The 55674-nt window shown below is 65.6% G+C and carries 57 protein-coding genes and 2 pseudogenes (1 of these 59 only partly in view); 33 read left to right on the top strand and 26 right to left on the bottom strand.

Going from position 1 to position 55674, the window contains the following annotated elements; all coding sequences use genetic code 11:
* From QM712_RS24715 to QM712_RS24695, 5 genes are all read right to left on the bottom strand, one after another.
* Nucleotides 1–1117 carry the 5' portion of a TRAP transporter large permease gene (locus QM712_RS24715; RefSeq protein WP_415025760.1) on the bottom strand. It extends 485 nt beyond the left edge of the window, so 1117 of the gene's 1602 nt are visible here — the first part of the coding sequence; the start codon lies at nt 1115–1117; its stop codon lies off the left edge, out of view.
* Nucleotides 1114–1653 carry a TRAP transporter small permease subunit gene (locus tag QM712_RS24710; RefSeq protein WP_415025759.1) on the bottom strand — a complete coding sequence of 180 codons (540 nt, stop codon included), beginning with the start codon at nt 1651–1653 and terminating at the stop codon, nt 1114–1116. The genes QM712_RS24715 and QM712_RS24710 overlap by 4 nt, the downstream gene beginning before the upstream one ends.
* A 399-nt stretch (nt 1654–2052) precedes the next feature.
* Nucleotides 2053–3087, bottom strand: coding sequence for a GTP 3',8-cyclase MoaA (gene moaA, locus QM712_RS24705; RefSeq protein ID WP_415025758.1), 1035 nt, complete (start codon nt 3085–3087; stop codon nt 2053–2055).
* 108 nt (nt 3088–3195) lie between these two features.
* On the bottom strand, nt 3196–3684 hold the full coding sequence (locus QM712_RS24700) for a hypothetical protein (RefSeq protein ID WP_415025757.1): 489 nt from the start codon (nt 3682–3684) through the stop codon (nt 3196–3198).
* A gap of 150 nt (nt 3685–3834) precedes the next feature.
* Nucleotides 3835–4515, bottom strand: a complete 681-nt coding sequence (locus tag QM712_RS24695) for an HAD family hydrolase (RefSeq protein ID WP_415025756.1) — start codon at nt 4513–4515, stop codon at nt 3835–3837.
* 150 nt (nt 4516–4665) lie between these two features.
* On the opposite strand from QM712_RS24695, the gene rpiA reads away from it, so the two are divergent.
* The 3 genes from rpiA to gor all read left to right on the top strand — a co-directional run bounded on the left by rpiA (nt 4666) and on the right by gor (nt 7414).
* Nucleotides 4666–5379 (top strand): ribose-5-phosphate isomerase RpiA, encoded by a 714-nt coding sequence (gene rpiA, locus QM712_RS24690; protein ID WP_415025755.1) that lies wholly within the window; start codon nt 4666–4668, stop codon nt 5377–5379.
* A gap of 3 nt (nt 5380–5382) precedes the next feature.
* Nucleotides 5383–5901, top strand: coding sequence for a DUF2059 domain-containing protein (locus tag QM712_RS24685; RefSeq protein WP_415025754.1), 519 nt, complete (start codon nt 5383–5385; stop codon nt 5899–5901).
* Nucleotides 5902–6025: 124 nt separating this feature from the next.
* Nucleotides 6026–7414, top strand: a complete 1389-nt coding sequence (gor, locus tag QM712_RS24680; protein WP_415025753.1) for a glutathione-disulfide reductase — start codon at nt 6026–6028, stop codon at nt 7412–7414.
* Between the two features lie 22 nt (nt 7415–7436).
* Here gor and QM712_RS24675 read toward each other — a convergent pair whose 3' ends face one another.
* Both QM712_RS24675 and QM712_RS24670 read right to left on the bottom strand, forming a co-directional pair.
* Entirely contained in the window at nt 7437–8066 is a 630-nt protein-coding gene (locus tag QM712_RS24675; RefSeq protein ID WP_415025752.1) for an FMN-binding negative transcriptional regulator, read from the bottom strand.
* 83 nt (nt 8067–8149) lie between these two features.
* On the bottom strand, nt 8150–9625 hold the full coding sequence (locus tag QM712_RS24670; RefSeq protein ID WP_415025751.1) for a PLP-dependent aminotransferase family protein: 1476 nt from the start codon (nt 9623–9625) through the stop codon (nt 8150–8152).
* A 151-nt stretch (nt 9626–9776) separates the two neighbouring features.
* Here QM712_RS24670 and QM712_RS24665 point away from each other — a divergent pair, with 151 nt between their 5' ends.
* The 5 genes and pseudogenes from QM712_RS24665 to QM712_RS24645 all read left to right on the top strand — a co-directional run bounded on the left by QM712_RS24665 (nt 9777) and on the right by QM712_RS24645 (nt 12710).
* Entirely contained in the window at nt 9777–10157 is a 381-nt protein-coding gene (locus QM712_RS24665; protein WP_415025750.1) for a nuclear transport factor 2 family protein, read from the top strand.
* Nucleotides 10158–10631: 474 nt separating this feature from the next.
* Nucleotides 10632–11093 carry a TerB family tellurite resistance protein gene (locus QM712_RS24660; protein ID WP_415025749.1) on the top strand — a complete coding sequence of 154 codons (462 nt, stop codon included), beginning with the start codon at nt 10632–10634 and terminating at the stop codon, nt 11091–11093.
* Nucleotides 11094–11095: 2 nt separating this feature from the next.
* A pseudogene (locus tag QM712_RS24655) lies at nt 11096–11459 on the top strand (hypothetical protein).
* Entirely contained in the window at nt 11456–12094 is a 639-nt protein-coding gene (locus QM712_RS24650; RefSeq protein WP_415025748.1) for a TerC family protein, read from the top strand. The pseudogene QM712_RS24655 and the gene QM712_RS24650 overlap by 4 nt, the downstream one beginning before the upstream one ends.
* A gap of 34 nt (nt 12095–12128) precedes the next feature.
* A complete protein-coding gene (locus tag QM712_RS24645; protein WP_415025747.1) occupies nt 12129–12710 on the top strand; it encodes a TIGR00645 family protein in 582 nt (193 codons plus the stop codon).
* A 7-nt stretch (nt 12711–12717) separates the two neighbouring features.
* Here QM712_RS24645 and QM712_RS24640 read toward each other — a convergent pair whose 3' ends face one another.
* Nucleotides 12718–13656 (bottom strand): LysR family transcriptional regulator, encoded by a 939-nt coding sequence (locus QM712_RS24640; protein WP_415025746.1) that lies wholly within the window; start codon nt 13654–13656, stop codon nt 12718–12720.
* Between the two features lie 159 nt (nt 13657–13815).
* Between QM712_RS24640 and QM712_RS24635 the strand changes: the two genes are divergently transcribed.
* Together QM712_RS24635 and QM712_RS24630 are read left to right on the top strand one after the other, a co-directional pair.
* Nucleotides 13816–14262: a hypothetical protein gene (locus tag QM712_RS24635; protein ID WP_415025745.1), complete on the top strand. Its 447-nt coding sequence runs from the start codon at nt 13816–13818 to the stop codon at nt 14260–14262.
* Entirely contained in the window at nt 14229–14387 is a 159-nt protein-coding gene (locus tag QM712_RS24630) for a hypothetical protein (RefSeq protein WP_415025744.1), read from the top strand. The genes QM712_RS24635 and QM712_RS24630 overlap by 34 nt, the downstream gene beginning before the upstream one ends.
* A gap of 13 nt (nt 14388–14400) precedes the next feature.
* On the opposite strand, the gene QM712_RS24625 is transcribed toward QM712_RS24630, so the two are convergent.
* Nucleotides 14401–14961: a DUF2478 domain-containing protein gene (locus QM712_RS24625; protein WP_415025743.1), complete on the bottom strand. Its 561-nt coding sequence runs from the start codon at nt 14959–14961 to the stop codon at nt 14401–14403.
* Between the two features lie 69 nt (nt 14962–15030).
* Nucleotides 15031–16440: an aldehyde dehydrogenase family protein gene (locus tag QM712_RS24620; RefSeq protein ID WP_415025742.1), complete on the bottom strand. Its 1410-nt coding sequence runs from the start codon at nt 16438–16440 to the stop codon at nt 15031–15033.
* 180 nt (nt 16441–16620) lie between these two features.
* Between QM712_RS24620 and QM712_RS24615 the strand changes: the two genes are divergently transcribed.
* Nucleotides 16621–16998 (top strand): hypothetical protein, encoded by a 378-nt coding sequence (locus QM712_RS24615; protein ID WP_415025741.1) that lies wholly within the window; start codon nt 16621–16623, stop codon nt 16996–16998.
* Between the two features lie 112 nt (nt 16999–17110).
* Here QM712_RS24615 and QM712_RS24610 read toward each other — a convergent pair whose 3' ends face one another.
* The 5 genes from QM712_RS24610 to QM712_RS24590 all read right to left on the bottom strand — a co-directional run bounded on the left by QM712_RS24610 (nt 17111) and on the right by QM712_RS24590 (nt 21787).
* Entirely contained in the window at nt 17111–17485 is a 375-nt protein-coding gene (locus QM712_RS24610; protein WP_415025740.1) for a winged helix-turn-helix domain-containing protein, read from the bottom strand.
* Nucleotides 17486–17600: 115 nt separating this feature from the next.
* On the bottom strand, nt 17601–18386 hold the full coding sequence (locus tag QM712_RS24605; RefSeq protein ID WP_415025739.1) for a class I SAM-dependent methyltransferase: 786 nt from the start codon (nt 18384–18386) through the stop codon (nt 17601–17603).
* Nucleotides 18387–18394: 8 nt separating this feature from the next.
* On the bottom strand, nt 18395–19822 hold the full coding sequence (locus QM712_RS24600; RefSeq protein WP_415025738.1) for an NAD-dependent succinate-semialdehyde dehydrogenase: 1428 nt from the start codon (nt 19820–19822) through the stop codon (nt 18395–18397).
* 8 nt (nt 19823–19830) lie between these two features.
* A complete protein-coding gene (locus tag QM712_RS24595; protein WP_415025737.1) occupies nt 19831–20577 on the bottom strand; it encodes a glutamine amidotransferase in 747 nt (248 codons plus the stop codon).
* Between the two features lie 130 nt (nt 20578–20707).
* Nucleotides 20708–21787: a substrate-binding domain-containing protein gene (locus QM712_RS24590; RefSeq protein WP_415025736.1), complete on the bottom strand. Its 1080-nt coding sequence runs from the start codon at nt 21785–21787 to the stop codon at nt 20708–20710.
* Nucleotides 21788–21902: 115 nt separating this feature from the next.
* Here QM712_RS24590 and QM712_RS24585 point away from each other — a divergent pair, with 115 nt between their 5' ends.
* Both QM712_RS24585 and QM712_RS24580 read left to right on the top strand, forming a co-directional pair.
* On the top strand, nt 21903–23387 hold the full coding sequence (locus QM712_RS24585; RefSeq protein ID WP_415025735.1) for an aldehyde dehydrogenase family protein: 1485 nt from the start codon (nt 21903–21905) through the stop codon (nt 23385–23387).
* A gap of 191 nt (nt 23388–23578) precedes the next feature.
* Nucleotides 23579–23842 (top strand): hypothetical protein, encoded by a 264-nt coding sequence (locus QM712_RS24580; protein ID WP_415025734.1) that lies wholly within the window; start codon nt 23579–23581, stop codon nt 23840–23842.
* A gap of 10 nt (nt 23843–23852) precedes the next feature.
* On the opposite strand, the gene QM712_RS24575 is transcribed toward QM712_RS24580, so the two are convergent.
* The 3 genes from QM712_RS24575 to QM712_RS24565 all read right to left on the bottom strand — a co-directional run bounded on the left by QM712_RS24575 (nt 23853) and on the right by QM712_RS24565 (nt 27111).
* Nucleotides 23853–24233, bottom strand: coding sequence for a DUF779 domain-containing protein (locus tag QM712_RS24575; protein ID WP_415025733.1), 381 nt, complete (start codon nt 24231–24233; stop codon nt 23853–23855).
* Between the two features lie 68 nt (nt 24234–24301).
* On the bottom strand, nt 24302–25822 hold the full coding sequence (adh, locus tag QM712_RS24570; RefSeq protein ID WP_415025732.1) for an aldehyde dehydrogenase: 1521 nt from the start codon (nt 25820–25822) through the stop codon (nt 24302–24304).
* A 284-nt stretch (nt 25823–26106) separates the two neighbouring features.
* Entirely contained in the window at nt 26107–27111 is a 1005-nt protein-coding gene (locus QM712_RS24565) for a hypothetical protein (protein WP_415025731.1), read from the bottom strand.
* A 176-nt stretch (nt 27112–27287) separates the two neighbouring features.
* Here QM712_RS24565 and QM712_RS24560 point away from each other — a divergent pair, with 176 nt between their 5' ends.
* From QM712_RS24560 to QM712_RS24535, 6 genes are all read left to right on the top strand, one after another.
* Complete coding sequence (locus QM712_RS24560; protein ID WP_415025730.1) at nt 27288–27527, top strand: hypothetical protein; 240 nt, start codon at nt 27288–27290, stop codon at nt 27525–27527.
* 49 nt (nt 27528–27576) lie between these two features.
* Nucleotides 27577–28596, top strand: coding sequence for an alcohol dehydrogenase (locus QM712_RS24555; RefSeq protein WP_415025729.1), 1020 nt, complete (start codon nt 27577–27579; stop codon nt 28594–28596).
* A gap of 37 nt (nt 28597–28633) precedes the next feature.
* On the top strand, nt 28634–29323 hold the full coding sequence (locus QM712_RS24550) for a M24 family metallopeptidase (protein WP_415025728.1): 690 nt from the start codon (nt 28634–28636) through the stop codon (nt 29321–29323).
* Complete coding sequence (locus QM712_RS24545; protein ID WP_415025727.1) at nt 29298–30173, top strand: substrate-binding domain-containing protein; 876 nt, start codon at nt 29298–29300, stop codon at nt 30171–30173. The genes QM712_RS24550 and QM712_RS24545 overlap by 26 nt, the downstream gene beginning before the upstream one ends.
* Nucleotides 30174–30237: 64 nt before the next feature.
* Nucleotides 30238–31218 (top strand): aldo/keto reductase, encoded by a 981-nt coding sequence (locus tag QM712_RS24540; RefSeq protein ID WP_415025726.1) that lies wholly within the window; start codon nt 30238–30240, stop codon nt 31216–31218.
* A gap of 13 nt (nt 31219–31231) precedes the next feature.
* Nucleotides 31232–32989, top strand: a complete 1758-nt coding sequence (locus tag QM712_RS24535; protein WP_415025725.1) for a cytochrome c biogenesis protein DipZ — start codon at nt 31232–31234, stop codon at nt 32987–32989.
* A gap of 31 nt (nt 32990–33020) precedes the next feature.
* On the opposite strand, the gene QM712_RS24530 is transcribed toward QM712_RS24535, so the two are convergent.
* Nucleotides 33021–33890 carry an AraC family transcriptional regulator gene (locus QM712_RS24530; RefSeq protein WP_415025724.1) on the bottom strand — a complete coding sequence of 290 codons (870 nt, stop codon included), beginning with the start codon at nt 33888–33890 and terminating at the stop codon, nt 33021–33023.
* A 141-nt stretch (nt 33891–34031) separates the two neighbouring features.
* Between QM712_RS24530 and QM712_RS24525 the strand changes: the two genes are divergently transcribed.
* From QM712_RS24525 to QM712_RS24515, 3 genes are all read left to right on the top strand, one after another.
* The gene (locus QM712_RS24525) at nt 34032–34958 is read left to right on the top strand and encodes a 2-hydroxyacid dehydrogenase (protein WP_415025723.1); all 927 of its coding nucleotides are present in this window, start codon (nt 34032–34034) and stop codon (nt 34956–34958) included.
* Nucleotides 34959–35094: 136 nt separating this feature from the next.
* On the top strand, nt 35095–35757 hold the full coding sequence (locus QM712_RS24520) for an FMN-binding negative transcriptional regulator (protein ID WP_415025722.1): 663 nt from the start codon (nt 35095–35097) through the stop codon (nt 35755–35757).
* Between the two features lie 82 nt (nt 35758–35839).
* On the top strand, nt 35840–36832 hold the full coding sequence (locus QM712_RS24515; RefSeq protein WP_415025721.1) for an alpha/beta hydrolase fold domain-containing protein: 993 nt from the start codon (nt 35840–35842) through the stop codon (nt 36830–36832).
* Nucleotides 36833–36862: 30 nt separating this feature from the next.
* Here the strand turns inward: QM712_RS24515 and QM712_RS24510 are convergent.
* The 3 genes and pseudogenes from QM712_RS24510 to QM712_RS24500 form a co-directional block, all read right to left on the bottom strand.
* Nucleotides 36863–37650 (bottom strand): annotated as a pseudogene (locus tag QM712_RS24510) (hypothetical protein).
* A 79-nt stretch (nt 37651–37729) separates the two neighbouring features.
* Nucleotides 37730–38068, bottom strand: a complete 339-nt coding sequence (locus QM712_RS24505) for a hypothetical protein (RefSeq protein WP_415025767.1) — start codon at nt 38066–38068, stop codon at nt 37730–37732.
* A 124-nt stretch (nt 38069–38192) separates the two neighbouring features.
* Nucleotides 38193–38942: a hypothetical protein gene (locus tag QM712_RS24500; protein WP_415025766.1), complete on the bottom strand. Its 750-nt coding sequence runs from the start codon at nt 38940–38942 to the stop codon at nt 38193–38195.
* A 237-nt stretch (nt 38943–39179) separates the two neighbouring features.
* Here QM712_RS24500 and QM712_RS24495 point away from each other — a divergent pair, with 237 nt between their 5' ends.
* Together QM712_RS24495 and QM712_RS24490 are read left to right on the top strand one after the other, a co-directional pair.
* Entirely contained in the window at nt 39180–39842 is a 663-nt protein-coding gene (locus QM712_RS24495) for a response regulator (RefSeq protein WP_415025765.1), read from the top strand.
* Entirely contained in the window at nt 39839–41146 is a 1308-nt protein-coding gene (locus tag QM712_RS24490) for an ATP-binding protein (RefSeq protein WP_415025720.1), read from the top strand. The genes QM712_RS24495 and QM712_RS24490 overlap by 4 nt, the downstream gene beginning before the upstream one ends.
* A 3-nt stretch (nt 41147–41149) precedes the next feature.
* Here QM712_RS24490 and QM712_RS24485 read toward each other — a convergent pair whose 3' ends face one another.
* Nucleotides 41150–42184, bottom strand: a complete 1035-nt coding sequence (locus QM712_RS24485; RefSeq protein ID WP_415025719.1) for an alpha/beta fold hydrolase — start codon at nt 42182–42184, stop codon at nt 41150–41152.
* Between the two features lie 43 nt (nt 42185–42227).
* On the opposite strand from QM712_RS24485, the gene QM712_RS24480 reads away from it, so the two are divergent.
* The 3 genes from QM712_RS24480 to QM712_RS24470 are packed head-to-tail and all read left to right on the top strand — an operon-like array spanning nt 42228 to nt 45756.
* Nucleotides 42228–43616: a class II 3-deoxy-7-phosphoheptulonate synthase gene (locus tag QM712_RS24480; protein ID WP_415025718.1), complete on the top strand. Its 1389-nt coding sequence runs from the start codon at nt 42228–42230 to the stop codon at nt 43614–43616.
* 4 nt (nt 43617–43620) lie between these two features.
* Nucleotides 43621–43974 (top strand): diacylglycerol kinase, encoded by a 354-nt coding sequence (locus tag QM712_RS24475; RefSeq protein ID WP_415025717.1) that lies wholly within the window; start codon nt 43621–43623, stop codon nt 43972–43974.
* Between the two features lie 24 nt (nt 43975–43998).
* Complete coding sequence (locus QM712_RS24470; RefSeq protein WP_415025716.1) at nt 43999–45756, top strand: NAD+ synthase; 1758 nt, start codon at nt 43999–44001, stop codon at nt 45754–45756.
* A 9-nt stretch (nt 45757–45765) separates the two neighbouring features.
* Here the strand turns inward: QM712_RS24470 and QM712_RS24465 are convergent, their stop codons facing one another.
* Both QM712_RS24465 and QM712_RS24460 read right to left on the bottom strand, forming a co-directional pair.
* Entirely contained in the window at nt 45766–46944 is a 1179-nt protein-coding gene (locus QM712_RS24465; RefSeq protein ID WP_415025715.1) for a DUF2865 domain-containing protein, read from the bottom strand.
* 131 nt (nt 46945–47075) lie between these two features.
* Nucleotides 47076–47381 (bottom strand): hypothetical protein, encoded by a 306-nt coding sequence (locus QM712_RS24460; RefSeq protein WP_415025714.1) that lies wholly within the window; start codon nt 47379–47381, stop codon nt 47076–47078.
* A gap of 287 nt (nt 47382–47668) precedes the next feature.
* Here QM712_RS24460 and cysS point away from each other — a divergent pair, with 287 nt between their 5' ends.
* The 3 genes from cysS to cimA are packed head-to-tail and all read left to right on the top strand — an operon-like array spanning nt 47669 to nt 51152.
* Nucleotides 47669–49066, top strand: a complete 1398-nt coding sequence (gene cysS, locus QM712_RS24455) for a cysteine--tRNA ligase (protein ID WP_415025713.1) — start codon at nt 47669–47671, stop codon at nt 49064–49066.
* A complete protein-coding gene (locus tag QM712_RS24450; RefSeq protein WP_415025712.1) occupies nt 49066–49557 on the top strand; it encodes a GNAT family N-acetyltransferase in 492 nt (163 codons plus the stop codon). The genes cysS and QM712_RS24450 overlap by 1 nt, the downstream gene beginning before the upstream one ends.
* Nucleotides 49554–51152 (top strand): citramalate synthase, encoded by a 1599-nt coding sequence (gene cimA / locus QM712_RS24445; protein ID WP_415025711.1) that lies wholly within the window; start codon nt 49554–49556, stop codon nt 51150–51152. Before QM712_RS24450 ends, cimA begins: the two co-directional genes overlap by 4 nt.
* An 87-nt stretch (nt 51153–51239) precedes the next feature.
* Here the strand turns inward: cimA and QM712_RS24440 are convergent, their stop codons facing one another.
* Nucleotides 51240–51845, bottom strand: a complete 606-nt coding sequence (locus tag QM712_RS24440; RefSeq protein WP_415025710.1) for a TIGR00730 family Rossman fold protein — start codon at nt 51843–51845, stop codon at nt 51240–51242.
* A 201-nt stretch (nt 51846–52046) separates the two neighbouring features.
* On the opposite strand from QM712_RS24440, the gene QM712_RS24435 reads away from it, so the two are divergent.
* The 3 genes from QM712_RS24435 to QM712_RS24425 form a co-directional block, all read left to right on the top strand.
* Nucleotides 52047–54002: an ABCB family ABC transporter ATP-binding protein/permease gene (locus QM712_RS24435; protein WP_415025709.1), complete on the top strand. Its 1956-nt coding sequence runs from the start codon at nt 52047–52049 to the stop codon at nt 54000–54002.
* 85 nt (nt 54003–54087) lie between these two features.
* Complete coding sequence (locus QM712_RS24430; RefSeq protein WP_415025708.1) at nt 54088–54786, top strand: phosphatidylserine decarboxylase; 699 nt, start codon at nt 54088–54090, stop codon at nt 54784–54786.
* A gap of 85 nt (nt 54787–54871) precedes the next feature.
* The coding region (locus QM712_RS24425) for a CDP-alcohol phosphatidyltransferase family protein (protein WP_415025707.1) at nt 54872–55674 on the top strand (803 nt) is incomplete at its 3' end.

Here is a 55674-nt window from a genome sequence, read left to right as displayed (position 1 = left end):
AGACGCCGCCGGAGACGCCCAGGAACACGACGGAGAAGCAGGTCGAGCCGATCAGGATGAAGGTGACCATGCAGGTGAGCCGCATGGTGGATTCGTAGCCCTGCTTGATGAGGTCGCGCAGGTCGGGGATGCGCGCCGCCGAGAAGCAGATCCAGGCGACCGCCAGATAGGTCACGGCGAACGCGATCTTGAAGACCAGGTTCTCCGTGAACAGCATCGCGACGATGGTGCCGATGCCGGCGGCGATGATGCCGATGACCAGCACCTTGCGGTCGGTCGAGGTGAAGTCCTTGTGGTGGATCGCGGCGAGCACGATGGCGCCGACCGCGCCCATGGCGCCGGCTTCCGTCGGGGTTGCAAGGCCCATCATCATGGTGCCGAGCACGACGAAGATCAGCACGGCGGAGGGGATGATGCCCATCAGGCACTTCTTCCACAGCGCCCATCCCGTGAGCGTGCGCGCTTCCAGCGGCACCGGCGGCACGTGGTCGGGTTTGACCAGGCCGAGGATGAAGGTGTAGCCGGCGAACAGCATGATCTGGAACACCGAGGGGCCCCAGGCGCCGAGATACATGTCGCCGACCGACTTGCCGAGCTGGTCGGCGAGCACGATCAGCACCAGCGAGGGCGGCACCAGCTGCGTGATGGTGCCGGATGCCGCGAGCACGCCGGTGATGTAGCGCATGTTGTAGCCGTAGCGGATCATCACCGGCATCGAGATCAGCGCCATGGCGATGACCTGCGCCGCCACCGTGCCGGTGATGGCGCCGAGGATGAAGCCGACGATGATCACGGAATAGCCGAGACCGCCGCGGACCGGGCCGAACAGCTGGCCCATCGAATCCAGCATGTCCTCGGCGAGCCCGCATCTCTCCAATATGGCGCCCATGAAGGTGAAGAACGGGATCGCCAGCAGCAGTTCGTTGGAGAGCACGCTGCCGAACACGCGGCCGGGAATCGCCTGGAGGAAGTTGAGGTCGAAGAAACCGAGATGGATGGCGAGGAAGCCGAAGGAAAGGCCGACGGCCGCCAGCGTGAACGCGACGGGGAAGCCGATCAGCATCGCCAGAACCAGGCCGCCGAACATCAACGGCGGCATCATCTCCAGCGTAATCATTGGGTCGGCCTCTCGTACTTGGCGTCGATCGTCACATAGCCCTGGAGAGCCGCGATACGCTTGATGACTTCGGAAAAACCCTGCAGCGCCAGCAACACGAAGCCGGCCGGGATCACGAACTTGATGGGCCAGCGGATCAGGCCGCCGGCATTGCCCGACATCTCGCCGACGTCATAGGCCTGCATGAAGAACGGCCAGGACAGGTAGGCGAGCAGGAGGCAGGAGGGGATCAGGAAGAACAGCGTGCCGACGAGGTCGAGCCAGAGCTGGCCGCGCTCGGACAGCGTCAGATAGAAGATCTCGACGCGCACATGCTCGTTGCGCTTGAACGTGTAGGACGATCCGAACATCACGAGGATCGCGAACATGTACCATTGCAGTTCCAGCCAGCCGTTCGAGGAATAGCTGAAGGCGTAGCGGATCATGGCGTTGACCGCGCTGACCAGGCAGGCGAGGAGCACGAGAAGATTACAGAAGTAACCGATCTTCTCGTTGAGGAGGTCGATGGCGTTGCTCACCGACAGCAATGGACGCATCTTACTTTCTCTCCGTCGCGGCCTGGAGCATCATCGGGAACAGCGCGAAGCGGCTTTCCGAAGAGATCATGCTCGAACAACACCCCAATGCGCGGACGACGATTCATCCGCGTCTCATCGCGCTCTAGACTTCACGGGAGGCATCGGCACGCATCGCTCGGCCCGCGTGCAACAGGCACGCGGCCACATGGCTCGTTGTCCGGAGCGGTTGCGGCGTCAGTCCTCCCCACGTGCCTTGCCGTCTTGACCGCGACCGCCAAAGGGGCGGGCCGGCTTATCGTTGCCGGGCAAGCAAAGGCGGTCGCACCAAACCAGCGGGCTTGCGTGCCGTCAATCGGAAAATGGACAAATTGACGCTCGGTCAAAAGCTTAGGTTGACGGCGAGCAGGGGCCGATTCCTCAGCCGCCGGTGACGCTCATGTGCCGGGAGACGCTGGGGCGGTCGTGGCGGCGGTCGATGATGAAGTCGTGGCCCTTGGGCTTCAGCCCGATGGCGCGGTCGATCGCGGCCGCCAGCAGTTCATCCTCGCGCGATGCGCGCAGCGGCTTGCGCAAATCGGAGGCATCCTCGTGGCCGAGGCAGGTGTGCAGCGTTCCCGTGCAGGTGATGCGCACCCGGTTGCAGGATTCGCAGAAATTGTGGGTCATCGGCGTGATGAAGCCGAGTTTGCCGCCGGTCTCGGCAACGCTGACATAGCGCGCCGGCCCTCCGGTCGTCTCGGCGAGATCCGTCAGGGTGAACTGCTGGGCGAGCCGCGCGCGCACCAGCGAAAGGGGCAGGTACTGGTCGATGCGGCCCGTGCCGATCTCGCCCATCGGCATCACCTCGATCAGCGTCAGCCCCATGCCCTTGCCATGGGCCCACCGCATCAAATCGGGCAGCTCGTCGTCGTTGAAATTCTTCAGCGCCACCGCGTTGATCTTCACGCCGAGGCCCGCGGCGCGCGCGGCCTCGATGCCTTCCAGCACCTTGTCGATCTCGCCCCAGCGGGTGATCTCGCGAAACTTCCGCGGGTCGAGCGTGTCGAGCGAGACGTTGATCCGGCGCACGCCGCAATCGGCGAGTTCCTGCGCGTGTTTCGCGAGCTGGGTGCCGTTGGTGGTCAGCGTCAGTTCGCGCAGGTCGCCGCTGGCGAGATGGCGCGAGAGCGAGCGCACCAGCGACATCACGTTGCGGCGGACCAGCGGTTCTCCGCCGGTGAGTCGCAGCTTCCGCACGCCCTTGGCGATGAAGGCCGAGCAGAGCCGGTCGAGTTCCTCCAGCGTCAGCAGGTCCGCCTTCGGCAGGAACGTCATGTCCTCGGACATGCAGTAGAAGCAGCGCAGGTCGCAGCGGTCGGTGACGGAGACGCGCAGATAGCTGATGGTCCGCCCGAACGGATCGGTCATCGGGCTCGACAGCGCGTCGAGGGGGCTCGCGGAAGGTCCGTTCATTCGAGAGGCCTTGTCACTTACGGCGACGGGCGCACCTTTGCTCCAGCAGTGCTCTGGAAGCAATCTAAGCACCGGACGCGCCGAGGACAATCAGGCCCTTGACGGAGATCAGCGCTGCGGCGGCGCTGCCGCATTGGGATCGGGGAACGGCGAGCCTGCCGCCGGCGCCGCGGCAGGGGCGGCTGCAGCCGGAGCCGGTTTCGGCTTCCTGGGCCGGTGCGGCTTCCGGACTGGTTTGGGCGGGACCGCCGGCTGCAGCTCCGCGAAGACCGGATTCGGATCGGTGGTGACGGACGCCGGCGTGGTGAAATCGCCGGGATTCTTGATGACGTTCACCGGCACAGTCGCCGGCTGGTATTTATTGAGGGCGTAACTGACCGTGAACGGGGTGTCGGGCGCGGGAACCGAGACCGAGCAGGGGGTCTGGCAGCCCGGGCCCAGCGAGGTCTTTGCGTCGGCGCCGGGTGGATTGGATTCGAGCCTGACCTGGACGTTCGGCGGCGCCGAATTGAACATGTTCCACGAGGAGCAGCCGCCGAGCCCCATTCCCGCGAGAAGACTCGCTCCCGCTAACGCAATCGCGCTGACACGACGCATGACCATCCACTTCTGCTGCGACGAACCGCCACATCCCCGCGCGGACCATATGGGCGCCGTTTTGCCCACGCAACCGGCCGGACGCGCATAGTCAACAGATAGTTAATGCAGAGGTGGGCTGGATTTGTATTGTAGTTTCAGCGTCTTATTTCACCCGGCGGAAGGCATCAGGCTGCTCGCGGCGGCGGGCAGGTCGCGCATGTGATGAATCAGCCGGTCCGGCTTGAGCTCGGCGATCGGCACATCCGTATAGCCGAAGCTGACCCCGATCACGGGCACCCCGGCCCGGCGGGCCACACCGACGTCGGTTCCGGCGTCGCCGACCATGATGCTGGCCCGGACGTCGCCGCCGGCGCGCGCCACCGTCTCGCGGAAAATGGTCGGATCGGGCTTCTGGACGCCGAAAGTGTCGGCGCCGCAGATCGCCGCGAAGCGGCGGCTCAGGTCGAGCTGGTCCAATAGCCGCAGCGACAGCCATTCCAGCTTGTTGGTGCAGACCGCCAGCCGGTGGCCCTGCGCGGCGAGATCGTCGAGCGCGGCCTCGAGCCCCTCGAAGGGCTGGGATTCCACGGCGATATGGTCGGCGTAATAGGCGATGAAATCCGCCGTCATCCGGTCCATGTCCGCGGTGGTGACGGTGCGGCCCTCGGCCTCGAGCCCCCGTTCGATCAGCTTGCGGGCGCCGGCGCCGATCATGTTGCGGGCCGACTGCATCGGCACGGGCGGCAGCCCTTCGCGGTCGAGCACGTAATTGAGCGCGGTGATCAGGTCGGGCGCCGTATCCACAAGCGTGCCGTCGAGATCGAAAACGATCGTGTGGGGAGAGGTCATGGTCCAAGCGCTATCGGCCCGGCCGTTTCAGCGCAAGGGCCGAGGCCATAAGATCACCTTATGGGCCTGTTCCCGCGGTCAAAACGAGGCTAGATAGGCCGCCGCAAGCGATCTGTTCGACCGGCACACTTCAGGAGAGGCGGGCGCAGTTTGGATATGGACCAGTTGAAGCGGCAGGCCGCGGCGCGCGCACTCGAGGAGGTGCGCGACGGCATGCAACTCGGGCTCGGCACCGGGTCGACCGCGAAGCATTTCGTCGAGCTGCTGGGCGAGCGTGTGCGTGCGGGGCTGAAGGTGATCGGCGTGCCGACCTCGGAGACGACGCGCGCCGATGCCGAGCGCTGCGGCGTGCCCCTGACCACGCTCGACGACATCGACCATCTCGACCTGACCATCGACGGCGCGGACGAGATCGACCCCGCTCTCAATTTGATCAAGGGCGGCGGCGGCGCGCTGCTGCGCGAGAAGATCGTGGCGGCCGCGTCGGATCGCATGATCGTGATCGCCGACGACACCAAATGGGTGCCGACGCTCGGCCGATTTCCGCTGCCGGTCGAGGTCATCCCGTTCGGCCTGGGAGCGACCCGGCGGGCGATCGAGAAGGCATTTGCGGAATGCGGCGTTTCCGGGCAAATGGCGGTCCGCAAGGCCAAAGATGGCCACGTTTTCGTCACCGATGGCGGCCACTGGATCGTCGATGCCCATCTCGGACGGATTGAGGATCCCGCCAGCCTCGCCAAGGCGCTGAGCGTGATCCCGGGCGTGGTCGAGCATGGGTTGTTCATCGGCTTGGCCAGCTCGGCTGTTTTGGCGGGTGGCGAGGGAATCCGCGTGATTGAACGGCGAAAGCCGAAAGGAGACTAGGGAATGAAGAGCGTTTTGAGACTTCTGCCGGCCGCGACCCTCGCTGTGGGACTGGCCTTCTCAGCCGTCCCGGCCATCGCGCAACAGGCGGCTCCGCCGAAGGCCACGCCGGCTGCGATCGCGGCCGCCAAGGAGATCTTGCAGATCAAGAACGCCGGTGCGATGTACGCAGGTGCCGTGCCCGGCCTGGTCGAGAAGACCAAGATCGCCCTGACCCAGCAGAACCTCAACTACCAGAAGGATCTCAACGAGGTCGCGCCGATCGTCGCGCAGCAGCTCGCCGGCCGTCAGAACGAGATCGGTGACGGCATGGCGCAGATCTATGCCAGCGAGTTCACCGAGCAGGAGCTCAAGGATCTCGTCGTCTTCTACAAGTCGCCGCTGGGCAAGAAGCTGATCGAGGCCGAGCCGCGCGCCATCGGCCTCAGCATGGCCTTCATGAACTCCTGGGCCCAGAACTTCTCCGAGACGGTGATGGGGGCCTTCCGCGCCGAGATGCGCAAGCGTGGCAAGGAAATCTGACAGTACCTATCTGATCAGGAATCCCTAAAGCGCGTCACCGCGCTTTAGGTTGTCGTTTGAGCATGTCTTTTCGGAAAGCCGCTCCACACTTTTCCGGATCATGCCGTAGAGGTCGGAGTGGACAATGGCTGAATTCGACGTCGACCTCTTCGTCATCGGTGGTGGTTCGGGCGGCGTGCGTGCCGCCCGGATCGCGGCCGGCCACGGCGCCCGCGTGATGATCGCGGAAGAGTACCGCATGGGCGGCACCTGCGTGATCCGCGGCTGCGTGCCGAAGAAGCTGTTCGTGATCGGCTCGCATGTCCGTCACGAGATCGAGGACGCCGCCGGCTTCGGTTGGACCATTCCGTCGATGAGCTTCGACTGGGCGACGCTGATCGCCAACAAGGACAAGGAGATCGCGCGGCTGGAGGCGGCCTACACCGCCAATGTCGAGAAGTCCGGCGCGCAGATCGTCAAGAGCCGCGCGGTGATCGAGGACAAGCACACCGTCCGCCTGCTCGAGAACGACAGGAAGATCACGGCGAAGTACATCCTGATCGCGACCGGCGGCGCGCCCAACCACGGCGCTTCGATCCCCGGCATCGAGCACGTGATCTCGTCCAACGAGGCTTTTCACCTGAAGTCGCTGCCGAAACGGATCGTGATCCAGGGCGGTGGCTACATCGCGCTGGAATTTGCCGGCATCTTCGCCGGCTTCGGCTCCGACGTCACCGTGATCTATCGCGGCGACAACATCCTGCGCGGCTTCGACGAAGACGTTCGCGCCCACGTCCGCAGCGAGATGGAGAAGCAGGGCATCACCATCCTCACCGGCTGCACGGTGGCGAAGGTCGAGCGCCACGGCGATGAATTCACCACCCATCTGTCGAACGGATCGAGCGTTGCGTCCGACCAGGTGATGTTCGCGATCGGCCGTCATCCCGCCGTCGCCAATCTCGGGCTCGACAAGGCAGGCGTCGCCATCAATCCGAAGAACGGCGGCATCGCGGTCGATCACCACTCCAAGAGCTCGGTCGACAGCATCTACGCGATCGGCGACGTCACCCACCGCTTCAACCTGACGCCGGTCGCGATCCGCGAAGGACACGCCTTCGCCGACACCGTGTTCGGCAAGCGCGACGTGAAGGTCGACCATTCGACCATTCCGACCGCCGTGTTCTCGCAGCCGGAGGTCGGCACGGTTGGCCTCACCGAGACCGAAGCGCGTGCGCAGTTCAGCCACGTCGACATCTACAAGACGACGTTCCGCCCGATCAAGGCGACGATGTCGGGCCGTGATACCCGTGTGCTGATGAAGCTCGTCGTCGACGGCTCGTCCGACCGCGTGCTCGGCTGCCACATCGTCGGCGATGCCGCCGCGGAGATCACCCAGGCCGTCGCGATCGCCGTGAAGATGAAGGCGACCAAGGCCGACTTCGATGCGACCATCGCGCTGCATCCGACCGCGGCCGAAGAACTCGTCACCATGCGCACGCCGACAGCGCGCCACGTCCGGCAGGCGGCGGAGTAGGGCCGCCCCGAAGGCCGCGGCGTCAGCCCGGCAGCGGGATCAAGGGAGCGGCCTGCCGGTCCTGCAGGTTTTCGCTGGCTGCCAGTCCTCCCGCGACGCCGATACGATCGGCCTCCGGACGGTTCTGACTCATCTTGCGCTTGCCCTCGAAGCGGACGACGGGAATGCGCAGGCCCACGATCCCGCGCAACTGCGCGGCGATGAAGTCCGCGGGCGCATCGGAGACGGCCCAGGGTTTGGCGCGCGATCCTTCGTGCTTGCTGGTCAGCCGGGTCACCACATCGAGAAGCCTGTCAGGCTCCTGGAAGAACTCCACCGGCCCGTAGGTATGCACGGCGACATAATTCCAGGTCGGCACGACCTTTCCGGTCTCCTGCTTGGTCGCGTACCAGGACGGCGTCACATAGGCGTCGGGCCCCCTGAAGATCGCCAGCGCGTCTCCGATCGGCGGCAGTTGCCATTGCGGGTTGGCCTTCGCCACATGCCCGTAGAGCACGCCGCGTTCGCCCTCGCTCTCGTCGAGGAAGAGCGGCAGCGGCGTGGCGACCGGACCGTCCGCGGTGGCCGTCACCAGATCGGCCAGCCGCGCGCCGCGGATGGTCGCCCGGATGCTCTCGATGTCGTCGTCCTTGAAGGCCGGGGGGATGTACATGGCATGGCTCCGTTCCGGTTACGGAGATAGCCTCAATCTGGCCTGTCAGAAACTGCCAGTTTTCAACAAATAATCCAGTCCAGTTATCCGGCCGCGATCTCATCGACGGCCTGGGCGAGCAGCCGGCAGCCGCGTTCGATCTGTGCAGGCTCCAGTGCCGCATAGCCCATGACGAGACCGATCGCCCGTTGCGGCCGGCGGCGGCCTCTCGCGCCCGCGTCGAAAAGCGCCGAGACCGGATAAATCCCGACGCCCTTTGCAAGGGCGGCCCGGATCAACGCCTCTTCACGCGTCTGAGGCAGGCCATCGAACCACGCGACCACATGCAGGCCGGCGGCGGCGCCCTCGATCCGGACGCGGTCGCCGAACCTGCGACGCAAGGCGTCGATCAGCGCCTGGCGGCGTTCCGCGTTGCGCCTGCGCGCACGCCTGACATGGCTGTCATAGGCCCCGCTCTCCAGCATCGCGGCGAGGGCGTCCTGCTCGACCAGCGGCGTGTGCCGGTCCATGATCTGCTTGGCGGCGCGGAACAGGGGGCGCAGCCGCGCGGGCACCACCAGATAGCCGATCCGCAGCGTCGGCGAGAGCGTCTTGGAGATGGTCCCGAGATAGATGACGTTGTCGCTGCCTTCCAACGCCTGCAGCGGCGGGATCGGTTTGGCGTCGTAGCGGTACTCGCTGTCGTAATCGTCCTCGATCACATGGGCGTCGGTCTTCCTCGCCCAGGCCAGCAATTGCTGTCGGCGCCCGACCGGCATGACGCCGCCCAGTGGATATTGATGCGACGGCGTCACATAGGCGAGGCGGGCGGTGACCCCGTCGAGCCGTTCCGTCTCCAGGCCATCCGCGTCGACCGGGATCGGCACAGCGATGGCGCCGGTTGCCGCGAATGTGTGATGCGCCATCAGGTAGCCGGGATTCTCCATCACGAAGCGATCGCCGGCGTCGAGCAGCAAGCGGGCGCAGATGTCGAGGCCCTGCTGCGAGCCGTTGACGATGACGATCTGGTCGACGTCGCACCGCACGCTGCGCGATCGCCACAGATAGCCCTGAAGCGCGGTCCGCAGCCGCAGCGAACCGCAGGGATCATCATAGGCCAGCCGTTCGGGCCTGCGTGCGATCGCCGCGACCACGGCCTTCTTCCATGCGAGCACCGGGAAGTCCGACGGCGAGAGCTCGCCATAGCGGAAATTCGCGACAAGACCGCGTGGCGGTTCGGTCCAGACGGGCGCGTCCTGCCGCAGCCGCTCGCCGAATTTCGACAGCGGCGCAATGCGTGTCGGCGGCCGGGGCGCAACGCGCCCGCGTGCGCGCTCGACCACGGCGCGGGCAACGCGCGGGCGCGCGCCATGTCGTGTTTCGATGAAGCCTTCAGCGGCGAGCTGCTCGTAGGCAACGGTGACGGTCGAGCGTGCCACGCCCATTTCGTCGGCGAGCGCGCGTGAGGACGGCAGCAGCCCGTCGGTGCCATAGACGCGCGCCGTGATCTGATCACGCAGCGCCTCGTAGATCTGGCGTGCGCCCAGGCGGCCGGAGCGCGGGGCGGGATTGGTTGTCATGCGATCATGTCCATTGCCGTCGCGAAGGCGCGATCTCTCGCAGCCGTGATCGGTGCGAACCGCGGGCCGCGTTGTATATTTTCATTCCGGCGGCACCAGCTCAAGGTCGTACCGCCGGATCGGAACGGATGCGTGCAGACAGGAGGCGGGAATGGATGATCAAGCCAAATTGGCCGCGCTCCAGCGCCATTGGAATGCTTCGGACGCAAACGATTTCGAGGCCGAGCACGACATCTATTGCGAGGATGCGGTGCTCGACTATCCGCAGTCGGGCGAACGAATCCGTGGCCGGCGGAACATTCAGGAGAGCCGCTACGTGCAGCCCAACAAGAAGCGCTTCACGGTTCGGCGGATCATCGGCCGCGGCGACCTCTGGGTCAGCGAATTCGTTCTGACCTATGACGGCGTGCCGTCCTACGTCGTGAGCATCATGGAATTCCGCGAGGGATCGGTGTCTCACGAAACGCAATATTTCGCCGACCGGTTCGACCCGGCGCCCTCGCGCGCGCATCTCGTCGAGCGGATGGGTTGATTTGCGGCAGCGTGCACGCATCTCGTTGAACGGGTCGCGTGGTTTGCGGCGGCGTGCGAATTGAAGCAGGGCGGCTGCTGCCTCTTCGTCATCGCGAGCGCAGCGACGCAATCCAGAATCTTTCCGCGGTGACGGATTGGATTGCTTCGCTACGCTCGCAATGACGGTGCGGAGGCACTTGCGAGTCCCGGGTGCGCAATTGCCTTGAATGCCGCGACGGTGGAACCGGTGCGGCGGCTGGTCGCACTGCCGTCGCCTTGATTCCGGCAGACCCGGCTTTATCTCTGGCAGGAACAAGAATCCGGGCCCCTCTGGCGAGGACGCCGACGATGTCGGCAAACCTCGTGATGTCGGATGACCTGTCCCGCGCGAATGCGATGGATCGGCCGATCGTCGGGCCCTGTCTGTTTTCTCCGACCCAATCGTCCCCATCGCAGCTCCGCGTGGCCATTTGCGCAAAGTCGAGGAGCAACGATGTCTGACGTCAACACTTCAACGCCTATCGAGATCGAGATCACGGAACCCTCCAGCCTCAACGAGCAGGCTGCGGTGGCGCTGGTGATCGCCGGTGCGCTCGTCGCCGTGGCGGACCGGCGGGTCTCGCCGGTCGAGCGCGACGAGGTGATCCGATTCATCAGAGACCGCGAATTGGCGCCGCACATCTCCGACGAGCGGCTGTTCGCGCTGTTCGACGAACTGGCCGAACGGCTCGAGGAGCCGGACTTCGCCAATGTGGTCATCGACACGCTGCGGCCGGTGTCGGATCTGCCGCTGTCGTCTCACCTGATGGAACTGTCGGAGCGCGTCGCGGCTGCCGACGAGGACGTGCATCCCCATGAGGTGCAGGCGATCAAGCTGCTGCGCCTGCTGACGCTGGTGCTGCCGCGTGCGAAGGATGTCGGGCCGGGCGCGTTGCGCGCGGCCGCGAAGGAGTAGGCATGGTCGCGGGGCCGGATGAGCGCACGTCGGGTGCGGACGCTGCCGCGGGCCAGATGGCCGGCGGCGATCCGCGCCTGGACAAGCTCGTCCATCGCCTGCCGCCCCGGATGGGTGACACCGTCACCTATCTGCTCAAGCCGTCCAGCCGCTGGGTGAGGATTCCTTCGGGAGCGCTGCTCGTCGTCGGCGGCGTGCTGTCCTTCCTGCCGGTGCTGGGCATCTGGATGCTGCCGCTCGGCCTCGCATTGCTCGCAGAGGACGTGCCGGCGCTGCGCTCTTCGCGCTCGAAGGTCCTGGATTGGGTCGAGCGGAAGAAGCCGCAATGGCTCGATCCGTCTGCACCGAAACAATGATCAATCATGACTGAATTCATCACGGCCGACGCGCTGACCGCGCTGTTGCAGGTCGTCCTGATCGACCTCGTGCTGGCCGGCGACAACGCCGTCGTCATCGGCCTTGCCGCCGCCGGCTTGCCGGCCGAGCAGCGCCGGCGCGCCATCGTCGTCGGCATCGTCGTCGCGACGGTCCTGCGCATCGTCTTTGCCGGCGTCGCGACGCAGTTGCTGCAGGTGATCGGCCTGCTGTTCGCCGGCGGCGTGCTGCTGCTCTGGGTGTGCTGGAAGATGTGGCGGGAGCTGCGCGACCAGGCCGCGCATGGGAGCGAACTCGCGTTCAGCCATGGCGGCGGCGCGAGCAGCGCGCCGGTGCCGCGCAAGACCTTCAGGCAGGCGGCACTGCAGATCGTCGCCGCCGACGTCTCGATGTCGCTCGACAACGTGCTCGCGGTCGCGGGGGCCGCGCGCGAGCATCCCTACATCCTCGTCTTCGGCCTGCTGCTTTCTGTCGCACTGATGGGTGTTGCCGCTGACCTTCTCGGCCGTGTCCTGCAGAAGCAGCGCTGGATCGCCTATGTCGGCCTCGCCATCATCATTTACGTCGCCTTCGAGATGATCTATCGCGGCTCGCTCGAACTCGCGCCTGTCATCGCGAGTCTCTAAGGTGACATCTCTTGCCTGCAATCCGGAGTGACCAATGACGTCTGAACCCAAAGCACCTTCGGCGCATGCCGGGCCGCGGCCGAAGATCGGCCCGTTCGCGCAGCTGATCTTTGGCTCGCGCTGGCTCCAGGTGCCGCTCTATGTCGGCCTCATCGTCGCGCAGGCGGTCTATGTCCTGCTGTTCCTGAAGGAGCTCTGGCACCTCGTCGTGCACTCGTTCGACGCCAGCGAGCAGCAGATCATGCTGGTCGTGCTCGGCCTGATCGACGTGGTCATGATCTCGAACCTGCTGGTGATGGTGATCGTCGGCGGTTACGAGACCTTCGTCTCGCGCCTCAACCTCAACGGCCATCCGGACGAGCCGGAATGGCTGAGCCACGTCAATGCCAGCGTGCTGAAGATCAAGCTCGCGATGGCGATCATCGGCATCTCGTCGATCTCGCTGCTCAGGACCTTCATCGAGGCTGGAAATCTCGGCACCTCGCGCAGCAATTTCACCGAGAGCGGCGTGATGTGGCAGGTGCTGATCCACCTGACTTTCATCATCTCCGCGATCGGCATCGCCTGGGTCGACCGCCTCGGTGACAACGCGCATCGCAAGGAGGCCGCTCACTGAGCCTTGCTCACGTGATTTGCGGATACGCCACGTTCTCGCGCCGCTCGCGCTCGCCGAGCTCTCGCACCAGCTCCTGCAGGAAGGATTCGGTGTAGGCGGGCAGGGTGCGTTCGGCGCGGACATAGATGCCCAGATCCGACCACACCGGGCTCCCCGCATTGTCCAGCGGCAGGAAGACGAGCTGGCTGTCGCGCGACAGCCGGCCGATGCCGAGCTGGGTCTGGAAGGCGACGCCGACGCCGCGCGCGGCGAGCTCGCGCATCAGGTCGATCGAGTTGGACTGGATCGCCGGTTCGGGCGTCTCGGAGAGCTGCGCGATGAGAGGCTGCAGCAGGTGATAGATCGACAGCTCCGGCAGCGCGTGGATGACGGGGAAGGCGAGGCATTGCGCCAGCGTGACCGTCTTGCGGCGTGCCAGCGGATGCTCGCGCGCAACGACCGCGCCCAGCCGAAACCGTTTCAACGCGACCTGCCGCAGATCCGGCGGATGGCGCAGCGCCATCGCGATGCCGATGTCGGCTTCGCCCCGGCTCAGGGCCTCCAGCACGTCCGACGATCCCATCACTTCGGTCGTGAAGCTCACGCGCCGGGCCCGGCCGCGGTGTGACGCGATCAGCTCCGGCAACACGGACTCCGTCAAGGACTCGATGCAGGCGATGCTGACATTGCCGTGCCAGGCACCGGACAGGGACGCGACGTCGGAACGAAAGCGGTCGAGATCCTGCAGCACGTTCATGACGTGCCGGGCCAGCATCTCGCCGACCGTCGTCAGCGTCAGCCCGCGCGCCGTCCGCTCGAACAATGGCGATCCAACCTCTTGTTCAAGCTTGAGAATCTGACGACTGACGGCGGACGAGGCGACGTTGAGGACACGCGCTGCGGCCCGGATCGAGCCGGTGCGCCGGACCGCATGGAAATACTGGATGGCCGGTGAGTGAAATCGCATGAGATCCCCCGGGGCTGGACTATAGCCGTTGCCGAAACGGCAGCAACATGTGCGAAAATCTCTGCCTTTTGAGAGCGCCGGTTTCACCCTAGTGTCATATGCGGATGGGGCTCGGCGTACCCACGCGGTCGCGCGCTCCGGAGCAGAAGGGGTCTTGGGGTGGACGACAACGCGACTTGCGGGCAGCACCGGGAGAACTCCCGGCTGGTCGATCGCCGGCGTGCGGCGGCCTATGTCGGTGTGACGGCCGGCCGCTTCGAGCAACTGGTGCGCGACAATGTCGTGCCGCCGCCGGTCATGGTGGACAACAAGCGGCGCTGGCCCATCGCCATGCTCGACCTCGCCAGGGAAGCCGTCGAAAGCAGCATGCCCGGCCTGCCGCCGGTCACCGCCGATGTCGGGGACGCGCGGCCGTGCGAACGCGATCCGGCCGCGCCCGCGCGCGAACTGCCGGATCAAGCCTGGTTCGAGCAACGCGCGCAGTTCGTTCAGCGCGTCCGGCGGTCGCTGCTCTCGGGCACGAGATCCGTCTCCTGCGCGAGTTCAAACTGCTCAAGCAGAACGAGATCAGCATGTTCGGTTACTACGGCAGTTTCGAAGCGCTGATGGTGCGCGGCTATGTCGTCGAGGTCGCGCGCAGGCCGCCGTCGAGCCGCCCGCTGGTGACGTACCGGCTGACCGCGCAGGGCGAGCAGGTGGTCTCGGCGCTGAAGGACGAACCGGCGATCTGAGCGGACGCGCGGACTATTTGAGAATTTCGCAAACCGTCGGATGCGACCGGGCGTCGGGCTCCGCGCCTGCGGCCGCGATGCCCTGCCACCACGCGCCGAGCGCATCACGCTCGCAGTTGAGCTTCACGCTCATGCCGCCGGCGAACTTGATCCAGTCGGGAAAGTGGTCCTTGCCGACCGCGATGACCACGGGAATGTCGGCATCGAGTGCGCGCGAGATCAGGTGGGACAAGCCCTTGCCGTCACGCTCCCGCTTGCCGAAGCGGTTGATGATGACGAGGTCGGCGCCGTCGGCCAGCGCGTCGGCAATGCGCTCGCCGGCATTCTGCAGCCGTGCCAGATCGAGCCGGCAGCCGCGCGCGGCCGGATCGAGGTCCTGCGCCAGCAGGAGCTTCTCGCCGTTGTGCAGCAGCACCGCCGACAGGCTGGAGTCAGCGCATTGGCCGGCCTGGACCATGCCCACCACGCGAACGCCGCGCGCGCTGAGATCGGCGGCGAAGTTGCGCAGGACGGCATCGGGGTCCTGATGCGGCTCATAGACGAGAGCGGCGAGGTCGCATTGCGCATCGAACATGGTCCGCCTCCGTTCCGCTGCCAGGAGAGTGGGGCCGCAGCGGGTTTCGCCGCGGCCCCGGTTGTCGGATCAGGCGGCCGGCGGGCCGTTGATGATCTGGAGCTGGGTGAACTCGGCGAGGCCTTCCTCGGCGAATTCGGTCCCGATGCCCGACTGCTTGGCGCCGCCGAACGGAATGTGCGGGGCCATGTCGAGGTGCTTGTTGATCCAGACCGTGCCGGACTCGAGCTGGGTCGCGATCTCGTGCGCACGCTTGGGATCTGACGACCAGACCGAGGCGCCGAGGCCGTAGGTCGTGGCATTGGCACGGCGGATCACGTCATCCTTGTCGGAATATTTGATCAGCGGCAGCACGGGACCGAACTGTTCCTCGTCGACCAGCTTCGAGCCTTCCTTGATGTCGCGCACGATGGTCGGCTCGATGAAGTAGCCGGGACGGTCCATCGCCGCACCTCCGGCCACCACCTTGCCGTTCTTGTGCGCGTCCTCGAGGAACGTCTTCACCTTCTCGTACTGCATCTTGTTCTGCAGCGGCCCGAGCTTGGTGCCCTGCTTGGAGCCGTCGTCGACGACGGTGTTCTTGGCGATCGCGACCAGCTCGTTGCAGAGTTCGTCATAGACGGATTCATGCACGTAGAGCCGCTTGATCGCGAGGCAGACCTGACCGGAGTTCTGGAAGGCGCCCTCGAAGATGCCGGGCGCGACCTTCTTCGGATCGACGTCGTCGAGCACGATGCCGGCGTCGTTGCCGCCGAGTTCGAGCGTGATGCGCTTGAGAGTCTGTGCCGCGCTCGCCATCACCTTCTGGCCGGTGGCCGAGGATCCCGTGAAGGAGATCTTGCGGATGTCGGGATGCTTGGTCATCTCGCCGCCGAGATCGTTGGCGTCGGTGATGAAGTTGAGCACGCCCTTCGGCACGACGTCCTTGATCAGTTCGGCGAAGCGCAGGGAGGCGAGCGGCGTGGTCGGCGCGGGCTTCACGATCAGGGTGTTGCCGGCGATCAGCGCGGAGGGCAGCTTGAAGGCGAGGATGAGGAGTGGGTAGTTCCAGGGAATGATCGCGCCGACGACGCCGAGCGGACGGCGATAGGCCTCGACCTTGCGGTCGCCGGAATTCTCGATGACCTTCATCGGCAGGTCGAGCGAGCCGAGATAGCGGAAGAAGGCAGCCATGCCGAGCACTTCGCCGGTGGCGTCCGCGAGCGGCTTGCCTTGCTCGGCGGTGAGCAGGCGCGCGAGCTCGCCCGAATTGGCCTCGATCACGTCAGCCATCTTCATCACGACCTTGCGGCGATCCTCCATCGAAGTCGCGGCCCAGGCGGGGAAGGCGGCCTTCGCCGCGGCGACAGCCTTGTCGAGCTGGGATTTGGAGGCGCGTGGGCACTGTGCCACCACCTCTTCGGTCGCGGGATTGAGAACCGGCATGGTCAGGTCGCCGGGCACCATCTTGCCGTCGATGAGAAGATTGAAGTCACTCATTGGCTTTGCGCTCCCTTCAAGAACGGGCCATTAGGCCTCGTTATATCGAAATACATATCACGTCTCGGCCGGACCGGCCATGGTGTTCCAGTCGATCAATTCCAGGAAATGCGGGCTGGACGCTGATCGACAGATCGATATATTCTGAAGGATATAGCGAAGTGCGTTCCGGGATTTACGATGGAAATCAAGGTCAGGTCGCTGACGACATGCGAGGTGGCGGCCGACGGCGGCGCGATATCGCTGGGGTTCGAAGACGTGGCGGGAAATCCGGCAGCGGTCAGCGTCTCGCTGAACCAGGTCGGCGCGCTGATCATGACGTTGCCGGGACTGCTCGAGGCGGCGCTCAAGGCCCGCTACGGCGACCAGAGCCTGCGCTATGCCTATCCGCTGGCATCATGGGTGCTCGAGCAGTCGACCGACACGACCCAGCGCATCATCACGCTCGAGACCGAGGACGGCTTCAAGGTCCGCTTCTCGATTCCCAAGGCGGAGCAGAGCCTGCTCGGCGAAGCCCTGACCCAGCCGATGCCCGAAGTGACGGTGCGGCCGAACTAGGCCGCTTTCGAGCGAAGCGGATATCGCTTCGCCTCGGGGACACGCGTCGCAACGAGACTCCAGCGCCGTTCGGATTCCTTTGGGGCGGGAATGCCTCCGGCGGCGATTTCAATCAGGATTTGCGCGGACGGGCGATGTCGGTCTGCAGCGCTTCGAGTTCCTTGCGGACCGCGCGGGCGGCATTGCGCTCGATCTTGCGGTAGCGCGCGACCAGCCCCGCACCGAACGGGGTCAGCATCGCGCCGCCGCCGTTCTTCCCGCCGGTCTGCGGCTCGACCGCGGCGTGTCCGCAGATGCGGTTGATCTCGTCGACGAGATCCCAGGCGCGCTTGTAGGACATGTCCATGGCGCGACCGGCGGCCGAAATCGAGCCATGCTGGTGGATTTGCTCGAGAAGCTCGATCTTGCCGGGTCCGATCCGATCCTCGCTGTCGAGGTCGATGCGAACGCTCAATGATGGAAGCGATTTGGCGCTTGCGCGCGACATGATCGTGTCTCGTGGGGCAACTGCGCCGGAGATTGCCACTCTTGCCTGCTACGGACAAGGTGAGGGCGCCGGATATCCCTAACGCATCTCCGCCCCGGCGCCGCGGTTTGCCGGGTCAGACGTGATTGACGATCAGCTTGAGCGAACCGACGAAAGTCGGCCGTTGCCGGTAGTGCCCGTAGCGCGCATCCCAGCGGCCGGATGCGATATCGTCGCCGAGCCGCTCTTCGAAGCGCCGGATCACGTCTTCGGCCACGAAACTCCAGGCCGAGCAGGCGAGCCGTGCGGCCGGATCGAGCAGCATCTCCGGCCGGCCGTAATACGCCTCGTTGAAACCGTCGGTGCAATCGAGCGGGATCGGGACGGGCAGGACGTCGGTAGTGCGGCCGAGGGCGTCCGCGATATCCTTGATCGCGGGATAACGGACGGCTTCGACCGCGATCGCCTCGGGGCAGTAGGCGCGAAGCCAGAAGCGGTCGAGCTCGTCGGGATCGCAACTCATGATCACGACCGGACCTCGCGTCACCCGTCGCATCTCGCGCAGGCCGGCGCTCAGTTTCTTCCATTGGTGCACCGAGAAGGTCGACATGGCAGCGCCAAACGCGGCGTCTTCGAAGGGGAGATTCTCGGCGACGGCGTCGATAGCCGGCGGCAGATGCGCCGGCCGCTGTTCCCGCATCGATTGCGACGGCTCGACCGGGGTCACGGCGCGGCCGACCGGCTCGTAGGACCCCGCGCCGGCGCCGACATTGAGGATCGTGCGGGCATCGCCCAGCGCCGTCAGGATCAGTTCCGCGATGCGCGGGTCCGGCCGGCGATAATTCGCGTAGCCCTTGCCGATGGCGCCGTAGTTGGCGTCTCCGGCACTGCCGTCGCGGTGACGTGGCGAGCTATCCTGCATGATGCGTCCTATAGCGTCTTGTGCGAGACGTTCTTGACCACAGTGTAGCACTGCAATCCTTCGGTGCCGCCCTCGCGGCCGTAACCGCTGTCCTTGACGCCGCCGAACGGCGTTTCCGCGACGGAGGCGACGAAATGGTTGATCGAGAGGTTGCCGACCTCGACGTTCTCGGCCAGACGCTCGGCATTGCTCGCCGAGCGCGTGAACGCGTAGGCGGCGAGGCCGTAAGGCAGGGCATTGGCTTTCTCGATGGCCTCATCCAGCGTCTTGACCGGATTGACCAGCGCGAGGGGACCGAACGGCTCCTCATTCATGGCGCGGGCATCGTCCGGGAGATCGGCCAGCACCGTGAGCGGGAAGAAATAGCCGCGATTGCCGATGCGCTGCCCGCCGGCGAGCACGCGCGCGCCCTTGGCCTTGGCGTCGGCGACCAGCGTCTCCATCGCGTCGATGCGGCGCGCATTGGCAAGAGGCCCGAGCTGCGTCGAAGGATCGAGGCCGTTGCCGACCTTCAACTGGCTGGCGCGCTCGGCAAAGGATTGCGCGAACTGTTCGTAGATCTTTTCCTGCACGAAGAACCGCGTCGGTGAGACGCAGACCTGACCCGCATTGCGCGACTTGCCGACGGCGGAGGCAGCCGCGGTTGCGACCGGGTCGACGTCGTCGCAGACGATCACCGGCGCGTGGCCGCCGAGTTCCATGATCGCCGGCTTCATGTGCCGGCCGGCCATTTCCGCAAGGTGCTTCCCGACGGGAATGGAGCCGGTGAAGGTCACGAGACGGATGGACGATTGCGGAATGAGGTATTCGGAGATCTCGGCGGGATTGCCGAAGACGAGATTGAGCACGCCGGGCGGCAGGCCCGCGTCATGGAAGGCGCGCACGAGCTGGAACGCGCCCGCCGGGGTTTCCTCGGACGCCTTCAGGATGATCGAGCAACCGGCGGAGAGGGCGCCTGCCACTTTGCGGGCCGGCGAGCTCATGGGGAAGTTCCAGGGCGAGAACGCGGCCACCGGGCCGATCGGCTGGCGCAATACGGTGTGGCGCATGCCCGGTTCGCTCGGGATCACGCGGCCGTAGAGCCGCAAGCCTTCGGTGGCGTCCCATTCGATGATGTCGCAGCCGCGCAGGATTTCGAGTTTGGCCTGCTCGATAGGCTTGCCCTGTTCGAGCGTCATCGCCGCCGCCATCACGTCGACGCGTTCGCGGATGAGGGCGGCGGCTTTCAGGATGATCTGCGCGCGCTTGGCGGGCGCCGTGTTGCGCCAGAGCGCAAAGCCCTTTTCAGCGGCTGCGAGCGCGTCGTCGAGGTCGGCCCTGGTGGCGGTCGGGACCGTTCCGAGCACGCTCTCATCGGCGGGATTGATGATCGGCTGTCCGCTCGCGCGCTTCCATCGACCGTCGATGTAGAGTTCGATCTGGGGATAGTCCGCCATGTTGTTTTTCACCTTGCTCGTGCGGTCTTGTCTGCCGCTTCGCCTCGTCCGAGCCGGTCGAGCCAGTTCGTGAAGACGCGATCGGCCTGACGCGCGACGATCTTCGCGGCGTCCGTCGTCCTGGCGCGGAGATCGCGCACCGAAATCCTGCTGGCCGCGAGCTCGACGGCATGGCCGACATACCATTCCTCGAGCTGCCGTGGATCGGCCTCCAGATGAAACTGAAGGGCGAGCGCTTTGTTTCCGAACGCGAAGGCCTGGTTCGCGTAATTCTCGTTCGAGGCGAGGCGGACGGCGTTGTCCGGGAGGTCGAAGGTGTCGCCGTGCCAGTGCAGGACCGGCGAGCCATCGGCCAGCGGCTTCAGGCTGGAATTGTTGCCGGCCTCCGACAGCGTCACCGATCCCCAGCCGATCTCCTTCACCCCGCCGGCATACACGCGTGCGCCGAGCGCCTTGGCCATGAGTTGTGCGCCCAGACAGATCCCGAGCGTCGGCAGGCCCTGGGCCAGGCGGCGCTCGAGAAGAACGATCTCCCTCGTGATGAAAGGGTAGCTGTCGGTCTCGTAGACGCCGATCGGGCCGCCGAGAACGATCAGGAGGTCGGCGTCCCCGATCGAGGAATGGCTGAGATCGTCGACCGGCGCCTCGCAGAACGAGACGTTCCAGCCTTCGCGCTCCATGATCGGCGCGAGCAGGCCGAGATCCTCGAAGGCCACGTGACGAAGCGCGACGGCAGATCGGCGGCGTTGAAACATCCAGCAGGCCCTGTTGCGCGGGGGCTCGTCGGAGCACTCGCTATATTCTGGTAGATATAACGTATGTCCGCTGCCGTCCAGACGGCTGGAAACGGATGCGGCTCGTGCATGCCATGCATGCCGTGCGCCGTCATCGCACGGCGTGCATCTCCAGAAACGCCTTCACGCCGGTCACGGCGCCGGTATCGGTCGGCACGTAGCCGGGCAGGCTCGCCACGGCCGCGCGAAAATCGGCGCCGCGGATGATTTCGAGGATGCGCTGCATCGGCTGGGTGTCGAGGAATGCGCGCTTGCAGACGAAGAAATAGTCCTCGGTGAGGATGCGGATGAAATCCAGGCCGAAATGACGCGCCGCCGCCTCGACGCCAAAACTGGCATCGGCCATTCCGCTCGCGACATAGGCCGCGACCGCGGCATGGGTGAACTCGATCTGCTGTGCGCCGTTGATGCGGCTTTCGTCGATGCCGTGCGCGGCGAGCAACTGGTCGAACAGCAGGCGCGTGCCGGAATCATGATCGCGATTGACGAAGCGGACGTTCGGCCCGGCGAGGTCGGCGAGCGAAGCGATGCGCAGCGGATTGCCGCGCGCGACCATCAGTCCCATTTCGCGCGTGACGAAACTGATGACGCGGTCCTCGCGCGGATCGAGCCATTCGCGCGCGGCCTTGATGCCTTGCGCCCGCAACGTGCCGTGCGGCAGATGCAGGCCGGAGAGGTCGCTGGCGCCCTGCGCCAGCGAGACCAGCGAATGCTGGTTGCTGACGTAGCGCAGGTCGACGCCGATGCCGGGCTCGCGGTCGAGGAATTCGCGCAGCTTTGCCACCGCAAAGCCGTGGCTGGCATGGACGCGGATCACCGACGGCCGCTGCTCCAGGAACGGCTTGATCTCGCTCGCGAGCTCCTGCGCGAGGTTTTCGAGCTGGGGTCCGAGCCGGGCCTGCATGCGTTCGCCCGCCCACACCAGCCGCTCGCCGAATGCGGTCAGCTTGGTTCCCTTGCCGCGCTGAGTCTCGACCAGGGGCGTTCCGAAGAACTCCGACCATTGCTCGATCAGATTCCAGACGTGCCGGTAGGACAGATGCGCATCGGCGGCGGCGCTCGTGATCTTGCCCGTCTTCCGGATTTCGTTGAGGACGCCGAGCATGACCACGGCGGTGCGGGGGCTGCCCTCACGACGAAACCGCCAAATGGCCTCGATCTCGATCTGCATCGTCGCTTTCCTTATGAAGTGAACTTCATATGAAGGGCGCCCATCGGCACCCCATATCATATTTACTCAGGCCCATGGCTGCCTAGTCTGGTATACCAGAACAGGAGGAAATATGATGTCTGTTGCATATGATTTCGCCCATGCACCGGCGTCTGAGTTCATGTCCCGGCCGCAGCATCTTCTGATCGACGGCCATCGGGTGCCCGCAAGTTCGGGCCGCACCTTCAAGTCCCTCAATCCGGCGACGGGCCAGGTGATCGCCACCATCGCGGAAGGCGGCGAGGCCGACGTCGACCATGCCGTCGCCGCGGCGCGCCGCGCGTTCGAGGGGCCGTGGCGCACGATGCGCGCCTCCGAGCGCGGCCAGATCCTGCTTCGCTGGGCCGACCTCCTCAGAGCGCACGCCGAGGAGATCGTCGAGCTCGAGTCGATCGACGCCGGCAAGCCGATCTCGGCGACGCTGCGCCAGGATTTCCCGGCCGCGGTCGACACCCTGGTCTATTACGCCGGCTGGGCCGACAAGATCAGCGGCGACGTCGTGCCCGTGCGCGACGATGCCCTGACCTACACCGTGCGCGAGCCGGTCGGCGTGGTCGCGGCGATCGTGCCCTGGAATTTCCCGCTGATGATCGGCATGTGGAAGCTCGCGCCGGCACTGGCCTGCGGCTGCACCATCGTGATGAAGCCGGCCGAGTTGACCTCGCTCTCGGCGCTGCGCATCGCCGAGCTCGCGCTCGAAGCGGGCGTGCCTGCCGGCGTGTTCAACGTCGTCACCGGCCCCGGACGCATCGTCGGCGATGCGCTGGTCAATCATCCCGACGTCGACAAGGTGACCTTCACCGGCTCGCCGGGCGTGGGGCGCGGAATCATGAAGGGCGCGGCCGGCAACTTCAAGCGCGTCTCGCTCGAGCTCGGCGGCAAATCGGCCAATGTCATTTTCGACGATGCCGACCTGGAGGCGGCCGCAAAGGCCGCTGCTTCCGGCATCTTCTTCAATGCCGGCCAGGTCTGCTCGGCCGGCTCCCGCGTGCTGGTGCAGGAGAAGGCCTATGACGAAGTCGTCGAGCGTCTCGCGGCGCGCGCAAAGTCGATCAGGATGGGCGATCCGCTCGATCGCAAGACGGCGCTCGGCCCGGTGATCTCCGAGAAGCAGATGAAGTCGATCCTCGACTATGTCGATATCGGCCGGAAGGAGGGCGCGACCCTCGTCACCGGCGGGCAACGGGTCGGCGAACGCGGCTATTTCATCAGTCCCGCGGTGTTCGCGGATGTCGGACACGAGATGCGGATCTCGCAGGAGGAGATCTTCGGGCCCGTCGTCAGCGTCATCAGGTTCAAGGACGAAGCCGACGCGCTGCGCATCGCCAACGGCACGGCCTACAGCCTGGCCGCCGGCGTCTGGAGCCGCGATATCGGCAAGCTCCAGCGCTTTGCCAGGCGCGCGCGGGCGGGGACGGTCTGGATGAACACCTACGGCTATACCGACGTGCGCCTGCCCTGGGGCGGCGAGCGCGACTCCGGCCTCGGCCGCGAGCACGGCACCGCCGCGATCGAGAATTTCACCGAGCCCAAAGCGATCTGGATGAACCTGGCCGTCTGACGACCTCCCGAGCCGGCCAGCCCTGAAGCCCGCCTGATCGTCCGATCGGGCGGGCTTTCTTTTTTCGATCGCTAAAATTGTCTGCGATCGGCTGAGGGGCGGCAAACCCTGCCGACAGATCACGCCCCGCCTTAAACCTCGGCTTCGGAACCGGCGTGCATCGTGCCCTGCGAAAGGTTTGGGGCATCGGCATGTCAGTTCTGAAGGAGATCGTCGCGGCGGTCGCGGGAGTCTATGCGCTTCTGTTCGTGTGCGACGCATTGTTCGGCGTCGGCGAGGCGCGTTTCGACGACACGTATTATCGCAGCGACTTCTACGCGCCGCGGCCGAAGGAGTTTCGCTTCGCAGGCGACACGCCGCCGGCGGTACGGATCAGCGACGCCTTCGCGCAGTTTTCGCCGGGCGAGGCAAAGCCCAACAGGCGCTACTCGTCCCTGACCACGATCATCCGCTGATCCGGACGGCTCACGCCGCCCGTGCCGGCGGGCCGGCCGCTTCCAGCTCCGCCACCTCTTCGTCGGTGAAGACGCGGCTGCGGGTGAGAAACCGCACGCCCTCGGGAGCCTCGACCGAGAAGCCGGAGCCGCGGCCGGGCACCACGTCGATGACGAGCTGGGTGTGCTGCCAGTATTCGAACTGGGCGGCACCGATGGAGAACTCGCAGTCGGCGATCCTGCCGAGCAGGACATCCTGCGGGCCGACGCGGAAATCGCCGATCGGGTAACACATCGGCGCGGAGCCGTCGCAGCAGCCGCCGGACTGATGGAACATCAGCCCGCCGTGCTGCAACTTGAGACGTTCGACGATCTCGGCCGCTTTCGGCGTGATCTCGACCCGATTGACCATTGTCTGCATCCTGTCAACAAAAGGCGGCGCAGGCACGGCGAGCCGCACCTGCGCCAAGCTGCGAACGATCAGAAGAATCCGAGCGCCTTGGTCGAGTAGCTGACCAGGACGTTCTTGGTCTGCTGGTAGTGGTCCAGCATCATCTTGTGGGTCTCACGCCCGATGCCCGACTGCTTGTAGCCGCCGAACGCCGCATGAGCGGGGTAGGCGTGGTAGCAGTTGGTCCAGACCCGGCCGGCCTGAATGGCGCGGCCGAAGCGGTAGGCGCGATCGCCGTTGCGGGTCCACACGCCGGCGCCGAGGCCGTACAGCGTGTCGTTGGCGATCGACAACGCATCCTCCTCGTTCTTGAACTTCGCGACCGAGACGACCGGCCCGAAGATCTCTTCCTGGAAGACGCGCATCTTGTTGTTGCCTTCGAAGATGGTCGGCTCGACGTAGTAGCCTTCGGCGAGCTCGCCCTCCATCTTGGCGCGCTTGCCGCCGGTCAGCACCTTCGCGCCTTCTCGCTTGCCGATGTCGAGATAGGACAGGATCTTCTCGAGCTGATCGTTCGAGGCCTGCGCGCCGATCATGGTGGAGGCATCCAGCGGGTGGCCCTGCTTGATCTTCCTGGTCCGCGCCACCGCCTTTTCCATGAACTTGTCGTAGATCGATTCCTGCACCAGCACCCGGCTCGGGCAGGTGCAGACCTCACCCTGGTTGAGCGCGAACATGGCAAAGCCCTCGAGCGCCTTGTCGAGGAAGTCGTCGTCGCTGTCGGCCACGTCGGCAAAGAAGATGTTCGGGGACTTGCCGCCGAGCTCCAGGGTCACCGGAATGAGGTTGTCGGACGCATATTGCATGATCATGCGGCCGGTCGTGGTCTCGCCGGTGAAGGCGATCTTGGCGATCCGCTTGTTCTGCGCCAGCGGCTTGCCGGCTTCGATGCCGAAACCGTTGACGACGTTGACGACGCCGGGCGGCAGGATGTCGGCGATCAGCTCCATCACGGCGAGGATGCCGAGCGGCGTCTGTTCGGCGGGCTTGAGCACGACGCAATTGCCGGCGGCGAGGGCAGGCGCCAGCTTCCACGTGGCCATCAGGATCGGGAAGTTCCAGGGGATGATCTGGCCGACCACGCCGAGCGGCTCGTGATAGTGGTAGGCGACGGTGTCGTGGTCGATCTCGGAGATGCCGCCTTCCTGGGCGCGCACCACGCTGGCGAAATAGCGCCAGTGATCGACCACCAGCGGCATGTCGGCATGCGTGGTCTCGCGGATCGGCTTGCCGTTGTCGAACGTCTCGATCAGCGCCAGCAGGTCGAGATTGGATTCGAGCTTGTCGGCGATCTTGTTCAGGATGCGTGAACGCTCCTGCACGGATGTCTTGCCCCAGGCGTCCTTGGCCTTGTGCGCGGCGTCGAGCGCGAGCTCGATGTCGGCGGCGGTGGAGCGCGGCACCGAGCAGAGCTTCTTGCCGGTGATGGGGCTCGGATTGTCGAAATACTTGCCTTCCACCGGCGCGACCCATTTGCCGCCGATGAAATTGTCGTAGCGTTCGCGAATGAGGAGTGTTTTCGAGACCTGGTCGAGCGCTTGCTGGAACATGCATTTCCTCCGTGGATTGAACGGCGTTCTCTGCGCCTTGAATCATGCGGTTCCGCACGTCGTTGGACGGGCGCTCCGATCGCGGCGGAGCACCACGGCGCAAAAGCCGGCCGGGCCGGAGCGTTTCGCGCTCCGGCAACGAGGGGAGATGTCAGATCATCCCGGCGAAACCGCGCAAAGTCTGCGCCGGGCTGCGGGGTTCGTCAACGCTATATCCGATCAAATATGGCGATCGGGAGGTGAGGCGTGAACGCGCAGCGCGAGTGCCGCGCTGCGCGCTCGGTTCATTTCGCAAGCGCAATCGGCTTCAGTGTGAAGGGACCGGGATCCTTGTCCTTGTTCTCGCCGATCACATAGGACAGCTTGCCTTCCGCAATCCATCCGGTGTCGCCGATCTGGGTGACCGAGACGGGCTCGCTGAGACCGTCCTTGATCACCTCGATCCGCGCTTCGTCGCCGCTGACGGTGACCTTGTCGAGACGGCCCGCGCCTTCGATCAGCAGAAGGCTGTCGCCGAAGGTGCGCAGGGCATCGGCATGATCCAGCGGGCTTGACGGCTTCAACTCGGTGACGGCACCGGACTTGCCGTCCTTGGCGACGATCCGGAACAGCTTTCCCGGAATGAAGGTCGTCACATAGAGGTTGCCGTCGCCGCCGATCGCGATGCCGTCGAGGCCAACGCCGTCCTTGGCCGGCGCGAGGATCGGGTCGGTCGCCCAGACCTCGAGCGCGGTCGCGTCGGGCTTGAGGCTGTAGACGTAGGGAGCGAAGGAATCGGTGATGTAAGCCGTGCCGTCGCTGCCGACCGCGATGTCGTTGCAGAACGATTTCTCGTCCTTGAGCGCGAAGCTGCCCTTCGGCGCACCCGTGTGAAGGTCGAATGTCTTGAGAAAGGCACCTTTGCCGCTGCCGGGGCTCGGCACGCCCACACCCGACAGGTCGTTCGAGCAGGCATAGAGCGTGCCGCTCTTTTCGTCGGCCAGCACCCCGAGCGTGGAGCGGCTGCCGTTGGCGCCGGGCGAGATGAAGGCGTCGACCTTGCCGGCGGGTGTCACACGCGTCACCCCGCCATGGTTGAAGCTGCCGACATAGAGCGAACCGTCGCTGGTCGAGGAGATGCTTTCGGGAAAGCTTTTGTCGGGCAGGGTGACCGGCGAAGTCTGTGCTTGGGTCGGACCCGGCGTCGAGGCGAAGATGGCGAGGATGGCAGCGGCCGCGCCGAGCGCGCGACCGGTCGTGAGCGTTTCTCCCTGCCTGCGCGAGCGCAAGGCATTGTCGTGTTTTTTCATGATTGCGATTCCTGACGAATAAGAATGGATTATTCTTCAGAGGCGAGCGTTGTCGGCCGTTTCGTCGCTGTGGCCGGCGGATCCTTTGCTCCTCCCCAGTCCGCCTTGCCGCTCTCGATATATACCAGTAAATATAGCGACACGAAGGCCGATGCCCGGAATCGAAGAGGTACTCCATGTCCCGTCATGCTGCACCGGCGCAGGGAGCTGCCGACGATCGCTGGGAGGGTGTTCAGCACCGGTGCCTGAGCTGTCATGGTGTCATCGCCGGCGTCTCCGATCAGGATCTCGGCATCGGCCTCGACATCAGGCTCGGTCTGGTTTCGGACGAATGTGCGCTGATCTGCAATGAGTGCACCGCAAAATTGATCGAGGCGCGGCCGGCGGCCTCGAAGATTGTCACGCGGCGACGGTAATCTCGACCGCCTGTCGACGGTTTCAACGCGAGTCATGAGGACGTTTCAAATGGCGAAGATGCGCGCGATCCAGATCGCAACGAAGGGCGGCCCGCTCGAATTGGTCGACCGCGAGTTGCCGCAGCCCGGCCGGGGTGAAGTGCGGGTGAAGGTGCAGGCCTGCGGCGTCTGCCACAGCGATGTCATCGCAAAGGAGGGAATTCTTCCGACGGTGCCGTATCCGATCGTTCCCGGCCACGAGATCGCGGGCATCATCGATGCCGTTGGCGAGGGTGTCGTCGGGTGGAATGTCGGGACACGGGTCGGCGTCGGCTGGTTCGGCGGCCATTGCGGCCGGTGCGAGCCGTGCCGCCGCGGCGAACTGGTGGATTGCCGCAACCTGCGCATCCCCGGCATCAACTACGACGGCGGCTATGCGGAGGCGATGATCGCGCCCGCCGATGCGCTCGCGCTGATCCCCGACGATCTCTCGCCGGTCGATGCCGCGCCGCTGCTTTGCGCCGGCGTCACCACCTACAATGCCCTGCGGGAGAGCGGGGCACGGCCGGGTGATCTCGTCGCCATCCTCGGCATTGGCGGCCTCGGCCATCTCGGGGTGCAGTTCGCGGCCAAGATGGGCTTTCGGACCGTCGCCATCGCGCGCGGCGTCGACAAGGAGCCGCTCGCCAGGAAGCTCGGCGCGCACGTCTATCTGAACAGCCAGACTCAGGACGTCGCCGCTGAGCTGACCAGGCTCGGAGGCGCCAAGACCATCCTGGCGACCGTGACCAGCGGGCAGGCCATGAGCTCCGTCATCCCCGGACTGTCGGTGCGCGGCAAGCTGGTCGTCGTGGGCGTCGGGGCGGACCCGATCGTGGTTGGTCCGTTGGACCTGATCGCCGGCAGCCGCACCATCGTCGGTCATGCATCGGGCGCCTCGATCGACTCGCAGGACACGCTCTCCTTCAGCTCGCTCTCGGGCGTGCGACCGATGATCGAGACGATGCCGCTCGAGCGCGCCGCCGAGGCGTTCGACAAGATGATGCGCAACGAAGCGCGTTTCCGCATGGTGCTCACCACGGGCCACTAGGCGGATTGCGGTTCAGGGACGACGGAAAGGACAACGCGTGAAGCAAGGACAGGCAGCGCCCTCCGAGCGGCGGGCGGCGCTGATCGACGCCGAGAAGCGTGCCGAGACGCTTTTTGACGAGATCGAAAGGCGGGACATGGTCAGGCCGGGCCGGACCGAGCGCGAGATCGAACAGGAGATCTACCAGATTGCGCTGGACCAGTTCGGGGTGGAGAAGCACTGGCACAAGCGCATCGTCAGAGCCGGCATCAACACGCTGACGCTGGCGGCCGACAATCCGCCGATCAGGAACATCGAGGCCGACGACATCGTCTATGTGGACCTCGGCCCCGTATTCGAGGACTGGGAGGCCGATCTCGGGCGCACCTATGTGCTGGGCAATCATCCCGGCCGCCCGCTGGTCGAGGCACTCCCGGTGGTGTTCGACAGGGTGCAGGCCCACTATCACGCCTCGCCCGACATCACGGGGGCGGGTCTGTACGCGTTCGCGGAGAAGGCTTCGGAGGAGGCCGGATGGCGCTTCGGCGGCGCCATCGCGGGGCATCTCGTCAGCGAGTTCGCCCACGCCCTCATTCCCGGGGACAAGAATCTCAATCGCATCCAGCCCGGCAACGAGAAGCGCATGCGCGATCCCGACGAGGCCGGCCAGGAGCGGCATTGGATTCTGGAGATCCACCTCGTCGAGCCGAACGGATCCTACGGTGGATTTTACGAGCGGCTGTTGTAGAACGGGCGGGCTCCGGTCAGGGAAAGAACAACAAGGTCAGCCCATGCGAGCCTCACGCTCCGTCATCTCCGCGTTCTGTCTTGCGATCACCGTCTCGGCCGCGCACGCCGAACCGGCAAAGGTCTTTGCCGCCGGGAGTTTGATCGTTCCCCTGAAGCAGGCGATCAAGGCGGCAGACCTCGACGCCTCGCAAATCGCCGATCCCGTGTTCGGCCCGTCGGGTGGCCTGCGTGAGCGGATCGAGAAGGGCGAGGCCGTCGATCTGTTTCTGTCGGCCGATACGGGACATCCACGAACGCTGGCAGCCGAGCGGCCACAGGCGTTGATGATCCCGTTCGCGCGCAACAATCTCTGCCTGTTCAGTCGCGAGGCGATCGGGCTGACGGAAGCCAACGCGCTGGAGACGATGCTGGACCCCAAGATGCGCCTGGCGACATCGACGCCGATCGTCGATCCCGGCGGCGACTACGCGTTCGCGGTGTTCAAGCGGGCCGAGAAGATTCATGCCGGCGCCGAAGCCGTGCTCAGCCAGAAGGCCCTGAAGCTGATCGGCGGCCCGGCCGCGATCAAGCCGGTCGAGGGCCATTCGCCCGCCGCCAGCATCTTCCTCGCCGACAAGGCGGACATTCTGCTGGTCTATTGCAGCGGCCAGCAGCAGACGCTGCGCGAGGTTCCCGGCCTGAAGGTGTCGCGGCTGCCGCCCGAGATCGACGTCGTCGCGACCTACGGAATGGTCCTGCTTTCCGATAATCCAGTCGCCGCGCGGCTCGCGCTGTTTCTGCTCTCAAACCGGGGGCAGGATATCCTCGCCGAAAACGGCCTTGTGAAGATCGCTCCCCCCGAGCGGTGATAAGAGCAGGCCAAACCTCCCGCGGACGCGCACGTCGACATCTCGCACACGAAAGAGCAAGAAGATGGACTACGTCAAATTCGGCAAGACCGGTCTCGGTGTTTCCCGCCTGTGCATCGGCTGCATGACCTACGGCATCCCCGACCGCGGCCCGCATCCCTGGACGCTCGACGACGAGAAGAGCCGCCCGCTGATCCGCAAGGCGCTCGATCTCGGCATCAACTTCTTCGACACCGCCAACGTCTATTCCGACGGAACCTCGGAGGAGATCGTCGGCCGCGCGCTCAAGGAATTCGTGCGCCGCGACGACATCGTGCTCGCCACCAAGGTCAATGGACGGATGCGGCCGGGGGCGAACGGGGCGGGGCTGTCGCGCAAGGCGATCTTCGCCGAGATCGACAACAGCCTGAAGCGGCTCGGCACCGACTTCGTCGATCTCTACCAGATCCATCGTGGCGACCCGACGGTGCCGATCGAGGAGACGATGGAGGCGCTCCACGACGTCGTGAAGGCCGGCAAGGCGCGCTATATCGGCGCCTCCAACATGTATGCGTGGCAGTTCGCGAAGGCGATCTACACCTCGCGGATGAACGGCTGGACCGAGTTCGTCAGCATGCAGGACCACATCAACCTCATCAATCGCGAGGAGGAGCGGGAGATGCTGCCGTTCTGCCGCGATCAGGGCATCGCGGTGATGCCGTGGAGTCCGCTGGCGCGCGGCCGGCTGACGCGCGGCTGGAACGAAAGCAGTGCGCGGCTCGAGACCGACGAGTTCGGCAAGACGCTCTACAATGATTTTCCCGACTCGGATCGTCAGGTGATCGAGGCCGTCGGCAAGGTCGCGGCGGCGCGCGGCGTGCCGCGGGCGCAGGTCGCGATGGCCTGGCTGCTCCAGAAGAAGGGCGTGACGTCGCCGATCATCGGCGCGTCCAAGGTCGAGCATCTCACCGATGCCGTTGCCGCGCTCTCGCTCAAACTCGGTGACGACGAGATCAAGGCCCTGGAGGCGCCTTACGTGCCGCACCGGGTGTCCGGCTTCTCCTGACCAGAGCGGGCTCATGATTCTCTACGTGCTGGCCTATCTCGGTGGCGTCCTGACCATCGTGAGTCCGTGCATCCTTCCGGTCATTCCCTTCGTGCTGGCGCGCGCCGATCGCCCGTTCCTCAGGAACGGGCTGCCGATGCTGATCGGCATGTCGCTGGCCTTCGCGGTGGTCGCGACGTTGGCGTCGGTGGCCGGCGGCTGGGTCGTGTCGGCCAATCAATACGGACGCGCCGCCGCGCTGATCCTGCTTGCGATATTCGGCCTGACTCTGGTGCTTCCCGAACTCGCCGATCGCCTGATGCGGCCACTGGTGGCGGTCGGCGCGCGGATGTCGCAATCGGCGGGGCCGCCCGGCGAGGACGGCCTGATTGCGCCGTTCGTGCTGGGAATTGCCACCGGCTTTCTCTGGGCGCCCTGCGCCGGGCCGGTGCTCGGCCTGATCCTGACCGGTGCCGCGCTTCGGGGTGCCAATGCCGGAACGGCGCTGCTGCTTCTGGTGTACGCCGCGGGCGCTGCGACCTCGTTGGCGCTGGCCTTGCTGGTCGGCGGCCGGGTGTTCGCAGCGATGAAGCGCTCGATCAGCGCCGGGGAATGGATCAGGCGCGGCGTCGGCGTCGCAGTGCTTGCTGCCGTCGTCGCGATTTCGCTCGGTCTCGACACCGGTTTTCTCACCAACCTCTCGGTCGGCAGCACGACGTCGCTGGAGCAGGCGCTGCTCGACAGGCTGCATCCGAACGCGAAAACGGCGATGACGGGTCCGTCGATGCAGGCCCGGCCGGCCGGCGATAACGCGCCGGATGCGCTCCCGGTCGAGGATCTCGATCCCAAACTCGCCGGTGCGCAGGAATGGCTGAATTCGCCGCCGCTGACCCTGGACGAACTGAAGGGCAAGGTCGTCCTCGTCGATTTCTGGACCTATTCCTGCATCAACTGCCTGCGCTCGATTCCCTATGTCCGCGCCTGGGCGGAGAAATACCGCGACCGTGGGCTGGTGGTGATCGGGGTTCACGCACCGGAATTCGCCTTCGAGCGCAACGTCGACAACGTCAAAAATGCGGTTGCCGCGCTCAACATCGGTTATCCCGTCGCTATCGACAACGACTACAAGATCTGGCGTGCCTTCGAGAACCAATACTGGCCCGCGCACTACTTCATCGATGCGAACGGAAAGGTCCGTCACCACCATTTCGGCGAAGGCGAGTATGCGGAGTCGGAGCGCGTGATCCAGACGCTGCTTGCCGAAGCCGGCAACAGCAATGTTCCGTCCGACATCGTCGCCGTGAAAGCGTCGGGCGCGCAGGCCGCGGCCTCGGACGGCGCCGATGTGAGATCGCCGGAAACCTATGTCGGCTATGATCGCAGCGAGAACTTCGTCTCGCCCGGCGGCGTGGTGAAGGACGAGAGCCACGTCTACGCCGCCGGCGAGCCGCAGCTCAACGACTGGTCGCTGATCGGCAACTGGACCGTCGGGCAGGAGCGCGCCCAACTGAACGCGCCTGATGGCGGCATCGTCTACCGCTTTCACGCCCGCGACCTGCATCTGGTGCTCGGCCCGGCAACCGAAGGCAGCAGCGTCCGCTTCCGCATCACCATCGACGGCAAGCCGCCGGGTGTCGCGCATGGCATGGATGCGGATGCCGACGGCGACGGCGTGGTGACGACGCAGCGGCTTTACCAACTCATCCGTAACCCGGACGGTGTCGCCGACCACACCTTCGAGATCCGCTTCCTCGACCCCGGCGTCCAGGCCTACGCGTTTACGTTCGGCTGAAGGCTGCCTTGCGGAGGCCGGCCGGCTTCCATCAGTGCTCGTCTGCCTCTCGATCGGTCCAGCGCAGATAGTTGCGCGGTGATGCGCCGAGAGCGCGGCGGAACATGGCGGTGAACGCGCTCGGGCTTCCATAGCCGAGATCGAGTGCGACATGGGTGACGGGTTCACCGGTGCTCAGGCGCGACAACGCTTCGAGCAGGCGGACGTGCTGGCGCCATTCGACGAAGCTCATCCCCGTCTCTTTCCGGAACAGCCGCGTCAGCGTACGCCGGCCGATATTGCCGTAGCGCGCCCAGTGGTCGATGTCCTCGCTGTTGCTGGGGTCTCGCATGATGGCGCCGCAGATGCGGACCAGCCTTCGGTCGGCGGGCATCGGAGCGCGCGCGGATTCGGCGGTCGCCACATGGACGAGCTCGCCCAGAATGAGCGACGTGATCTGCTCTTCGCGCCCGCGAAGCTCTTCGTCCTGCGAGAACGTGGTCGCTTCGTTGACGAGTTCGCGCAACAGGGGCGAAACCTCGATCAGCTGGCAGGATGTCGGCATGTCGGCGACGACGTCCTGCTCGATGTAGAGGGTTCGGAGCTGAATGTGCCCCCAGCAGCGCACCTGATGGGCGACGCTGGGTGGAATCCACAGCGCGTTCCGCGGCGAGACCGACCAGGTCCCGTCATCCGTAATGACCGTGAGCACGCCGGTGAGACTGTGCATGAACTGGGCGCGGCGATGGGAGTGGCGTCTGCCGACGCCGCCGGATGGATATTCACTCGCCAGGGCGGCGATCGGGCGCCGCACAATCTGAAGCTCCTCGGCGCGCTTGCGGATTGCTGCATTGCCCTGGATGACGGCGGCCGAGGCGGGAAGAGCAGTAGCGCGGTGCGGCTGCGAAGAGGAAAGATGCATCTGGCCCATCTGCGACAGTATTTGACCCTCTGAAGACAGAATAAACGTCTTCTCCTGATATTCTGCAAGCTCGAAGAATTATCCACGTGCCTGCGGCGGCAGTCGTTCTGTTCGGCTTTGCTGCACATGTTTTGACCAGCAATGACATCGATCGCCATCGTCAGCCGGCAGGACATCTCGGGGTTCCTGCTCGCGCATCTGCAGCGTTCCTTGCCGGATGCGAGGATTTCGACATGGCCCGACCCGGGGGCCAATGACGCCGAGATCGCGGTGTGCTGGCAGCCGCTGCCGGGCGTGCTGGCGGCGATGCCGAATCTGAAGCTCATTCACTCGATCGCCGCCGGCGTCGACAACATCCTGAGCGATCCTGATTTGCCGGATTGTCCCGTCTGCCGAATCCAGGACGACAGATTGGCCATGGCGATGGCCGAATATGTCGTCTGGAGCGTGCTGTACTTCCATCGGCATTTCGACCGGGCGATCGCGCACGCAAGCGAAGGCGCATGGATGCGCTACGATCAGAAGGCGGCCGGCGATGTCCGCGTCGGCATCCTTGGTTTGGGCACGCTGGGCCTCGCGGCTGCCAACAGGCTCGTGCCGTTCGGCTATCGTGTTTCCGGCTGGTCGCGGACCGCGAAGTCGGTGGAGGGTGTGACGGTCTACGCCGGCGATACTGCCCTGCCGGACTTCCTCGCCGCGACCGACGTTCTGGTCTGCATGCTGCCGTTGACCGATGCGACCCGCGGCATCCTTGACGTCGCGCGGCTTGGCTTGCTGCCGGAAGGCGCGGCGCTGGTCCTGTGCAGCCGTGGCGAACATCTTGTTCCGGACGATCTGGTGGCGCTGGTGAGGTCGGGGCATCTGCGCGGTGCCATTCTCGATGTCTTCGCCCAGGAGCCGCTACCGCCCGATCATCCGCTGTGGCGTGAACCCGGCATCCTGATTACGCCCCACATGGCGGGCCTCGCCAAGCCGCGCGTCATCGCGGAGCAGATTGCGGAGAACGTGCGGCGCTTCGAGGCCGGCGAGGAACTGCTCAATCGCGTGGACGTCGCGCGGGGCTATTGAGCGTCCGGCCGAGGCGGCCCAGTTGCGATAGTTGTTGGCCCGGCGTCGAAAGCAGGCTGCAGCCGACCATACGATCCTCCCGGCCGACACGCGGTCGAGAACGACTCGCGCAACCCCTCCAGCGAGTTTGGAAGAGATGTACGTCCCGGCCGCATTCCGCAATTCCGATCGCGAGACCGCCTATGACCTGATCGAAGAAATCAGGCTCGGCTCTCTGGTCTCCGCCGGGCAGGGGATCGAGGTCAGCCATCTTCCGTTCATGATCGACCGCGGCCATGGCCCGCTGGGGCGGCTGATCGGACATTGCGCGCGCGCGAATCCGCAGTGGAAATGCCTTGACGGCGCACAGGAGGTTCTCGTGACCTTCCTCGGCCCGAATACCTATGTCTCGCCCGGCTGGTACGGGACGAATCCGCGGGCGCCGACGTGGCTGTTCGCCAGCGTTCACGTGCGCGGGAGACCACAGCTGACGTCGGAGCGCGAATTGCGCGACATGGTGGTCCGGCTGTCCAACGAAATGGACCCGCCGTCATCCGGCTGGACGCCGGACAGCATCGGGCCCTACATCGACAAGCTGCTGCCCGGCATCGTCGGCTTCAACATCGACATCACGGACATTCAGACCCAACTCAGGCTCGGCCAGCAGAACGCGCCGGACGACCGCTACAGGGTTCATCGCGTCCTCAGCAACGGGGACCTGTCTCAGCGCCTGGTGAGCCGGTTGATGGAGCGCTTCTCGTTCACGGACCTTCCCGAGCCGGTCGCCGCGACAAATCCACCCGGCGGACAAGCCGGCTAGACCAGCGCGGCCGCCTCGCGAGCAGATCTTCCGTCCGCGTCCACACACAGGCTTCTTCCGGACCCAACACCAGGACACTGCCATGGACCCTGCATTCGCCGCGATTTCCCAGCCGGCACCGCCTGCGCCACTCGATCCGCAGATCCAGGAATTCCTGCGCCGGATGGCCAGCGAGGGAGCCAAATATCCGCGTCGCGACACCGTTTCGATCGCGGAGGGGCGCGAGATCGCGGAGCGGGTTCGCGCCCAATGGACCGCCGGCGGTCCGGTCATGGCGAAGACGGAAGACCTGATGGCGCCCACGCGCCACGGCGAGGTGGAGCTGCGCGTCTATACGCCGGCGCGGCGCAAGCTGTCGGGCGCCTTGCTCTATATCCACGGTGGCGGCTTCGTTCTGTTCAGCATCAACACCCACGATCGGGTCATGCGCGAATATGCCGACCGCGCCGGCATGGTCGTGATCGGCATCAACTATACCCGCGCGCCCGAAGGGAAGTTTCCGCACTCGCTGGATGAGTGCGTGGACACGGTGCAGTGGTTGCGCGCCAACGCAGCGCGTTTCGGATTCGAGGCTGGTCAGCTCTTCGTCGGCGGGGATTCCGCCGGCGCGCTCCTGTCGGTCGGCGTCAGCATCACGTTTCGCGATGCGGGCCTGCCGCCTGTGGCGGGAATGGTGCTGAATTATGGCGGGTATGCGTTCGGCACCGACACCTTCATCCACTCCCCAGCCTGGCTCAAATACGGAGCGGGCGAATACGGTCTCTCGATCCACATGTCGATGTGGTTTCGTTCGCTCTACATCGACGCCAGCCGCACCGATCCGCGGCTGGCGCCGATCGAGGCGCGGCTGGAGGGACTGCCACCGTCGTTCCTGGTGATCGACGAGTGCGACCCGCTCTACGACGACAACATTCTGATGATCGAGCGATTGCAGGCGGCCGGCTGCAGCGTGTCGTCGAAAGTCTATCCTGGAACGGTGCATAGTTTCCTGGAAGCCGTCTCCATCGCCGACATAGCCGTCGAGGCGTTCGAAGACACGGCGCGCTGGCTCGATCAGCATTCCAGATCGAGTTAGGATCATTCCGGGGCAGGGCCGCAAACGTCGTCACGCCGCGCGTTCACCGACGGCCGGATGCTGTCCCGCGCGTTGCGGGATGAGCAGCAGGCACACCACGATGAACGCGGCGATGACGGCCGACGCCAGAGGCCGGCTCAGGGCCAGACCGCCATGGTCGAGTGGCTTGTCGAGGAAGTCACCCACGGTTGCGCCGAGTGGACGGGTCAGGATGAATGCTGCCCAAAACAGCGTGACGCGTGAGACGCGGGTCCAGAGATACAGCGCGGTGATGACGGCGAGACCCGCCGCGAAGATCAGCGCGCCGCCGCGATAGCCCATGTTGCCGATGTCGGCGATCCAGTCGCCGAGCGCGGTGCCCAGCGTCTGTGAAAAGGTGATGGCGCCCCAATAGAATGCCTCCGCGCGCGGCGTGCTGACGCTGTCGACCGAGATCGTTCCTTCCGCGCGATACCAGAGGCCAAGCACCAGCGCGAGACAGGTGAGCAGAAGTGTCGAGCCACCCGTATAGCCGATGCCGAGCGAACGATCGGCGAAGTCGGCCATGGTGGTGCCGAAGGTCGTCGACGCCACGATGGTCGCCCAGTACAGCGCGGGATGGAATTTGCTGGCCCGGATCTGCGCGGCAACCAGCACGATCATGGCGGCCAGAAACAGGCACGTTCCGGCGAGATAGCCCCAGTTCAAGTCATCGTCACGGTGTCGCCACCAGTCTCGCCCAGCGTCGTCGCGGCGATCTTGATGATCCAGAAGCCGAGCGTGACTTCAGGGACCTTGCTGTTGCCGGTGATGGCGCCGTTGTTCGTGTCGTCCTGCATGATGTCCTCTTGGCTGCGTCGGCCGCGACGTCCGTCCGCGGCTGACGCGCTGGATCGGGATTGATGCGCGTGGGCCGTGTCAGGCCTTGGCGACGCCATCCATGACCGTGAGCAGATCGGTGATCGCCTGCTTGCATTTGGCGGCGTCCGGCGTGTTGGCGCGCAGAGCCTCCAGTGCGCGATCGATCGCCTTGTCGACGCTGTGCCAGTCGGAGGCCGCGCGCGGCTTCAATCCGGCTTCGGCCTCGTCCCATCGGGTCTCGAGGTCCTTGATCCGGATCTTGGCGCCGGGAAGGTCGCCCTTGTCGATGAGCGCGGCGACATCGACCACGATGGTGCGGAACGGCGTGAGATCGCCGAGTTTCGCAGTCGCGGCCTCCGCCAGCGGCACGAAGGTGATGTGTTCGCTGGCATGCATGCGGGGCTCTGCGGTGAAGGTCGTGAGCAGACAAACGGCGACGGCGGGAACGAGCTTGATCATGAGGTTTCTCCTTGTGGTCTCCTGCGTTCATGCAGGAGGGGTTGAAGTCTCGGTCGTAGGGCTATTGCGCGGGATCGGTCCGGCGCGCGCCGTCGCCTTCGAACGTCAACCAGGCGACGAGACCAACGATCACGGTCAGGAAGGCGACGCTGGTCTGGATCGTGCCGAGGCCCATGCCGCCATAGTCGCGTGATTGCGACAGCAGGTCGCCGAGCGAGGCACCGAGCGGACGGGTGAGGATGTAGGCAAGCCAGAAGGTGAGCACGGGATCGGCGCCGAGATAGTAGGCTGTCGCCATCGCCGCGATCAGCGCGCCGAAGGCGACGACGCCGAGCTGAAAGCCGAGGCCGATCGCTTCCGTTGCAAGGTCACCGGCTGCGGTGCCGAGCGCGAAGGTGAACAGGATCGCGGTCCAGTAGAACAGCTCCCGCCGTGTGGTGACGATGGTGTGGATCGAGAGCGTGCGCTCGGAGCCGTACCAGACCGCAAAGGTGGCTGCGAGGGCGCAGGCGAATGCCGCGGTGCTCGCATAGAGGCTGACCTCGAGCTTGTCGGTCAGGAGATCCGTGAGCTGGGTGCCGACGATGCTGACCAGAACGACCGTGAGCCAGTAGATCCAGGGCACGTAGGCACGGCGGCTCAGTTGCAGGAGAAGCGCCGCAGCGAGCAGGGCCGTCATGCAGATCGCGGTCGGGCCTGCGCCGAGGCCGACATGCACCGCGAGGTAGTCGGCCCCGGTCTCGCCGACCGTGGTCGAGAGGATCTTGATGCCCCAGAAGATCGCGGTGACCTCTGGAACCTTGTTCAGCATTCGTCTTGCGCCAATGGCTGAATGTTGCGACACGCCAAATCTCCCAAAGCCGGCCTTTGCCCGAAGTGATGCGGCACCGTCGACGGCCCGACTTAGGCCCGGCTTAGGGGTGAGAAATTTCGCGCCGGGATGCGCTTCGCCGCAATTTGGGCCTGCCGGCGCTCCCTAACTTTGCGCTAAGTCGGGATGGCCATGATCTCTGAGGCCGAATGGCCGACGGAGCTTGAGGATCGAGCGTTGCGGGTTCTGCTGATCGAGGACGACAGGATGGTCGGCGCGGCCGTCGAACAGGCGCTGAAGGACGCGGCCTATGCCGTCGACTGGGTGAGGGACGGCGAGACCGCTTTGCTGGCCGCTGTGAGCGAGTCCTACGAGGTGCTGCTGCTCGATCTCGGGCTACCGAACGCGGACGGTCGCGACATCCTGCGACGGCTGCGCGCGAATGGCCGCAGGCTTCCCATCATCATCGTGACGGCGCGCGATGCCATCGACGACCGGATCGAGGGCCTCGATCTCGGCGCCGACGATTACCTCGTCAAGCCGTTCGAGATCCGGGAGTTGCTGGCGCGGATACGCGCGGTCACGCGGCGCGAGGCGAGCGGCTCGCCGGCGCAACTCGGCAACGGCAAGCTCAGCCTCGATCCCGCGAGCCGCGAGGCGTCCTATCTGGACAGATCGGCCGTGCTCACCGCGCGCGAATTCGCGCTGCTGCAGGCGCTGCTGTCGCGGCCGGGCACGATCCTGTCGCGCGGCGAGTTGGAGCGGCAGCTCTATGGATGGAATGAGGAGGTTGCGAGCAACGCGATCGAGTTCCTGATCCATGCGGTGCGCAGGAAGCTCGGCCCCGACGCGATCCGCAACGTCCGAGGCGTCGGCTGGATGGTGGACCGGCGCCCATGATCAGGTCCTTGCGCGGCCGTCTGTTTGCCGGCCTCACGGCGGTGATCCTGCTGACGGGCATTGCCGGCGGCCTGTTCGCTCATCGCTGGGCCTTCAACGAGGCCATCGAGATGCAGGACTCGGTCCTGATCCAGATCGCTGGTCTCGTTCAGGGCGGCAGCTTCACCGGAGGCCGCGAGCTTCATGGGGTCGATGAGGACGCCGAAGTGTGGCTGATCGATCAGGCCGCGACGCCGCATAGTTCCGATGACGAGCTCAAGCTCTGGACCCTCAAGGATGGTCTCGCGCTGGCGACGCGCAAGGGACAGCCGATCCGCGTGCTGCTGCGGACCCGGGCCGATGGCAGCCGGTTCGCCGTGGCGCAACGCACCTCCGTGCGCGACGAAATCGCGAGCGACATGGCGTTCCGCACCGTGTTGCCGATCGCGGCGCTCGTTCCCTGCCTGCTGCTGGTGACGGCGATCGTGATCGCGCGCTCGCTGAGGCCCATGGTTCGCCTGGCCGACGACCTCGACCGGAGGCGCGCAGACGACATGACGCCGCTGCCGCCGATGCAGATGCCGAGCGAATTGCATCCGTTCATCGCATCGATCAACGGACTGCTGCAGCGTGTGCGCCTGCTGATGGACCAGCAGCGCCGCTTCGTCGCGGATGCCGCGCACGAGCTGCGCACGCCGATCACCGCGCTGAGCCTTCAAGCCGAGAATCTCGATCCGGTCGATCTGCCCGTGGCTGCGCGCGATCGTCTCGCGGCACTCCGGCAGGGCATCCGCCGCAGCAGGCACTTGCTGGACCAGCTGCTCGCGCTCGCCCGGTACGATGCGGGCGCGCCTGAGACGGCGCTTCCGATCGTGGAGCTCGACAGCGTGGCGAAAGAGGTCGTCGCCGATGCATTGCCGGAGGCCGTTAATCGCGGCGCCGACCTCGGTTTCACGCGCGTCGAGCAAACGGTGGTGCGCGGTGAAGCCGTGATGCTGGCCGCCGTGGTCCGTAATCTCCTGGACAACGCGCTGCGCTTTTCGCCGAGGGGCGGGCGGATCGATGTGTGGGTCTACGGGGATGGCGACAAGGCCATCCTGCGGATCGAGGATGCAGGCCCCGGCGTGTCCTCCGACGAGATCGGCCGGATATTCGAGCCGTTCTTTCGCGGGCAGCGTCCGGAGGGGGATGGCGTCGGTCTTGGTCTCTCGATCGTCAAGCGCATCGTAGACCGGCTTGGCGGGTCCATTGAAGCTGCGAACATCGCCGAGAGCGGACGAACGGGGTTGCGGGTTCTCGTCAGGCTGCCCGCGGCAGCCGCCTGAACCTCATTCTTCCTGAATCCATTCCGCCGCGCCGCGCCACAGCGTGTCGCGGTGCTCGGGGCGGAAGAAGCCGAAATGGCCGATCGCCTTGGCGCCGATGTCGGACGGTTGCACCGTCAGCACCTCCGGCTTGATCGAGGTGAACCCCGACGTCAGCAGTTCGACCGCCGGTCGCGTCGCCCAGGGATCGTCGGAGAAGCAGAGCGCGCGCAGCTCGCCCTTGAATTTCGCGAAGTTCTCCAGCGCCGGCAGCCTGGAATCGAAGAGATAGCGGGGGCTGGAGACCCAATCGGCCCATTGCAGGAACACGCCCTTGGGCAGGTCCTCGCCGACGCCGGCCCAGCCCGGCGCATAGCCCAGCGTGTGGACGAGCGGCACGCCGACGAAATTCATGAAGGCGAAGACGCGATACTTTTCCGGCGATGTCATCAGCCGCCACGTCGCCGCCTGCGATGCCACGAACATCGCGCGCGAAATCTCGGCGTTGTTCTCGATCAGCCCGAGCGCCTGGCCGCCGAAGGAGTGGCCGACATAGGCGAGCGGCAAGGCTTGGTAGCGCCCGCGCATCCAACTCACCGCGGCGGTGACGTCGAGGGCGGCCCAGTCCGACATCGAGGCCTTGAAGCCGACCAGCGATTTCGGCTGGTTGTAGCCGACCATCGCCGGTTGCCGGGAGCCGCCGATGCCGCGGTAGTCATAGGTCAGGACCGCGCAGCCGCGATGGGCGAGGTAGGAGGCAAGGCCGCGATAGATCTTGCGCGGCACGGCGGTCGCCGAATTGATCAGCACGGCATGACGCTTGGCGCCGCGCGGCAGGAAGAGGGTGCCGGTCAGTGAATACCCGTCGGTCGCCGGGAAGGTGATGTCGTCGACGAAAACGTCGTCTAGTGCCGCGTCCATGGACGGCCGGTGTCCTGCCAGTTTCCTCGCTGCTTCCAGCAAATGCGAATTCAGCTTTCGCCGCAAGGGTTTGCAGTGCGAAATGGATTTACAACTGGCGGCCGGCGGCCAGCCTGTGTATAAGGCGGCCCTTCGCAACCCACAGATCAGGTTGTACTTTTTGCTTCACGGAGAGATTGCGATGTCCGAGCGGTGGACGCCCGAGTCCTGGCGCAGCAAGCCGGTTCTGCAGGTGCCCGACTATCCCGACGCCAAGGCGCTGGCCGATGTCGAGGCGCAGCTTGCAACCTTTCCGCCGCTGGTGTTCGCGGGCGAGGCGCGCAACCTGAAGAAGTCGCTGGCGCGGGTGGCCGCCGGCGAGGCCTTCCTGCTGCAGGGCGGCGACTGTGCCGAGAGCTTCGCCGAGCATGGCGCCAACAACATCCGCGATTTCTTCCGCGTGCTGCTCCAGATGGCGGTGGTCTTGACCTATGCCGGCGCCGTCCCCGTGGTGAAGGTCGGCCGCGTCGCCGGCCAGTTCGCAAAGCCGCGCTCCTCGCCGACCGAGAAGGTGAACGGCGTCGAGCTGCCGAGCTATCGCGGCGACATCGTCAACGATATCGCCTTCACCAAGGAAGCGCGCGTGCCGGATCCGCAGCGCCAGCTGATGGCCTATCGCCAATCGGCCGCGACGCTGAACCTGCTGCGCGCGTTCGCCACCGGCGGTTACGCCAATCTCGGCAGCGTGCATCAATGGATGCTCGGCTTCCTGAAGGACTCGCCGCAGTCCCGCCGCTACAAGGAGCTGGCCGACCGCATCTCGGACGCGCTCAACTTCATGCGCGCCTGCGGCCTCGATCTCGAAGCCCATCCCGAGCTTCGCGCGACCGATTTCTACACCAGCCACGAGGCGTTGCTGCTCGGCTACGAGCAGGCCATGACCCGCGTCGATTCCACGACCGGCGACTGGTACGCGACGTCGGGTCACATGATCTGGATCGGCGACCGCACCCGGCAGCTCGATCACGGCCATATCGAATATTTCCGCGGCATCAAGAACCCGATCGGACTGAAGTGCGGCCCGTCGCTGAAGGCCGACGAACTGTTGAAGCTGATCGACGTGCTCAACCCCGACAACGAACCGGGCCGGCTGACGCTGATCGGCCGCTTCGGCTCCGACAAGGTCGGCGAGCATCTGCCGAACCTGATCCGCGCGGTGAAGCGCGAGGGCAGGGCGGTGGTCTGGTCGTGCGATCCTATGCACGGCAATACCATCACCTCCACCAGTGGCTACAAGACGCGCCCCTTCGACCGCATCCTGTCGGAGGTGAAGTCGTTCTTCGCGATCCACGCCGCCGAAGGGACGCATGCCGGCGGCGTGCACCTGGAGATGACCGGCCAGGACGTCACCGAGTGCCTCGGCGGCGCCCGCGCGATCACGGACGAGGATCTCAACGACCGCTATCACACGGTCTGCGATCCCCGCCTCAACGCCGAGCAATCCATCGACATGGCCTTCCTGGTCGCGGAGCTCCTCAAGCAGGAACGCGCCGGCAAGGCTCAGCCGATGCCGGCCGCAGCGGGGCTCTAGGACCTTGCTGCGGCTCTGGAAGGCCACGATCAACTCCCGCAACGGTCTGGCCTTCGCGTTCCGCTCGGAGCAGGCCGTCCGCGAGGAGATTTTTGCACTCATCCTGTCGCTGCCGCTGGCGTGGCTCGTCGCAGCGACCGCGATGCGGGCAGTCGAACTGGTCTGCTCGGTCGCTTTTGTGCTGGTGGTCGAGCTGCTCAACACCGCGATCGAGAAACTCGCCGACCGCCTGACCATGGACCACGACAAGCAGATCGGGCGGGTCAAGGACATGGGCTCGGCCGCGGTCGGCGTTGCCTTGCTGATGACCGGCGCGTTCTGGATTTTCGCGATCGTCGAGCGCCTGGGTTTCGTCTAGTCACAGGGTCGGACAAAGGCGGCCATGACCGAACGTCTCAATGCATTCGCGGTCACGCTCGCCCAGCTCAATCCGACCATGGGCGACATCGCGGGCAACGCCGCGAAGGTGAGGGCGGCGCGAGCAACAGCCGCCGGCGAGGGCGCCGATCTCGTGCTGTTTCCAGAGCTGTTCATCGCGGGCTATCCGCCGGAAGACCTCGTGCAGAAGCCGGCCTTCCAGGCGGCCTGCCGGGGCGCGATCGAGAGTCTGGCGCGCGACACCGCCGACGGCGGGCCGGCCATGCTGGTCGGCACGCCCTGGGTCGAGGACGGCAGGCTCTACAATGCCTGCGCGCTGCTCGACGGCGGCCGCATCGCGAGCCTGCGCTTCAAGTGCAATCTGCCGAACTACGGCGTGTTCGACGAGAAGCGGCTGTTCTCGCGCGGTCCCGCCGCAGGTCCCGTGACGGTGCGCGGTGTGCGCATCGGCGTGCCAATCTGCGAGGACATCTGGCTGGAGGAGTCCGAGGACTACGAGAACGTGGTCGAGACTCTCGCAGAGACCGGCGCGGAGATCATCCTGGTGCCGAACGGCTCTCCCTACGCCCGCGACAAGGCCGATGTGCGCCTGTCGGTGGCTGTGGCGCGGGTTACCGAAAGCGGTCTGCCGCTGGTCTATCTCAACCAGGTCTGCGGGCAGGACGAGCTGGTGTTCGACGGCGCGTCCTTCGCACTCAACGGCGATCTCTCGCTCGCGGCGCAATTGCCGGCATTCGAAGAAAGCATCACCACGCTCCGCTTCGCCAGGAACGGCGATGATTGGCGCTGCGCGGGGCCGGTCTCGCCGCAGCCGGAAGGCGACAATGCCGATTATGCCGCCTGCGTGCTCGGCCTGCGCGACTATGTCGGCAAGAACGGATTTCCGGGCGTGCTGCTCGGCATCTCCGGCGGCATCGATTCCGCTCTGTGCGCGGCGATCGCTGTCGATGCCCTCGGCGCCGATCAGGTGCACGGCGTGATGCTGCCTTATCGCTTCACCGCGCCGAGCTCGATCGCCGATGCCGGCGAACTCGCAGGCCGTCTCGGCATTCGCTACGAGGTCCTGCCGATCGCGGAAGCCGTGAACGGGTTCGAGACCATTCTCTCGAGCATCTTCAAGAATCTGCCGCCGGACATCACCGAGGAAAACCTTCAGGCCCGCACCCGCGGCACGCTCCTGATGGCGATCTCCAACAAGACCGGGCTGATGGTCGTGACCACCGGCAACAAGTCGGAAATGTCGGTCGGCTACGCCACGCTCTATGGCGACATGAACGGCGGCTTCAATCCGATCAAGGACATCTACAAGAGCCAGGTGTTTCGGCTGGCGGCGTTGCGCAACGGCTGGAAGCCCGAGGGGGCGCTCGGGCCCGCAGGCGAGGTGATTCCGCCGGACATCATCACGCGCCCGCCGACTGCGGAGCTGCGCGAGAACCAGACCGATCAGGATTCGCTGCCGCCTTACGACGTGCTCGATGCCATCCTCGCGCGTCTGGTGGAGCACGAGGAGCCACTCGACCGGATCATCGCCGCCGGCTTCGACCGCGAGACGGTCACCCGCATCGACCACCTTCTCAACGTCGCCGAATACAAGCGGCGTCAAGCCGCGCCCGGCGTGAAGGTGACACGCAGGAACTTTGGCCGTGACCGCCGCTATCCCATCACAAACCGCTTTCGCGACAACGGCGACCCGCAGCCGGCCGCCGACGAGTCGCTGGTCTCGCGCGGCAGCCGCGCCTCGATCGACGCGTTCGAGGGGTAAGCTTGAGGCCTATTTCTGCTGTTGCGGCAGGAAGGTCGGACCGACCGAGCGGATCGGCTTGTTGTCCGACGTCGCCGACGCGCCGGTATCGGCGGGCGGTGTCGCGGCGGGGGCTGCGGCGGTTGCCGGCGGCGGAGCTGCGCCCTTCTTGGCATTGGCGGGCGTGCCCTTGCTGAGCTGCCGCTGCTGCATCTTCTTGGCGCTCTCCTCGGTGACGATGATGTCACCCTGCTGCTCGACGGTGGCTTTGTCGTCGGCCGATTTCAGCGCATCGGCCCAGCTCTGACCGGCGGCCTTGCAGGAGCACGATGGATTGAACTCGCTGCGGAATTTGAACGCGTTCGGCAGCGCCGAGTAGGGCTGCCCGCTGACGGAAACCGCCGAGCTCATATCCTCGCCGGGATTGCGGTAGGCATAGAGCGAGGCTTCCGCCGCGGGGCAGAGCGCCTTGCAGCTCTTCTCGTCATCGGGGAAGCGCGCCGGCACGGTCGCAAACGAGATCGGGAAATAGGCGCCGTCGCAGGTGCGGACGCAGACCGTGCGATAGGTACCGGATTGCGGACCGAGATCGGCGGGCGGTGGTGCGCCGGGCGGATTGTTGGCGCTGTTGCCGCCACCGAACAGGTTGCTGAGGAAGTTGCCGCCCTGCGACTGCGCGGCGTTGGCGTATTGCGGTCCGCAATTGTTCTGCGCCAGCGCGAGCAGCACGGAGCGGCGCTGGTTGTCCCGCTCGGGGCTCATGCCGCCGGGGCCGCCGGAACGCAGGCGCTCGAGATTGGCGGTGATCTGGTCCAGATTAGCGCGCATCTGCTGGATCTGGGTGTTGACCGGACCGCACTGCGCCGACTGGCCGTTGAACAACGAGAAGAAGCCGGAGGAGTCGCAGCCCATGCGCTTGGCCTGCATGGTCACGCGATCGAGTTCGGCCTGCTGGCGGGTCTGGGAATCCTGGTAGCGGCGGATCTGGTCTTCGCGCGCGGGGTCACCGCCGGTGCCACGGTCGAGGGCGGCAAGCTGCCCCTCCAGCCGCACGCACATGGGGTTCGAGCCGGGTCCACCCTGGGCAGACGGAGGCGGACCAGCCTGGGCAGAGGCGTCGCTGGCGAGCACGACCGTGCTCAGCAGCACGGCGCAGGCAAGGATGAAGCGAGGACGGGAGAGAGACAAGGATGCAGGCATATCCGCCATTCTAGCGAGGTCACGGCCCAATGTGACGCTGGAGGGCCGAAGCGCGCCCTCCAATAGCCGCTTCCAGCGGCATCGTCACGTCGTTTCAGGGGCCAGAGATTGGGCCTAAGGTCCGCCAGTTCCGAGCGAATTCAGCGCTGGCAGGTGATTGCGACATAATCGTCGCAATGGCCATGGGAGCAGTTTGCGCCGGTTTTGGGGACGGAGCCGGTAATTTCGTCGGGATCGACCCGGCGGTAGGCCGCGGCCTGGGTGAAATCCCGGGACTGGCAGTAGGTGCGGGCGATCTGCGCGCCGCATTTCTCGCCCCTGGAAAGACACTGGTCGACACCGTAGCCATCAGCCTGGTTGGCGATGATGAAGACGCGGGTCTCGGCGACTGCGGCGCTGGCCGCGAGAATGGAGGCACAGGAAAGGAGCGCGAAAAGGGATCGCATGGTGCACCGGGGCTTGGGGGGAACCGCCGGCCTCCGAGTAGTCTCAAAAGGTTAAGGATAACGAACCATCATGGCGGGGCGCGGCGCATTGCGGAGACAAGACGGCATTTTCGCGGCTCTCTTGACGCCAGGGCCGTTCGTGGCCCATATGTGGCCGCATGAACGGTTTCCTCGCCATCTGCATTATTTGCCGCGAGATTACGAGCTAGCGATTCGCTGGCTGGAGCCGTCTTTTCTCAAAAAATTGAGAGCCTCGGACGCCCGGCCACCAGCCGACGGGTATCCACATGGAATTGCGCCTCTACGATACGCTGACGAAGGAGAAGCGGCCGTTCGCGCCGCTCGATGCGAAGAATGTCCGCATGTATGTCTGCGGACCGACCGTCTACGACTTCGCCCATATCGGCAATGCGCGCCCGGTCATCGTGTTCGACGTGCTGTTTCGGCTGCTGCGCCATCTCCATGGCGAGGCGCACGTCAAATATGTCCGCAACATCACCGACGTCGACGACAAGATCAACGACCGTGCCGCGCGTGATTTTCCCGGCCTGCCGCTGAACGAGGCGATCCGCAAGGTCACCGAGCAGACTGGCCGGCAGTTTCATGCCGACGTCGATGCTCTGCGCGCGCTGCGGCCGAGCGTCGAGCCGCGCGCGACCGAGCATATCGCCGAGATGCGCGAGATCATCGAGAAACTGGTCGCGGGCGGCTTCGCCTACGTAGCCGAGGACCATGTGCTGTTCTCGCCGCAGGCGATGAACGCAGCCAATTCGGGGCTGCCGCGCTATGGCGCGCTGTCGAAGCGCTCGCTGGACGAGATGATCGCCGGTGCCCGCGTCGATGTCGCGCCCTACAAGCGCGATGCGACCGACTTCGTGCTGTGGAAGCCGTCCAAGCCGGGCGAGCCGTCATGGCCGTCGCCCGCGGGTATCGCCGCGCAGGGGCGGCCGGGCTGGCACATCGAGTGCTCGGCCATGGCCTGGAAGCATCTCGGCGAGCATTTCGACATCCACGGTGGCGGCATCGATCTCGTGTTTCCGCACCACGAGAACGAGGTGGCGCAGACCTGCTGCGCCTTCCATCAGCAGCGCATGGCGAACTACTGGATGCACAACGGCTTCCTGCAGGTCGAGAGCGAGAAGATGTCGAAGTCGCTCGGCAACTTCATCACCATCCACGAGCTGCTCGCGGACTGGCCCGGTGAGGTGCTGCGTCTGAACATGCTCAAGACGCACTACCGCTCGCCGATCGACTGGACCATGAAGTCGCTGGAGGAGAGCGCAAGGACGCTCGACGACTGGTATCGCGTCGCGGCCGACGCCGAGCCGGGCAAGCCCGCTCCATCCGTGGTCGAGCCGCTGCTCGACGACCTCAACACGCCGCAGGCGATCGCGGCGCTGCACGGTCTGCGCCATGCGTCCGACATCGGCGGCCTGGCCGCGTCGCTGCGGCTGCTCGGTTTCCTCGCCGAGAGCGCCACCGAGTGGGCCGGCCGCAAGCAGCAGGCGAGCGGTGTCGATGCGGGCGAGATCGAGCGCCTGATTGCGGAGCGCGCTGCCGCTCGGGGACGGAAGGACTTCAGGGAGTCCGATCGCATCCGCGATGAGCTCGCCGCCAGGGGGGTCGTGCTGAAGGACGGCAAGGACGCCGAAGGCAAGCCCGTGACGACCTGGGAGCTCGCGTAATGGCACGTGCGCTCCCAACACCCGCGCTGCGGCCGCTCCTGCCGGCCGACGTGCCGGTGCTCGCCGCGATCTTCACCGCCAGCATCGAGGAGCTGACCGGGGATGATTACAGTGAGGCGCAGCAGCAGGCCTGGATGGATGCGGCGGAAACCGAAGAGTTCGGCAAACGCCTGACAGCCGACCTGACGCTGGTCGCAACGCTCGATGGCTCGCCCGTCGGCTTCGCCTCGCTCCGCGGCAACGATCACATCCGCATGCTCTATGTGCATCCGGCTGTGGCCGGGCAGGGCGTCGCGACCCTGCTGGTGGACGCGCTGGAGAAGCTCGCCGGCGGCCGCGGTGTGCAAAGCCTGACGGTCGATGCCAGCGACACGGCGCAGGGCTTCTTCGCCAAGCGCGGATACATCGCGCAGCAGCGCAACAGCGTCACCATGAACGACGAGTGGCTCGCCAACACCACCATGAAGAAGACGCTCGGAGCAGCTCAATGAGCAGGGAGCGCCTCTACCTCTTCGACACCACGCTGCGCGACGGCGCCCAGACCAATGGCGTCGATTTCACGCTGGCCGACAAGCAGGTCATCGCGGCGATGCTGGACGAGCTCGGCATCGACTATGTCGAGGGAGGCTATCCCGGCGCCAATCCGACCGACACCGAGTTCTTCGGCACCAAGCCCAGGCTCAACCATGCGCGCTTCACCGCCTTCGGCATGACGCGCCGGGCAGGGCGGTCGGTCTCCAACGATCCGGGAATCGCCGGGCTCCTCGAGGCGAAGGCCGAGGCGATCTGCTTCGTGGCCAAATCCTCGGCCTATCAGGTGCGCGTCGCGCTGGAGACGACCAGGGAAGAAAATCTCGCGTCGATCCGCGACAGCGTGGGCGCCGCGAAGGCCGCCGGCCGCGAGGTGATGCTCGACTGCGAGCATTTCTTCGACGGCTACAAGGAAGACGCCGCCTTCGCGCTCGCCTGCGCGAAGGCTGCCTATGACGCCGGAGCGCGCTGGGTCGTGCTGTGCGACACCAATGGCGGTACCATGCCGCACGAGGTCGAGGCCATCGTCGGCGAGGTGACCAGGCACATCCCCGGCGATCACGTCGGCATCCACGCCCATAACGATACCGAGCAGGCGGTTGCGAATTCGCTCGCCGCGGTGCGCGCCGGGGCACGTCAGATCCAGGGCACGCTGAACGGTCTCGGCGAGCGTTGCGGCAACGCCAATCTCTGCTCGCTGATCCCGACGCTGACATTGAAGAAGGATTTTGCCGAAGTTTTCGAGATCGGCGTGACGCCGGAGAAGCTGGCGACGCTGGTCAAGGTTTCGCGCACGCTCGACGACATGCTCAACCGCGCGCCCAACCGGCACGCCGCCTATGTCGGCGAGAGCGCCTTCGTCACCAAGACCGGCATCCATGCATCCGCCGTGCTGAAGGATCCGCAGACCTACGAGCACGTGACGCCGGAATCGGTCGGCAACCACCGCAAGGTGCTGGTGTCGGACCAGGCCGGCCGCTCCAACGTCATCGCCGAACTCGACCGCGCCGGCATCGCCTACGAGAAGACCGATCCGAAGCTGACGCGGCTGGTCGAGGAATTGAAGGAGCGGGAGGCTGCCGGTTACGCCTATGAATCCGCCAATGCGTCGTTCGAGCTTCTGGCGCGCCGCACCCTCGGCAAGGTGCCGCATTATTTCGAGGTCGAGCAGTTCGACGTCAATGTCGAGCAGCGCTACAATTCGCTCGGCGAGCGCGTCACGGTGGCGCTGGCCGTGGTCAAGGTCGACGTCGCCGGCGAACATCTGATTTCGGCGGCGGAAGGCAACGGTCCGGTCAACGCGCTCGACGTCGCCCTGCGCAAGGACCTCGGAAAGTACCAGAAATACATCGAGGGCCTGAAGCTGATCGATTATCGCGTGCGTATCCTCAATGGAGGCACGGGCGCTGTGACGCGCGTGCTGATCGAGAGCGAGGACGAGAATGGCGACAACTGGACCACGGTCGGGGTGTCCCCGAACATCATCGATGCCTCGTTCCAGGCACTGATGGATTCGGTGATCTACAAGCTCGTCAAGTCGGGCGCGCCGGCATAGTTTTCATAGGCCCGCACGGCCCCTCGACCTGAAGGACTTGCGAAGCAATCATCTCGAAGGATGTCGTCCCGACCGATCGCAGCTCACTCAGAGCTTGCGGGCGACTTCCGGTGCGAGCTTCTTGTTCTCGTCGGCGACCCGGGCTGCCGCGGCGTTCAGCATCGGCAGAATCTCCTCGACGCGATCGGCCTTGAGGATATCGACCGAAAGCTCGGCCCGGATGAACTCGGTCTGGCGCATGTGCGACAGCAGCGAGAACAGCGGCTCCCAGAAATTGTCGAAGTTGGCGAGCAGCACGGGTTTGGCGTGACGGCCGAGTTGCTTCCAGGTCAATTGCTCGACGAGTTCCTCCAGCGTGCCGATGCCGCCCGGCAGCGCGACGAAGGCGTCGGAACGCTCGAACATCAGCCGCTTGCGCTCGTGCATGTCGGGGGTGACGATCATCTCCTGCGCGCGCGTCAGTGCGTTCTCGCGCTTCGTGAGGAAGTCGGGGATGATGCCGGTGACGGAGCCGCCATGATCGAGGGTCGCGCTGGCCACCGCGCCCATCATGCCGAGCGAACCGCCGCCATAGACGAGGCGGATGTTGTTCTCGGCGAGCGCCTTGCCGAACGCCTTGGCGCCTTCGATGAAGTGGGGGTTGGTTCCGGGGCCGGAGCCGCAATAGACACAGACGGTTTTGATCGTGCTCATTGGTACCATGATGCATTGCAGCGAGGGGGCGTCAAGCCCAAAGGGTGATTCTCAGCCCCCGGAAATCTACCGGTAAATGACGACAAACAATCAAAGATTCGCCATGTGGCGGGGTGCGCTCGGGTCCGGAAGCTTCTATATGACGAGCGAAAACAACCAGTCGTAAAGCGCCCGCATCCGGCGGGCTTTCAGGCTCTCTCGATGGACCATCCCCATTCGCCCGACGGTGCCGAGGCGCCCGATCAAGCCGCCGGATCGCCGGCCGGCGCCACCCTGATCGGAACGCTGGCGCATCTATGGCCCTATATCTGGCCGAGCGACCGTTTCGACCTGAAGATGCGCGTGGTCTGGTCGATGGTGCTGCTGCTCGCCGCCAAGCTGATTACGCTGACGGTGCCGTTCAGCTTCAAATGGGCGACGGATGCGCTGACCGGCGCCAACACCGCGCCGGTGCAGGCCGACAACTGGCACCTCTGGGTGATCGCCTCGCCGCTGCTGCTGACGGCGAGCTACGGCGCCATGCGCATCGTGATGGCGGTGCTGACGCAATGGCGCGACGGCATCTTCGCGCGCGTGGCCATGCATGCGGTGCGCAAGCTCGCTACCATCACCTTCGTCCACATGCACGAACTGTCGCTGCGTTTCCATCTGGAGCGCAAGACGGGCGGGCTGACCCGTGTGCTCGAGCGCGGACGCGAGGGCATCGAGGTCATCGTCCGGATGGTGATCCTCCAGCTGATCCCGACCATCGTCGAGGTCTCGCTGCTGATGGGAGTGCTGCTCTGGCAGTTCGACTGGCGTTACGTGCTGGCGACGCTGATCACTGTCGCGGTCTACATGTATTACACCTACATCGCGACCGAATGGCGGATCGGCATCCGCCGCAGGATGAACGATTCCGACACCGAGGCGAACACCAAGGCGATCGACTCGCTGCTGAACTACGAGACCGTCAAATATTTCGGCGCCGAGACCCGCGAGGCGCAGCGCTACGACCGCTCCGTCGCGCGCTACGAGGAGGCGAGCGTCCACACCTATACTTCGCTCGCCGTGCTCAACACCGGTCAGGCCGTGATCTTCACGCTGGGACTGACCGCGACCATGCTGATGTGCGCGATCGGCGTGCGCCAGGGGCGCAACACGGTCGGCGACTTCGTGCTGGTCAACGCCATGATGATCCAGCTCTACCAGCCGCTGAATTTCATGGGCATGGTCTATCGCGAGATCAAGCAGGCCATCATCGACATCGAGAAGATGTTCGGCGTGATCGGCCGCGACGCCGAGATCAAGGATGCGCCCGATGCGCGGCCGCTGGCGATTTCCGCCGGCACGGTGCGCTTCGAGGACGTGCGCTTCGCCTACGAGCCGACGCGCCCGATCCTCAAGGGGATCAGCTTCGAGGTCCCGGCGGGCAAGACGGTTGCGATCGTCGGCCCCTCCGGCGCGGGCAAGTCGACCATCTCGCGGCTGCTGTTCCGGCTTTATGACGTCTCCGGCGGACGGATCCTGATCGACGGCCAGGACATTCGCGACGTCACCCAGGCTTCGCTGCGGGCGTCCATCGGCATGGTGCCGCAGGACACCGTGCTGTTCAACGACACCATCCGCTACAACATCCGCTACGGGCGCTGGGACGCGAGCGACGACGAAGTCGAGCAGGCCGCGCGGTTGGCACAGATCGACCAGTTCATCCGGTTGGCGCCCATGGGCTACGAGACCCAGGTGGGCGAGAGGGGCCTGAAGCTGTCCGGCGGCGAGAAGCAGCGCGTCGCGATCGCGCGCACCGTGCTGAAGGCGCCGCCGATTCTGGTGCTGGACGAGGCGACCTCGGCGCTCGACACCCATACCGAGCACGAGATCCAGGGCGCGCTCGACCGCGTCGCCAAGAACCGCACGTCGCTGGTGATCGCGCACCGGCTCTCGACCATCGTCGGCGCCGACGAGATCATCGTGCTGGACCAGGGCCGCATCGCCGAGCGGGGCACCCACGCGAAACTGCTCGCGGTGGGCGGCCTCTATGCCAGCATGTGGAACAGGCAGCGCGAGGCGGAGGCAGCGCGCGAGAAACTGGCCAGGATGGACGACAGCAACGAGGCGCCGAACCGGGAGCCGCCGCCGGTCGAGGACGTCATTACGCCGCAGGCGGCTGCGGAGTGACCTTGTCTCTGGTGCCAACTCTGGCCTAAACAGCACCGGCGCGCGAGGCGACCCTTGCGCCACCAACCCTCAGTGGCAGATAGCGATGTCCATTCTCGATTCGATCCAGCGTCAGATCCCGCCGATCCACAAGGAGGGCTATCCCTTCATCGGCGGCTTTGCGCTGGCAAGCCTCGTCCTGTTCTGGCTGTGGTCACCGCTCGGGTGGATCGGCACGATCCTGACCGTCTGGTGCGCGCTGTTCTTCCGCGATCCGGTGCGGGTGACGCCGGTACGCGAGGGCCTGGTGGTTTCGCCGGCCGACGGCCGTGTCTCGATGATCACCATGGCGCTGCCGCCTGCGGAACTGGGTCTGGGCGACCGGCCGCTGCCGCGCGTCTCCATCTTCATGAGCGTGTTCAATTGTCACGTGAACCGCAGCCCGGTGGCCGGCAGGGTGGACCGCATCGCCTATCGGCCGGGCCTCTTCATCAACGCCGAGCTCGACAAGGCGAGCGAGGACAATGAACGCAATTCGCTGGTCATCTCGACGCCCACGGCCCGGATCGGCGTGATCCAGATCGCCGGCCTCGTCGCCAAGCGCATCGTCTGTTTCGTCAAGGAAGGCCAGTCGATCGGGGCGGGCGAGCGGTTCGGCCTGATCCGCTTCGGCTCGCGGCTCGACGTCTATCTGCCGGTGGGCACCAGGGCGCTGGTGTCGGAGGGGCAGACCGCGATCGCCGGCGAGACGATTCTCGCCGATCTGGCCGGCGAGGACCCCAGCCGCACCTACCGCGCCAATTAACCAATCGGTCGCTCCGGGGGCCGTCTGCCGCAATGGCGGAGGCGGGGGCGGCTTGCTATATCTCGCCATGAGGTGAGGACGAGCCATGACGCCCTATGACTTCAAAGACCCTGATGCGCGCCGCCGGCGGTTTCGCCCGATCCCGGTGCGGATGCTGGTGCCCAACGTCATCACGCTGCTGGCGATCTGCGCCGGCCTGACCGCGATCCGGCTGTCGATCGAGGGGCGGATGTCGCTCGCCGTCTACGCCATCGTGTTCGCGGCCGCGCTCGACGGCATCGACGGCCGCATCGCTCGCCTGATCAAGGGCCAGTCGAAATTCGGCGCCGAACTCGACAGTCTCGCCGACTTCGTCAATTTCGGCGTCGCGCCCGGGTTGATGCTGTATTTCTGGCAGCTGCACGAGCTCGGCAATGCCGGCTGGATCGCCGCGATGGTCTTCGCGATCTCCGGCGGTCTGCGCCTCGCGCGGTTCAACGCGACCATGGACGACCCCAACAAGCCGGCCTTCGCCGCCAATTTCTTCACCGGCGTGCCGGCGCCGGCCGGCGCGATCACCGTGCTGCTGCCGATCTACATAGCGTTCCTCGAACTCGGCCGCATCCCGGCGGCCGTGACGGCCACCTATACGCTGCTGATCGCCTTCCTGATGGTGTCGCGCCTGCCGGTGTTCTCCGGCAAGACCAAGCGCATGCGCGTGCCGCCTGAACTGGTGCTGCCGGCGTTCGTCGCGGTGATCGTTTTCATCGCGCTTCTGATCGCTTATCCCTGGCACGTGCTCTCGATCGGCACGGCGCTGTATCTGCTCAGCCTGCCGCTCGGCTACAAGTCGTATCGCGACCAGGCGCACGCGGCGGGGGCGGCAGCGCCGGCCGCCGGCGAGGTCAC

This window comes from Bradyrhizobium sp. (genome assembly GCF_047605465.1).
Classification (GTDB): domain Bacteria; phylum Pseudomonadota; class Alphaproteobacteria; order Rhizobiales; family Xanthobacteraceae; genus Bradyrhizobium.
This window is presented reverse-complemented; position numbering and strand designations above follow the sequence as displayed.

Bases quoted from the DNA above. Each gene is read 5' to 3' on its own strand.
- QM712_RS24630 (WP_415025744.1), top strand. From the start codon at position 14,229: ATGTTCGGTTACTACGGCAGTTTCGAAGCGCTGATGGTGCGCGGCTAT.
- QM712_RS24565 (WP_415025731.1), bottom strand. From the start codon at position 27,111: ATGAAAAAACACGACAATGCCTTGCGCTCGCGCAGGCAGGGAGAAACG.
- QM712_RS24600 (WP_415025738.1), bottom strand. From the start codon at position 19,822: ATGGCGGACTATCCCCAGATCGAACTCTACATCGACGGTCGATGGAAG.
- QM712_RS24500 (WP_415025766.1), bottom strand. From the start codon at position 38,942: ATGCTGAACAAGGTTCCAGAGGTCACCGCGATCTTCTGGGGCATCAAG.
- QM712_RS24540 (WP_415025726.1), top strand. From the start codon at position 30,238: ATGGACTACGTCAAATTCGGCAAGACCGGTCTCGGTGTTTCCCGCCTG.
- QM712_RS24620 (WP_415025742.1), bottom strand. From the start codon at position 16,440: ATGAGTGACTTCAATCTTCTCATCGACGGCAAGATGGTGCCCGGCGAC.
- QM712_RS24625 (WP_415025743.1), bottom strand. From the start codon at position 14,961: ATGTTCGATGCGCAATGCGACCTCGCCGCTCTCGTCTATGAGCCGCAT.
- adh (WP_415025732.1), bottom strand. From the start codon at position 25,822: ATGTTCCAGCAAGCGCTCGACCAGGTCTCGAAAACACTCCTCATTCGC.
- QM712_RS24590 (WP_415025736.1), bottom strand. From the start codon at position 21,787: ATGCAGATCGAGATCGAGGCCATTTGGCGGTTTCGTCGTGAGGGCAGC.
- QM712_RS24435 (WP_415025709.1), top strand. From the start codon at position 52,047: ATGGACCATCCCCATTCGCCCGACGGTGCCGAGGCGCCCGATCAAGCC.
- QM712_RS24460 (WP_415025714.1), bottom strand. From the start codon at position 47,381: ATGCGATCCCTTTTCGCGCTCCTTTCCTGTGCCTCCATTCTCGCGGCC.
- QM712_RS24450 (WP_415025712.1), top strand. From the start codon at position 49,066: ATGGCACGTGCGCTCCCAACACCCGCGCTGCGGCCGCTCCTGCCGGCC.
- cimA (WP_415025711.1), top strand. From the start codon at position 49,554: ATGAGCAGGGAGCGCCTCTACCTCTTCGACACCACGCTGCGCGACGGC.
- QM712_RS24700 (WP_415025757.1), bottom strand. From the start codon at position 3,684: ATGCGTCGTGTCAGCGCGATTGCGTTAGCGGGAGCGAGTCTTCTCGCG.
- QM712_RS24530 (WP_415025724.1), bottom strand. From the start codon at position 33,890: ATGCATCTTTCCTCTTCGCAGCCGCACCGCGCTACTGCTCTTCCCGCC.
- QM712_RS24585 (WP_415025735.1), top strand. From the start codon at position 21,903: ATGTCTGTTGCATATGATTTCGCCCATGCACCGGCGTCTGAGTTCATG.
- QM712_RS24695 (WP_415025756.1), bottom strand. From the start codon at position 4,515: ATGACCTCTCCCCACACGATCGTTTTCGATCTCGACGGCACGCTTGTG.
- QM712_RS24665 (WP_415025750.1), top strand. From the start codon at position 9,777: ATGGATGATCAAGCCAAATTGGCCGCGCTCCAGCGCCATTGGAATGCT.
- QM712_RS24615 (WP_415025741.1), top strand. From the start codon at position 16,621: ATGGAAATCAAGGTCAGGTCGCTGACGACATGCGAGGTGGCGGCCGAC.
- QM712_RS24520 (WP_415025722.1), top strand. From the start codon at position 35,095: ATGTACGTCCCGGCCGCATTCCGCAATTCCGATCGCGAGACCGCCTAT.
- QM712_RS24470 (WP_415025716.1), top strand. From the start codon at position 43,999: ATGACCGAACGTCTCAATGCATTCGCGGTCACGCTCGCCCAGCTCAAT.
- QM712_RS24605 (WP_415025739.1), bottom strand. From the start codon at position 18,386: ATGCAGGATAGCTCGCCACGTCACCGCGACGGCAGTGCCGGAGACGCC.
- QM712_RS24515 (WP_415025721.1), top strand. From the start codon at position 35,840: ATGGACCCTGCATTCGCCGCGATTTCCCAGCCGGCACCGCCTGCGCCA.
- QM712_RS24595 (WP_415025737.1), bottom strand. From the start codon at position 20,577: ATGTTTCAACGCCGCCGATCTGCCGTCGCGCTTCGTCACGTGGCCTTC.
- QM712_RS24430 (WP_415025708.1), top strand. From the start codon at position 54,088: ATGTCCATTCTCGATTCGATCCAGCGTCAGATCCCGCCGATCCACAAG.
- moaA (WP_415025758.1), bottom strand. From the start codon at position 3,087: ATGAACGGACCTTCCGCGAGCCCCCTCGACGCGCTGTCGAGCCCGATG.
- QM712_RS24480 (WP_415025718.1), top strand. From the start codon at position 42,228: ATGTCCGAGCGGTGGACGCCCGAGTCCTGGCGCAGCAAGCCGGTTCTG.
- QM712_RS24660 (WP_415025749.1), top strand. From the start codon at position 10,632: ATGTCTGACGTCAACACTTCAACGCCTATCGAGATCGAGATCACGGAA.
- QM712_RS24440 (WP_415025710.1), bottom strand. From the start codon at position 51,845: ATGAGCACGATCAAAACCGTCTGTGTCTATTGCGGCTCCGGCCCCGGA.
- QM712_RS24465 (WP_415025715.1), bottom strand. From the start codon at position 46,944: ATGGCGGATATGCCTGCATCCTTGTCTCTCTCCCGTCCTCGCTTCATC.
- gor (WP_415025753.1), top strand. From the start codon at position 6,026: ATGGCTGAATTCGACGTCGACCTCTTCGTCATCGGTGGTGGTTCGGGC.
- QM712_RS24555 (WP_415025729.1), top strand. From the start codon at position 27,577: ATGGCGAAGATGCGCGCGATCCAGATCGCAACGAAGGGCGGCCCGCTC.
- QM712_RS24685 (WP_415025754.1), top strand. From the start codon at position 5,383: ATGAAGAGCGTTTTGAGACTTCTGCCGGCCGCGACCCTCGCTGTGGGA.
- QM712_RS24645 (WP_415025747.1), top strand. From the start codon at position 12,129: ATGACGTCTGAACCCAAAGCACCTTCGGCGCATGCCGGGCCGCGGCCG.
- QM712_RS24670 (WP_415025751.1), bottom strand. From the start codon at position 9,625: ATGACAACCAATCCCGCCCCGCGCTCCGGCCGCCTGGGCGCACGCCAG.
- QM712_RS24675 (WP_415025752.1), bottom strand. From the start codon at position 8,066: ATGTACATCCCCCCGGCCTTCAAGGACGACGACATCGAGAGCATCCGG.
- QM712_RS24535 (WP_415025725.1), top strand. From the start codon at position 31,232: ATGATTCTCTACGTGCTGGCCTATCTCGGTGGCGTCCTGACCATCGTG.
- QM712_RS24610 (WP_415025740.1), bottom strand. From the start codon at position 17,485: ATGTCGCGCGCAAGCGCCAAATCGCTTCCATCATTGAGCGTTCGCATC.
- cysS (WP_415025713.1), top strand. From the start codon at position 47,669: ATGGAATTGCGCCTCTACGATACGCTGACGAAGGAGAAGCGGCCGTTC.
- QM712_RS24650 (WP_415025748.1), top strand. From the start codon at position 11,456: ATGACTGAATTCATCACGGCCGACGCGCTGACCGCGCTGTTGCAGGTC.
- QM712_RS24575 (WP_415025733.1), bottom strand. From the start codon at position 24,233: ATGGTCAATCGGGTCGAGATCACGCCGAAAGCGGCCGAGATCGTCGAA.
- QM712_RS24525 (WP_415025723.1), top strand. From the start codon at position 34,032: ATGACATCGATCGCCATCGTCAGCCGGCAGGACATCTCGGGGTTCCTG.
- QM712_RS24560 (WP_415025730.1), top strand. From the start codon at position 27,288: ATGTCCCGTCATGCTGCACCGGCGCAGGGAGCTGCCGACGATCGCTGG.
- QM712_RS24710 (WP_415025759.1), bottom strand. From the start codon at position 1,653: ATGCGTCCATTGCTGTCGGTGAGCAACGCCATCGACCTCCTCAACGAG.
- QM712_RS24580 (WP_415025734.1), top strand. From the start codon at position 23,579: ATGTCAGTTCTGAAGGAGATCGTCGCGGCGGTCGCGGGAGTCTATGCG.
- QM712_RS24490 (WP_415025720.1), top strand. From the start codon at position 39,839: ATGATCAGGTCCTTGCGCGGCCGTCTGTTTGCCGGCCTCACGGCGGTG.
- QM712_RS24505 (WP_415025767.1), bottom strand. From the start codon at position 38,068: ATGCATGCCAGCGAACACATCACCTTCGTGCCGCTGGCGGAGGCCGCG.
- QM712_RS24640 (WP_415025746.1), bottom strand. From the start codon at position 13,656: ATGCGATTTCACTCACCGGCCATCCAGTATTTCCATGCGGTCCGGCGC.